Here is a 48,660-nt window from a genome sequence, read left to right as displayed (position 1 = left end):
GCCCTCCGAAAAAGCGACAGGAGAATGGAATCACGCCAACCCAGCCCAATCAATGCCCGACTAAATCAACACTATCTCGCGACGAGCAGACCTTGGTCGAACTTCCGCTCTCGAGTTGAAAGTGGTGATTGATCAAAGCAATTGCATCCACAGCGTCAGTTGCGCCACAACCGGGCTGGGTGCTTTTCAGGCGGATAACAGAGGCAGAGTTGGAGCTGTAAAAGCCCTGTATGGTGCCTAGAAAATATCTGCCAGAGAATGGCTCTTTCGGAATTGGCACAAGAAATCCGGCACTTAAGGGCCGAGATCCTTAAGAAAAAAACTCTGCTATTTCAGAGGCTGAGATAATGGCGGAGAGGGGGAGATTCGAACTCCCGATACGGTTGCCCGTATGCCGCATTTCGAGTGCGGTGCATTCAACCACTCTGCCACCTCTCCGGGGTGCGAAGGCGTCTAAGCCCGCTGGTTGAGGCGGGGTGGATATCATGGGCTTTGCGGGTCTTCAAGCGCCAAAAGCAAGGTTTTTGATTGACAAAGAACGGGGCCGCCGGTAGGTAGGCGTCCTCTATGAGCGGGCACGCGTGCCTGCGCATATCCGTGCGGCAGCGTGAGGTTGCCGCGAACCGAAGCCGGAAACTGCCAAAAAGCCAATCCGACGGGGGCTTCCCCCGCTGAGAATTGGGTTTGAACACGAGGATCAAGATGTTCGCAGTGATCAAGACCGGCGGCAAGCAGTATCGCGTTGCCGCCAACGACGTCATCACCGTCGCCACGCTCGCAGGCGAGCCGGGCACCGCCGTCACGTTCGACCAGGTTCTTATGGTCACCAACGACGGCAGCACCCAAGTTGGCGCCCCCCTCATCGAGGGCGTGACCGTGGCAGGCGAAGTGGTGGAACACACCCGCGGCGAGAAGGTCATCTCCTTCAAGAAGCGCCGTCGCCAGAATTCGCGCCGCAAGCGCGGGCATCGCCAGGACTATACCGTCGTGCGGATCACCGAGATCCTCGCCGGTGGCGAAAAGCCCAAGAAGGCTGCGGCCAAGAAGACCACCAAGGCTGCGGCTGACGAAGCTGCGCCGGCCACCGCTGAATAAGCGCTCGGCTCAACACAGGACACGGGAGTAACCCATGGCTCACAAAAAAGCAGGCGGTTCGTCTCGCAACGGTCGCGACTCGGCAGGCCGTCGTCTGGGCGTCAAGCGTTTCGGCGATCAGCAGGTTGTCGCCGGCAACATTATTATTCGTCAGCGCGGCACCAAATGGCATGCCGGCGCGAATGTCGGCATGGGCAAAGATCATACCCTCTTTGCCACGGCCAATGGCCGAGTCCGATTCCTGACGCGTCAAGGCCGAGCCTTTGTATCGGTCGTACCGGCCCAAGAGGCCGCAGAGTAAACGGCGAGAGCGAAACGAAGGAGCTCCCGCCGGCATCACACCGACCCGGCGGATAAGAGCTCCAGATAGGCCCGAAAAGGCCAAGCTCCAATCCGAAATCGACAGGGGAGGTGGGATGTCCACCTCCCCTTCGTCATTTCCAGGGCCCAAGGAGGGCCCGACCGGATCGGAGCAAGACGATGTTTCCCGACCTCACCCGTGACGATGTTTTCCGCCTCGAGACCCGTGGCCTGTGGCTGCGCTGGGCCCGTCTCGCGGATGCCCAAGCCATCGTACGCCTTGCCGGGGAGAAAGCGGTCGCGGAGATGACGGCGCGAATTCCCCATCCGTATCATCCGGACGATGCCGAGCGATTTATCTTCCAGTCCCGGCGGTCCAATGCGGACGGTGAAGGATTGCAGCTCGCCATAACGCCGAAGGGCAAGCCTAACAGTCTCATCGGCATGGTGGGGATCGGCCCGAGTGCGGACACGGGCAAGCCCGACCTCGGCTATTGGCTCGGCACCCCTTACTGGGGCAAGGGCTATGCTACCGAGGCGGTCCGGGCGCTGATCGACGCCTTCTTCGCCTATGGCGAGGAGGATGAGGTCACGGCCTGCGCCCGGGTGATCAACCCGGGTTCCCGCCGAGTGCTGGAGAAGTGCGGCTTCGCCTATCAAGGTGCGGGGCTCTCCGAGCTGCCGGCCCGGTGCGGCCTTTATCCGGTGGATCACTTCCGGCTCGACCGGCGCACCTGGGAGAGCCTGAAGGCCTGGGGCCAGACCGGCTTCGTGCGCGAACCTCTCTCCCTTGAGGTCGAGGTGGAGCGGGAGATGTCTCTCGCGAGCTAGAATAGAAGTGCTCCCGAATGAGTTCGGGAGCACTTCTTCTTTTGTCTGCGTTGCTTCCGCACGACCACTTAGACGACAGCATTTTAACCGCGAGAGTGGATCCGCTTTTGCGAAAAGTGCTCCAGTCCCGTAAAGGATGCGGGTTATGAAATTTCTCGACCAAGCCAAGATCTATATTCGCTCCGGCAACGGTGGTGGCGGCGCCATCTCGTTTCGCCGTGAAAAGTTCATTGAGTTCGGCGGCCCGGACGGCGGCGACGGCGGCCGTGGCGGCGACGTGTGGGCGGAATGCGTGGAAGGGCTCAACACCCTGATCGACTACCGCTATCAGCAGCATTTCAAGGCCAAGACCGGCGGCCACGGCATGGGCAAGAACCGGCACGGCGCCAAGGGCGCCGATGCGGTGCTGAAAGTTCCGGCCGGAACGGAGATCCTGGAGGAGGACGGCGAGACCGTCATCGCCGACATGACCCATGTGGGCCAGCGGGTGCTGCTGGCGAAGGGCGGCAATGGCGGCTTCGGCAACGCCTATTTCACCACCTCGACCAACCGGGCTCCGCGCCGGGCCAATCCCGGCCAGGAGGGCATCGAGCGCACGCTCATCCTGCGCCTCAAGCTGATCGCGGATGCGGGCCTCGTCGGATTGCCCAATGCCGGCAAGTCCACGTTCCTGGCGACGACCACCGCGGCCAAGCCGAAGATCGCCGATTATCCCTTCACCACGCTTCATCCCGGTCTCGGGGTGGTGCGGGCCTATAACCGCGAATTCGTGCTGGCCGACATTCCGGGCCTGATCGAAGGCGCGTCGGAGGGCGTCGGCCTGGGTGACCGGTTCTTGAGCCATGTGGAACGCTGCCGCGTGCTGCTGCATCTGGTGGAAGGCACGAGTGAGGATGCGGGCGAGGCCTACAAGACGGTGCGCCACGAGATCGAGGCCTATGGCCACGGGCTCGATGAGAAGCCTGAAGTCGTTGCTCTGTCCAAGGCTGATGCTCTCGATGAGGATATGCTGAAGGAGCAACTGAAGAAGCTGAAGAAGGCCAGCAAGCGGACCCCTTACGTGATCTCTTCAGCCTCCGGTCAGGGCGTGCAGGAGGTGCTTCAGGCGCTTCTCGGCGTCATCGACCAGGCGAAGGTGGAAGAAAAGCCGTCCCAACCCCAGGAAGAGTGGCATCCGTGAGCCCGCAGCTCAGCCAGTTCCGCCGCGTCGTCCTGAAGGTCGGCTCCGCCCTGCTTGTGGATCGGGCACGCGGACGGCTGAACCATGCCTGGCTCGCGGCGCTGGCCGAGGACATTGCCGATCTCCATGCCATGGGCGCCGACGTTCTCGTCGTCTCCTCCGGGGCCATCGCCATGGGGCGCACGGTGCTGGGGCTCCCGTCCGGACCCTTGCGGCTTGAGGAGAGCCAGGCGGCTGCGGCGGTCGGGCAGATCGCGCTCGCCCGCACCTGGTCCGAGGTGCTGGCCCATCACGGCATCACGGCGGGCCAGATCCTGGTGACGCTTGCCGACACGGAGCAGCGGCGGCGTTACCTGAATGCCCGCGCCACGACCCTGAAGCTTCTCGAGATGCGCGCCGTGCCTGTCATCAATGAGAACGACACGGTGGCGACCTCCGAGATCCGCTACGGCGACAACGATCGCTTGGCGGCCCGCGTCGCCACCATGATCGGCGCCGATCTCCTGGTGCTGTTCTCTGACATTGACGGCCTCTATACGGCGCCGCCCGCATCCGATCCCAATGCCGAGCACATCCCGGTGGTCGAGCGCATCACGCCCGCCATCGAGGCCATGGCGGGGGGAGCGGCCTCGGAATTGTCGCGTGGCGGCATGCGCACCAAGGTCGAAGCCGGCAAGATCGCCACCGCCGGCGGCACGCACATGATCATCGCGGATGGCCGCACGAAGAACCCGTTGAAGCGCGTGGCCGAGGGTGGGCGCTGCACGTGGTTCCTCACGCCGTCCAATCCCGCCACCGCCCGCAAGACCTGGATCGCCGGCGCCCTTGAGCCGCGCGGCACGCTTTTCGTGGATGAGGGCGCGGCGCGAGCCCTGCAGAGCGGCGCGAGCCTGCTGCCGGTGGGCGTGCGCCGGATCGAGGGCTCGTTCCATCGCGGCGACGCGGTGACGATCCGCAACGAAGCCCGCGTGCTCGGGCGGGGGCTCGTGGCCTATGACGCGGAGGATGCAGTGCGCATCATCGGCCGGCCGAGCCGTGAGATCGAGGGCATCCTCGGCTATCCCGGCCGCACCGAGATGGTTCACCGGGACGACATGGCGCTCAGCGACTGATCTTCGCTCACGAGCCTCAGCAAGGCTTGCGCGTCGCCGGGCGCGGCGCTTTTGATGTCGTTGTCGAAATACACATAGACGCTGCGCTCATCCTTGCGCCAATCGGCAATGCGCCGGGTCCAGTCCTGCAATGTTTCGGCTGAATAGCTGCCTGCGTAGCGGCCATTGGTGCCATGGGCACGAACATAGACGAAATCCGCAGTCGCCTCCCAGGGCGCTGGTGCATCCGCGTGATCGGAGATGCACAAGGCTGCGTTGTGATCGCGAAGGATTCGGAAAGCGTCCTCCTCGTACCAGCTCGGGTGCCGGAATTCGAGAGCGCAGCGGCGCCTCTGCGGCACAAGTGACAGGCAGCGCGCCACCCGCTCCCGCGTCTCTACATCGGCCTTGAAGGTGGGTGGCAGCTGAAACAGAACCGGGCCGAACTTGTCGCCCAAGCCGTTCATGCGACCGAAGACGAGATCGATGCTCTCTTCGATCCCTTTCAGCCGCTTCATATGCGTGATGAAGCGCGAGGCCTTCCAGGCGAACAGGAATCGCTTCGGCGTGGAATCGTGCCAGGCCCGCACGGCCTGCTCGGTGGGAAGCCTGTAGAAGGAGTTATTGATCTCCGCCGTGTCGAAGCGCTGGACGTAATAGGACAGGAAATCCTTGATCTTCAGGCGCGCCGGGTAGAAAGGTCCGTGCCAGGACCGATAGTGCCAGCCCGAGGTTCCAATCCGGATCTCAGGCAAGGCGGAGCGGCTTGGCTCTGAGGCCACCTGCCGTGCTATGGGTTCCGAATGAGGCATTTCCCCTGAGGCCATCAGGGGGTGGAACTGGGACATGGACGATATTCGCGCCTTGATTGCAGAAGTGCTCGCTGACCATCTCAACGCACCAAGGGCGGCTTCAGGTGCGGCTTCGGTTGGAACGCCGGACGTTCCGGCTCTCATGCGCGAACTTGGCCGCCGCGCGCGGGCGGCCGCCCGGCGCGTGGCGCTGGCCTCCACCGAGGACAAGAACGCTGCTTTGCGCGCCATGGCCGCCCGCATTCGGGCGGAGGCCGATGCGATCCTGGCCGCAAACGAGCAGGATCTGGCCGAAGCGAAGGCCAAGGGGCAGCCTGCCTCCTTCATCGACCGGCTCATGCTGAACCCTGAGCGCCTTGAAGCCATCGCAGCGGCGGTCGAGAGCATCGCCGATCTGCCCGATCCGGTCGGGCGCGTACTGGCGCGCTTCGAGCGCCCGAACGGGTTAGAGATCGAGCGCGTGGCGACGCCGCTTGGCGTTGTGGGCGTGATCTTCGAGAGCCGTCCCAACGTGACGGCGGATGCGGGTGCGCTGTGCCTCAAGGCCGGCAATGCAGCGATCCTGCGCACGGGATCGGAGAGCTTCCGCACGTCCTTGGCCATCGCGAAGGCCATGGGGGAGGGGCTGGAGCAGGCGGGCTTGCCCGCTGACGCCATCCGCCTCGTGCCGACCCGCGACCGGGCGGCGGTGGGCGCCATGCTGTCGGGTCTCGACGGCAACATCGACGTGATCGTGCCGCGCGGAGGAAAAAGCCTCGTGGCGCGGGTTCAGGAAGAGGCCCGCGTGCCGGTCTTCGCGCATCTGGAGGGCATCTGCCATGTCTTCGTGCATGGAGCGGCCGATCTGGAGATGGCCAAAAATATCGTGCTGAACGCCAAGATGCGCCGCACGGGCGTCTGCGGTTCCGCCGAGACCCTGCTGGTGGACCGCGCCTGCGCAGACACGCATCTGAAGCCTCTGGTGACGATGCTCCTCGATGCCGGATGCGCCGTGCGCGGAGACGAGGCTGTGCAGGTTGCCGACCCGCGCGTGACCCCAGCCACCGAGGAGGATTGGCGCACCGAGTACCTCGATGCCATCATCTCCGTCCGGGTGGTCGATGGTCTGGACGAGGCCATCCGACATATCGAATCTTATGGCTCCCACCACACGGATTCCATTGTCACGGACGACGTGGCCACGGCCGAGCGCTTCCTGGCGGAGGTGGATTCAGCCATCGTGCTCCACAACGCCTCGACCCAGTTCGCCGATGGCGGCGAGTTCGGCTTCGGGGCCGAGATCGGCATTGCCACGGGCCGGATGCATGCCCGGGGGCCGGTCGGGGTCGAGCAGCTGACCTCGTTCAAGTACCGCATCCGCGGCGCGGGCCAGACGCGTCCGTGAAGCTCAGCCCCTCCCGTTTCCGCATCAGACCATCCAGCCTGGCCCGTCTGCCGCGGGTGGCTCCCGGCATGCGGATCGGCCTCTATGGCGGCTCCTTCAACCCTGCCCATGCCGGGCACCGGCATGTGAGCCTGATGGCCCTCAAGCGTCTCAGACTCGACCGGATCTGGTGGATCGTCACGCCGGGCAACCCCTTGAAGGACACGGGCGAACTCGCCACCACGGCCATGCGGGTGGAGGAGGCTCAGGCTGTGGCCGGCGATCCCCGCATCGACGTGACCGCCTTCGAGGAGGAGATCGGCGCCCGCTACACGGTCGATACCCTGTCCTACCTCAAACGGCGCTATCCAAACGTCCGGTTCGTATGGATCATGGGGGCGGACAATCTGGCGAGCTTCCACCGCTGGCGGGGCTGGCGGCGCATCGCCCGCATGATGCCGATCGCCATCATCGACCGGCCCGGCTGGACCCTGAAGGCGGTCCGCTCCCGCAGCGCCACGGCTCTGTCGGGAGCCAGGATCAATGAGGCTGATGCCCTGGCACTGCCGGACCTGAAGCCACCCGCCTGGGCGTTCCTGCACGGGCCCCGGTCCCATCTGTCATCCACTCTGCTGCGCCGGTTGCGACGAACTTCTTCCGTCGGGGGACGTTGAAAAATGGGGCCTTCCCGCACTATCTTAAGGGTCGGCACCTCCGAGTGCTGCTGAGAAAGGGCCTGAACCTGAACCGACTATCCTCCGTCGAAGCGGACATGAACCCGCTTCCTCCTCTCGCCGGAGCGGATGCTCCTGCACAAGAGGACATCCGGGCTGTCGCCCTGGCTTCCATCGAGGACATGAAGGCCGAGAACACGGTCGAGATCGACCTGGCCGGAAAGACCTCGCTTGCCGACACCATGATCGTGACTTCAGGCCGCTCCGACCGCCATGTCGGCGCGATTGCCGAGCGCGTGATCAAGGACCTCAAGGACAAGGGGTTCGGAAACGCGCGCGTCGAGGGCCTGCCGGCCTGCGATTGGGTGCTCATCGATGCCGGCGACGTGCTGATCCACGTTTTCCGTCCTGAGGTTCGCGGTTTCTATAACCTCGAGAAGATGTGGGGCGCCGACCGCCCGCAGGATCGCGCAAGCTAGCATAAGGCTAAGATCGTGCGACTGAGCTTGCTGGCCGTGGGCCGTCTCAAGAGCGGCCCCGAGCGGGAGCTGGTCGAGCGATACAGGCTACGGGTCGACGGCATGGGCCGGGCTCTGGGCTTGGCCGGGCTCGACATGGTCGAGCTGCCGGAGAGCCGCGCGCGACGGGACGATGACCGGCGCACGGAAGAGGCGGCGGCCTTGCTCGAAAAGGCGGGCTCGTCCGTGCTGGTCGTGTTCGACGAGCGCGGCAAGAGCCTCTCCAGCGAAGCTTTTGCCGAGAAGATCAGGCAGTGGCGGGACGAGGGCCGCGCCGGAATCGCCTGCGTCATCGGTGGACCCGACGGTCTCGATCCCAAGCTGCGCCAGCGCGCCGACCTCATGGTGTCCTTCGGGGCGCTCACCATGCCGCACCAGATTGTGCGGGCGCTCGTGGCCGAACAGCTTTATAGGGCCCTGACAATCATCGCCGGACACCCTTATCATCGCGCCGGCCACGATGATTCCTGACCGGATGTTTCGCTTCAAATCTTCATTCTCCCGCACGGCCCTCGGCCTTGCCTTGATGCTCGCCGCCGGCCTGAGCCCCGCCCGGGCCCAGCAGCCCGTGCCTGCCTCGCCTCCCATGGCTCCGGTCGAAACGGCCGAGGAAAAGACGCGCCGTGAGCAGGACCTCAAGGTGCTGGAGGAGGCCATCACGGTCAATGCGGAAGCCCGCCGCCGCCTCGAGGCCGAGATCGAAGCCATCAAGGCCGACCGGGCCAAGCTCAACACCGCCCTGATCGGGACGGCCGAGCGCGTCCGCGGAACCGAAGACCGGATTCGCGGCCTGGAGCAGCGGCTCCAGACCCTGACCTCCAGCGAAGCGGCCATTCGCCGGTCCCTGCAGAGCCGGCGGGGCGTTATCATCGAGGTGTTCGCCGCCCTGCAGCGCATGGGCCGCCGTCCGCCGCCGGCCGTGCTGGTGCGGCCGGAGGACATGCTCGAGGCCGTGCGCGCCTCGATCATGCTGGGGGCCGTTCTGCCCGAGCTCCGCGTCGAGGCCGAGATCCTGGCGACCGACCTGACCGAGCTGGTGCGCCTGAAGGAGGCGATCACCACGGATCGTACGACCCTGAACGGGGAACTGACGGGGCTCACACGCGAGCAGGAGCGCCTCGCCGCCCTCATGGAGGCCCGCCAGGACCGGATCGCCGAGGTCGAGCGCAATGCGGGCACTGAGCGGCAAAAAGCCGAAGAACTGGCCCGGCAGGCCGGGACGCTCAAGGAGCTGATCGACCGCATGGAAGCGGAGATCGCCGGGGCGCAGAGGGCTACGGATGAGGCCCGCAAGGCGGCCGAAGCACAGCAAAAGGAAACACGCGAGAAATTTGCCCAGCTGGCCTTCCGGGATCCAGCGCGGCTGGCGCCCAAAATTCCCTTCTCGGACGCGCGCGGGCTGCTGCCGCGCCCGGTCAGCGGTGAGACGACCCTGGATTTCGGCGCCTCGGACGGGTATGGCGGAACGACGCGTGGCATTTCGATCACGACGCGACAGAATGCAACCGTGGTATCACCGGCGGATGGGTGGGTGGCCTTTGCGGGCCCCTTCCGCTCCTATGGTCGACTCTTGATCATCAATGCCGGTGGGGGATACTATGTTCTTCTGGCCGGTATGGACCAAATCAACGTCGATGTTGGGCAGTTCGTGCTCGCCGGCGAGCCCGTTGCGACCATGGGAGAGGCTCCTCTCATGAGTTTGATCGGTGCCGCCATAGAAAAGAACAATCCCGTCCTCTATGTTGAGTTCAGGAAAGACGGCGGTTCCATTGACCCAAGTCCCTGGTGGGCAAAATCGCAAAGCGAAAAGGTTCGCGGATAATGCGCAAACTATCACTGTTGATTCTCGGTGCGGCCATCGGTGCAGGCAGCGCGACCATGGTGTCGCAGACCAGCCTCCTGTCCGGCATGAGCGCGATTGCCGCCTCGGCCGACACGTACCGGCAGCTGAGCCTTTTCGGAGACGTCTTCGAGAAGGTCCGCACGGACTACGTCGAAAAGCCTGAAGAGGCCAAGCTGGTCGAGGCTGCCATCAATGGCATGCTGACCTCCCTCGATCCGCATTCGAGCTTCATGGATGCCAAGAGCTTCCGCGACATGCAGGTGCAGACCCGCGGCGAGTTCGGCGGCCTTGGCATCGAGGTCACCATGGAGGAGGGCTTGGTCAAGGTCGTGACCCCGATCGATGAGACTCCCGCCTCTCGGGCCGGGGTGATGGCTAATGACATCATCACCCACATCAACGACGAGCCGGTCCAGGGCCTCAACCTGAACCAGGCCGTCGACAAGATGCGCGGTCCGGTCAACTCCTCCGTCACCCTCAAGATCCAGCGCAAGGAAGCCAAGGATCCGGTGGTGGTGAAGCTGACCCGCGAGACCATCAAGGTGCGCCCCGTGAGGGCTCGCGCCGAGGGCGATATCGGTGTGCTGCGCGTGACCCAGTTCAACGAGCAGACCTACGAGGCTCTGCGGGCGGGCATCGACAAGCTCACCAGCGACATCGGCGCCGACAAGGTGGCGGGCTTCGTCATCGACCTGCGCAACAACCCGGGCGGCCTGCTCGACCAGGCGATCATGGTGTCGGACGCCTTCCTCGACCGGGGCGAGATCGTCTCGACCCGCAGCCGGAATGCCGAGGATACCCAGCGCTTCAGCGCCAAGGTCGGCGATCTGGCCAAGGGCAAGCCCCTGGTAGTGCTCGTCAACGGCGGTTCGGCCTCGGCCTCCGAGATCGTGGCCGGCGCCCTGCAGGACCACAAGCGGGCGACGGTTCTCGGTACCCGCTCCTTCGGCAAGGGCTCCGTGCAGACCATCATCCCGCTCGGCGGCAACGGGGCCGTGCGCCTGACGACGGCGCGCTACTACACCCCGGCCGGCCGCTCGATCCAGGCCAAGGGCATCGATCCTGACGTCGAGGTGCTGCAGGACATCCCCGAGGAACTGAAGGGCAAGGACGAGACCAAGGGCGAGGCCGGCCTGCGCGGCCACCTGCAGAATGGCGGCGAGAAGGAAGAGCGCGGCGGTTCCTCCGCCTACATTCCGACGGATGCGGCCAAGGACAAGCAGCTCATTGCTGCCTATGACCTGCTGCATGGCGTGCGCAAGGGTGCGGCCAACACCACCACGGCTCCGAATCCGAACTAAGGGCCGATCGTCCTTTCGTTCGAGAAATACTGATACAAACGGGCCCGGCGGGATGAACATCCGCCGGGCCCGTTTTCGTTGCAGGATCCACAGGCCTGCGGAAAAGCTTGTGAAAGGACTGGTGAAGCGGCACTCTCTCGTCTTGCTTCGGAACCATGACCAAGCGCCGGCACTAATAAGAACCGGTTGCATTCGGGTTTCGCGATTAAGGGAGTAAGTGTCTGATGAGGAGCGCACGAGGATCACAGGCCAGAACGGATCTGCCCTACCGCTCCTGCGTCGGCGTGATGCTGATCAACAAGCAAGGCTTGGTTTTCATCGGCCGGCGTCGGTCCGAGGCCGATGCGGCGTCCGACGGCTATTCCTGGCAGATGCCTCAGGGCGGGATCGATCCCGGCGAGGAGCCCTATCAGGCGGCTCTGCGCGAACTCCATGAGGAAACCAGCGTCCGTTCCGTGAGCCTCTTGGCAGAAGCGCCCGAATGGTATGCCTATGATCTGCCCACTATGGTGGCGGGGCGCGCTTGGCGCGGGCGCTACCGGGGACAGAACCAAAAATGGTTCGCCTTCCGGTTCGAGGGCGATGAGCGCGAGATCAACATCCTTCAGCCAGGCGGAGGCGGCCACAGGCCTGAATTCGACGAATGGCGGTGGGAAGAGATGCATCGCTTGCCGGAACTAATCATTCCGTTCAAACGCCCTGTTTACGAGAAGGTCGTCGCAGCTTTTGCGCCGCTTGTGTCAGAGCATCTGCACAGCACTGCTCATCCCTGACAAACAGGCACGACGCGGACTCAGCACACCGTCTTCCGTGCATGTATTGAGGAGGCGGTGTTCCAGCAGAAAAGCCTAGTTTTTCACGGCTTTTCGTTCATGTTCATGAACCCCAGATGTACGCCGCCAACACTTATGAATGGGAACGGAACCCTCCCTGAAAACCCCCGTTGATAGGCATTGCTGAGGGCCATTGTCGGCTCTCCATCATAGGGAGATTTCATCCAATGCGTGTGACTTTACTGGCCGGCGTAGCAGCCGCGACCCTGTCCCTGAGCGTGGCTGCAATGGCACAGACGAGCGGTAGCTCAAGTGGCAGCAGTTCCGGCGGCGCGTCGGGCGGTTCCTCAGGCGGCTCCGCGATCATGACGCCCGGCGGTTCGTCCGGTGGAGCCTCGGGCTCGACCATGGGCGGTGCATCCGGCTCATCGAGCGGAACGACGTCGGGTGGCTCCGCTTCCAGCAGCACCGGCGGCTCCTCCGGCACCTCGGCCACAGGCGGCAGCTCGACCGATAGCGCCCAATCCGGCACGTCCGGTACCTCCGGCACAGCGCAAGGAGCGACCCATGGCACGAAGTCAGGCACGGCCTCCAGCGGCACGAGCGGCAGCTCGAACACCACGGGCAACGCCGCAAACACGGCTGGCGGCGCAGCGAATACCAACACCACCGGCAGCACGACTTCGTCCGGTTCCGCGAATATCAATGTGACCTCGGAGCAGCGGACGCAGATCTCGCGGTCGTTTAGCAGCGTGAACGTGCAGCCTCTCACCAATGTGGAGTTCAGCGTCAGCGTCGGCTCGACGGTTCCGACGTCGGTGACGACCCTTTACGATTGCCCGGACAATGTCGAGCGCATCCTGACCGGCCTGCCGGAATGCAAATACATCGTCGTGCGCGATCAGATTGTGATCCTTGAGCCCCGCACCCGTCGCATCGTGACGGTGATCGAGCATCGCGGCTGATTAACAGCACATCTCAAGCAAGGCGCCCGCGGCTTACTCAAGTCGCGGACGTTCTCATCACGCTGCTAAAGCATCGGATCCAAAAGTGGATTTGCACTTTTGGGTCCGATGCTTCCACTTTGAATCAGAGCATCGTTCAGCGCGGAAAACCGGGTCCACTTTTCCGCCCGATGCGCTCGTAAAGTAAATGGAATGGCGCGAAGGCCTACGCGGCATAAGGAAAGGCAACGGCCTGACTGTCAAATCGCTCCTGCCTGCGGCGCTGCGCAAGTAGCGCTAGGGCAGTCTGGGCATATTTGCGGAATTCATCCTTGATGATCTCCGGCTCGTAGTCCCAAACCTGAGCGTCATCTTCGGCAGAATACAATGCGCGTGCAACTGCTTCGATTTCATATTCCATCACATGCCCCTCCCGGCTTGGATTGACTGCGTTCTTGATGCGGCATGGGCGTTTCCAAAGCCCATTCGCATCCGGCATCCCCAGCGCGGGCATTTGTTCCAAACGTAGCCACCTGTGCAATGTGGAACATGAGGTAGCCCGAAAGCGATAATCCATTGAGATGAGCAAGGCGGCATCCATGCGCAGCGCCAAGTTCGGCCTGGGCTCAACATTTTTGGGATTCTTGAATGCCTTTCGGCTTCTCGCCGTGCCACTGAGAGGTCAGTGGTGCCCCTGGCCGGGATCGAACCAGCACTCCTTGCGGAACTCGATTTTGAGTCGAGCGCGTCTACCAATTCCGCCACAGGGGCAAGGACCTGCGACGTACCATGAGGCATGAAGGCTGGTCAATGTGCCAGATGTGAAGGGAAGCCGCAGGCCGGCCTCTCGCCTTTCGGAGCGCCGTGTGCTCAAAGGGCGCGGGGCGGCAGGCCCCTCAAACCGGTCGGAAACCCCATGCTCAGACGTCTCTACGATTGGACCCTCTCCCTCGCGGCGCGGCCCTCGGCCCCCTATGCGCTGGCGGCCGTGTCCTTCGCGGAAAGCTCCTTCTTCCCGGTTCCCCCGGACGTGATGCTCGTGCCGATGATGCTGGCGCGGCCGGACAAGGCCTGGTCCTATGCCCTGATCTGCACGATCGCCTCGGTTCTCGGGGGCATCCTGGGCTATTTCATCGGATTGGGTCTTTATGATTCCGTCGGGGCGTGGCTCTTCCAGCTCTACGGCCTCGCAGACGGTGCAGAAACGTTCCGGCACGCCTATGCCGATTACGGCCACTGGGTGATCCTGCTGAAAGGCCTGACCCCGATCCCCTACAAGCTTGTGACCATCACGTCGGGCTTCGCGGGCTACCATCTCGGCTGGTTCATTGCGCTGTCGATCCTGACCCGCGGCGCCCGGTTCTTCCTGGTGGCCCTGCTGATGAGCCAGTTCGGGCCGCGCATCAAGGCGATCATCGACAACAACTTCAACCTGGTCGCGACAGTCGCCATCGTGGCCATCGTGGGCGGGTTCGTCGCTTTCCGCTACCTGTTCCACTAGGGAGACGATCAATGCGTCTCGCTCTCTCCCTGCGCCAGGCCGCCCTGGCCGTCGCTCTGGGCGCCGCGGCCACCATTAGCGGCGCGCTCGTGTTCGAGCATGTCTTCGGCTATGTGCCCTGCAAGCTCTGCCTCATCCAGCGCAATCCCTATTACATCGCCATTCCGCTCGGACTCGCGGCGGCCCTCCTGCCGCCGCGCTGGACCAGGGTAGGGCTGTGGCTTCTCGCACTCATCTTCGTCGTGAGCGCGGGGCTCGGTGCCTATCATTCCGGCGTCGAGTGGCGCGTGTTCGCAGGCCCGAGCGATTGCGGGGGCGGGGCCGGCGCGGGCGCGGGCAATGTCGGCGATTTCCTGAACCAGCTGCAGAACACCCGCGTGGTCAGCTGCACGGAAGCTGCATGGCGCTTCCTCGGCCTCTCGCTTGCGGGATGGAACGTGCTGATTTCGCTGGGGCTGGCAGCCTTCGCGGCTAAGGCGGCGATCGGCAAGGGTTTCTGCCTCGGCCGCTGACAGCCTGAAGAGGTAAGGGCCTTAAGGCTCCAGTTCGCTATCCCAGTAGAGATAGTCCATCCAGCTGTCGTGGAGATAGTTCGGCGGGAACAGGCGGCCGTTGGAATGGAGGTCGTGGATCGTGGGGGCGAAGGGGCTCTGGCGCGGCCACATTTCCACCTCACGGGGCAGCTTGTCTCCCTTCTTGAGGTTGCAGGGCGCGCAGGCCGCGACGACGTTTTCCCAGGTGGTCTGACCGCCCTTAGAGCGGGGAATGACATGATCGAAGGTGAGGTCCTCGCGAATGCCGCAATACTGGCAGCTGAAGCGGTCGCGCAGGAAGACGTTGAAGCGGGTGAAGGCCGGGTGCCGCGACGGCTTGACGTAGTTTTTTAAGGAGATGACCGAGGGAAGGCGAAACTCGAAGGTCGGACTTCGCACGACCTTGTCGTATTCCGACACGATGTTGACCCGGTCGAGGAAGACCGCCTTGATCGCATCCTGCCAGCACCAGATGGACAGGGGATAGTAACTCAAAGGCCGGTAGTCGGCATTGAGAACGAGGGCTGGGCAGGCCTCCGGTCGCACAACAGGTTGGACGTGTATCGTCACCGCACCTCCCCTTTGGGAAAGAGAAGAGTCATATCCCGTATGAGTAGACTATAGGGGGTGTGACGCTGTTGTGAAGATCAAAGGCTCAGACGTCTGTGACGCACCCACAGGAAGCGCTGGCATGATCGGCTCCATGATCTTCGGGTACACCTTCGCTCCGGTGCCCCGATGAACCTGCTGCAACATGGCCTGGCCTGGATCGAGCCGGCGATCGCGGCCTATGGAGTCTGGGCCCTGTTGATCATCCTCTACTTCGAGTCCTTCGGCGTCCCGTTGCCGGGCGAGAGTGCGCTCGTCGCGGCCGCCCTGCTGGCCACGCGGGGAGATCTTGAGGTCGAGCACGTATTCCTCGCCGCCTGGACGGGCGCCATGCTTGGCGACAGTACGGGCTACCTTATCGGCCGATTCGGCGGCCGCCGCCTGCTGAAGCGCTACGGCCCCTCCCTCAAGCTGACCCCAGAGCGCCTGACGCGCCTTGAAACGATGGCGCAGACCAGGGGCTTCCTCATGGTGCTCACGGCGCGGTTTATCGTGGTCCTGCGGCAGCTCAACGGCCTGATCGCCGGATCCGTTGGAATGCCCTGGAGCCATTTCGTCGTGGCGAACGCCCTTGGGGCAGCACTATGGGCAGGCCTATGGAGCTTTGGCGTGTATTACTTTGCCGACACGTTCCGGCGGCTGATCTGACCTTGCGCCGACAGAACCCGGACATGCCTCGGCGGCCTGAGCCTCGTTAGCGGGTCGGAACCGGCTTCTCGCCGCGATAATCGTAGAAGCCGCGCTTCGTCTTGCGGCCGAGCCAGCCGGCTTCGACGTATTTCACCAGAAGCGGGCAGGGACGGTATTTGGAATCGGCCAGGCCCTCGTGGAGCACCTGCATGATCGACAGGCAGGTGTCGAGGCCGATGAAGTCGGCGAGTTGAAGCGGCCCCATGGGATGGTTAGCGCCGAGCCGCATGGCCGTGTCGATGGCCTCAACTGACCCCACGCCTTCATAGAGGGTGTAGATCGCCTCGTTGATCATCGGCAGGAGGATGCGGTTGACGATGAAGGCCGGGAAGTCCTCGGCAGCCGTCGATGTCTTGCCGAGCTTGTGGATGAACTCCTTGGACGACTCATAGGTCGCGTCGTCGGTTGCAATGCCGCGGATCAGCTCCACGAGCTGCATCACCGGCACCGGGTTCATGAAGTGGATGCCAATGAACTTCTCGGGCCGGTCCGTGGCGGCCGCGAGTCTCGTGATGGAGATCGACGAGGTGTTGGTTGCAACCATCGCGTCGGGCCGGAGCGAAGGGCAGAGATTGGTAAAGATCTTGCGCTTCACCTCCTCGTTCTCGGTCGCGGCCTCGATGACGATGTCGCAGGCGCCCAGATCGTCATAGGTGCGGGCGGGCTTGATGCGCTCGAGCGCGGTCTGCCGGTCTGCCTCGGTGATGGCTCCCTTGGAGACCTGCCGGGCCATGTTGCCGTTGATCGTGGCGAGGCCGGCATTGATCCGTTCCTCGGAGAGATCGTTGAGCCGGACGTTGAACCCCGCATTCGAACAGACATGGGCGATGCCGCTTCCCATCTGTCCCGCGCCGATCACGCCAACCGTCTTGATCTCAATGCCCATCGATCTGCTGCCTGCATCCAACCGTCAAAGCGGCCGGGCGGAGGTTCCGCCCGGTCCGTCCTTATTCCTGACCTTATTGACCGGCTTTGGTCAACTCCTCCTTCAGTTCGGGGAGGATGGTGAAGAGGTCGCCCACAAGGCCGTAATCGGCCACCTGGAAGATCGGAGCCTCCTCGTCCTTGTTGATCGCCACGATCACCTTGGAATCCTTCATACCGGCCAGGTGCTGAATGGCGCCTGAAATCCCGACCGCGATGTAGAGATCGGGTGCCACCACCTTGCCGGTCTGGCCCACCTGCCAGTCGTTCGGGGCATAGCCCGCATCGACGGCAGCCCGCGAGGCACCCATGGCGGCGCCGAGCTTGTCGGCGATCGGCTCGATGTACTGCTTGAAGGCATCGGCCGAGCCGAGGGAGCGGCCGCCGGAAATGATGATCTTCGCCGATGTCAGCTCGGGCCGGTCGTTCTGGGCGATCTCCTCGCCCTTGAAGCTCGACAGGCCTGAATCGTCGGCAGGGCCGACAGCCTCGATTGGGGCAGAGCCGCCTTCACCCGCCGCCGGGAAGGCCGCGGTGCGCACGGTGATCACCTTCTTGGCGTCCGTAGCCTGCACGGTCTGGATGGCGTTGCCGGCATAGATCGGCCGCTCGAAGGTGTCGGGCGAGAGCACCTTGATGATATCGGAGACCTGCATCACGTCGAGCAGCGCCGCCACGCGGGGCATCACGTTCTTGCCCTTGCTGGTGGCGGGCGCCACCAGGGCATCGTAGGAGCCCGCGAGCGACACGATGAGCGCCGCGGTCGGCTCGGCGAGTTGGTGCTCGTAAGGGGCCGCATCGGCCAGCAGCACCTTCTCCACCCCCTCGAGCTTGGCGGCAGCCTCGGCCGCCGCGCGGGCATTGGAGCCGGCCACCAGCACGTGCACGGGTGCACCGAGCGCCTTTGCGGCAGAGAGCGCCTTATGGGTGGCATCCTTCAGGTGAGCGTTGTCGTGCTCGGCAAACAGCAAGGTGGTCATTGTTCTTAATCCTCTCAGAGCACGCCGGCTTCGACTTTGAGCTTCTGGACCAGTTCGGCGACCGACCCGACCTTCACGCCGGCCTTGCGGCCGCCGGGCTCGGCGGTCTTCACGACCTTCAGGCGCGGCGCCACGTCGACGCCCAGTGTCTCGGGCGAGGTCTCGTCGAGGGGTTTCTTCTTGGCCTTCATGATGTTGGGCAGGGACGCATAGCGCGGCTCGTTGAGGCGCAGGTCCGTGGTGACGATGGCAGGCAGCTTGAGGCCCACCGTCTGCAGGCCGCCGTCGACCTCGCGGGTCACGTCGATGGAGCCCTCGCCCACAGCGACCTTGAACGCGAAGGTGCCCTGCGGCCAGCCCAGCAGCGCTGCGAGCATCTGGCCGGTCTGGTTGGCATCGTCATCGATGGCCTGCTTGCCCATGATGATGAGATCGGGCTTCTCCTGCTCCACGACCTTGGCCAGGATCTTGGCGACGGCCAGCGGCTCCACGGTGGCATCGGTCTTGACCAGGATGCCCCGGTCGGCGCCCATGGCGAGCGCCGTGCGGATCGTTTCGCCAGCCTGCTGCGGGCCGATGGACACGGCGACGATCTCGGTGGCCTTGCCCTGCTCCTTGAGGCGCACGGCCTCCTCGACGGCGATCTCATCGAAGGGGTTCATGGACATCTTGATGTTGGCGAGTTCCACGCCCGATCCGTCCGGCTTCACCCGGATCTTCACGTTGTAGTCCACAACCCGCTTCACACAGACAAGAAGCTTCATTCGACTGTCCTCACCAAAGGTCGGATCCGGATATGGCCGACAAACGGCTCTCCGGACATATAGGAAAAAGGCGGATGGACCGTAATGGTCGAAACCCGATTGTCAACGCGGCGCTTGCAGTTCCTGCGCCTGCACGCGGGCGAGCACGGGGTCGTAGCGACGGCGCATGATGGGGGTGAGAATAGCGCCGATGAGAAAGCCGCCAAGATGGGCAAACCAGCCGACGCTGTCATCGCTGCCCAGGAAGGCGGAGATGAACTGGAGGGCGAACCAGAATCCGATGGTCCAGTAGGCGGGAAGCCTTAAGGGAAGACCGTTCAGGAAAAGCGCCCAGATCCGCACGCGGGGGTAGAGGATAAGGTAAGCCGCCACGATACCCGATACGGCACCGGATGCTCCAATGAGCGGGCGATTGGGAGGAAGCAATGTGACGTCGCCTATAGGGGCCGCTCCTCCCACATAGAAGGAGGTGAGGGCGTGCGCGAGGCTGGCGATCGCGCCGCAGAGCAGGAAGAACAGGAGGAAGCGCAGATGCCCCATGGCATCCTCTACGTTGTCGCCGAACACCCAAAGGAACAACATGTTGCCGATCAAGTGAAACCAGGATCCATGCACGAAGATATTGGTGAAGAGCGTCATCCAGACCGGCACATAGGGGTATCCCTCAGGCAGGGATTCCAGGCCAAACAAAACAGAGGGGATGAGGCTGAAACCTCCGACCATCTCATCGGGGCCGCGCGGGTCGAGAATGTAAACCGCATAAAAGAGCGTGCAGGCGATAATGATGGATCGCGCCACGACCGGAGTTTTCATGTGCTGGAGAGGAACGCCGTCGTGAAGCGGTAAGAACATGGTGCTGTTCTCTACCGATTCTGTCCCGGCACCCAGAGAACGTCGAGCGCACCCTTATCATTCACGTAACGGGATGCGACGAACAAGAAGTCGGACAGGCGGTTCAGGTATTTTACCGCTTCCGGGGAGACCTTCTCGTCCGGCTTTTCCGTGAGTTCGACCACATGACGCTCCGCGCGGCGGCAGATTGTGCGGGCCAGATGGAGCGCTGCGGCCGCGGGCGTGCCGCCCGGGAGGACGAAGGAGCGAAGCACCGACAATTCGCCGTTCAGGCGGTCGATCTCCTGCTCGAGACGGTCCACCTGGGCTTGGCTGATGCGCAGGGGCTCGTAGGGGAGGGGCTTGTCCGTCTCGACGGTTGCGAGATCTGCGCCGAGATCGAACAGGTCATTCTGGATGCGGCCCAGCATCGGGTCGATTTCATGGCCCGTCGTGTGAAGGCGGACCATGCCAATGCAGGCATTGGTCTCGTCCACCGTGCCATAGGCTTCGATGCGAAGGTCATGCTTCGGGCGGCGTCCGCCGGCGGCGAGCGCCGTGGTACCGGTGTCGCCGGTGCGGGTGTAGATGCGGTTCAGGACGACCATGAAAGGCCTGACAGGTTGGATTCGCTCATTGTAGATTGAGCATCAGATCCATGCCAAGAGTGCAAGCCACTTTTGGTCCGATGCTCTAGAACGAATACCCGACCCGCGCGCCGACATTCGTCAAGCCTCTGTTCTCGTCCGAGCAGGTGCCGCCATCGGACAGGTGCTCGATGGTCGCCAGCACGCTCCAGTTGGCGGAGAGCCGCACGCCAACCGAGCCGGATTCGCGGAACAGGGGCGAGCAGCCCACCGCCTGACGATCCGAGAGCGGATGCGAGGAATCCTTGCCGTTATGGATGGCGCCGCCGAAGCTGCCTTCGACGAAGATGCTCGGGGTGACGTCGATCGTCCAGGACAGGCCGGCATAGGCGAAGCTGGTGCGATCGTCGAAGTTCAGGCTGCCGCCGAGATGCGGCCGGGGAATGAAATAGCTGGTGAAAAGGTCCGATGCGGTGAAAGGCTTGTCGAAGAGAATTTCGCCGGTCAGGTTGGCCGATCCGTCGCGTCCTTCTCGTCCCCAGGGATCCTGAGCCGACAACCCGAAACGGAATTCCGACAGGATGCTCGCTTGAGATGACGTTTGGGAAGTGTCGGCCTGTCGTCTGAAATCGGAGCCCAAAGCGCCTGCCGATCCCATGAACAGGACCAGAAGACTCAGGCCTAAGGCCGGGCTGGTGCGCATTAAAAGGTCCATAACTCAATAAAAATTAAGGCCAACAGGCTACGCCGTTATGGCTAACGATGTCTTAATACAAACCGTGGCGAAAACGTGTCAATACCGAGATGCCTGCAGCATTATCCGGACAGGTGATGCCGGTTGTCCACGCTTATGAACATCCTGAGATGCGCATCGCAGAACCTCGCGTATGGGAAGCCTTCGGTGCTCAGGCGGCTCTCCACCAGATCACGCCCATGATGACGATGATGGCGATGAACTGCAGCAGCACGCGCAGGCGCATGAGATGCTGCGACCGATTGGCATTGCCGCCGCGCAGCATGTTGAACAGACCGAGAAGCAGAACGAGAGCGACAGCGACAACCGCTATCGGCACAAGCAGATCGACAAAACCGGACATCGTGATTCCATAAGAAGGTTTGGGCGACCGTGGCCCGAACCCGTCGAAGAGACAAGGGGTGCGTTAACCCCGCTATTAGTTTCTGCGCAGCAGCCGGTCGAAATACTCAAGCTCTTCCTGCGCGCGGCTCGGATCGCCCAACTTGCGTCGCAGTTCTTCCAGAATACGCTGGGCGCGCTGGGCTGGAGATCCGTTAGGGCCTGGCACTTCAACGCGGCCATCGGGGTAGTCCGGGTTCCTGACCGGACGGCCTAGCGGATCAGTGTCCCGCTGCCCCGCCTGCTGGTTGCCCTGCGGCTGCCCCAAGGGATCTTCCTGACCGCCCGCCTGCTCGTTGCCCTCGCCCTGCTGCATCTGCTGCATCTGTTGCGCCATGCCTTGCATGCCGCGCCGGAGGCTCTCCAGAGCCCGGCCCTGGGCATCGACCGCCGGGCCGTCCTGGCCCTGGCCGAGAGCGCCTTCGGCATCGCGCATGGCCTGCTCGGCCTCGCCGAGGCCCTGCTCGCCCTGCATGCCCATGCCCTGCATGCGCCGCTGCAGCTCTTCGAGCCTCTCCCTCAGGGCCTGCTGCCGCTGCCTGAGGCCCAGGGGATCCTGGTCCCGAGCACCTTGGCCGTCCTCGGCCTGCTCCTGGCCTTCGCCCTGTTCCCCTTGCTGGCCCTGTTGACGCTGACCCTGCTGCCTTTGGCCCTGGCGTTGACCCTGCTGGCGCTGGCTGTTGCGGTCGCCCTGCTGCATGCGCCGGTTCTGCCCGTCGCGGAAGGTTTCGTCGCGCAGGTTCTGCTGCTCGCGCGCCATGTCCTCCATATCCTGCATGGCCTGGTTCATCTCGCGGCCGAGAGGGTCGGTCATGCGGCTGTTGGGCTGGGCGGTCTGCAGGTTCTCGAGGATGTTGCGCAACTGCTCGAGCAGGCGCTGGGCCTCGGCCACGTCGCCGCGGCGCATGGCCTCCTCCATCTGGCGCAGCATGCGGTTGAGATCGTCCTGCGAGATCATCCGATCCGGAGCGCGCTGGTTCTGGTTCTGCGATTGCTGCTGGTTCTGCTGCATACGCTGGGCGAATTCCCGCAGGAACTTGTCCATGGCCTGGCGCAGCTCCTCGGTCAGGCGACGGATCTCGTCGTCCGTGGCGCCCCGGTCCATGGCCTCCTTCAGGCGGTCCTGGGCGGCGCGCAGCTCACGCTCCGCATCCGACAGCCCGCCATCCTCGATCTGGAGCGCCATGGTCCAGAGCCAGTCAGCCACATCGAGCAGATCCTGATCGGTTCTGGCGACCCGCAGGCGCTCCGCTCCCGTGCGCAGCCCCATGAACACCCCCCATTGTGGGGTGTATTGATCAGGCGCGATCAGCAGGGCATCGAGGGCCACTTGCACGCGCTTCCGATCGTCGGGCGCGAGCAGGAGGGTGCGCCGCTGCTCCACCAGGGCCTTGGCGAGCGGATTGGTGAAAGGGCGCTGCGGCAGGGTGAAGGTGATCTTCTCGCTCTTGGCCTCCTGGCCTGCCTCGTCCTTGGCCTTCAGCTGGATCGTCACCGGCGCGCCGGCCCAGGCATGGTTGGTGAGGTCGACCGGTGACTTGGTGTCCGGCGCGTTCTCCTCGTGGCTCGGGAGCGCCAGCGTCAGCTGCGGCGCCGGCACGAGGGAGCGGCCTCGGCTGTTGTCGGCCTTCTCCACAATGCCTTCCAGGGCGTTGATGCCGTAATCGTCCTTGCCCTTGTAGGAGAGGGTGAAGGTGCCGCGGGCATTCACCTCGGGCGGGGTGGTGAAGGCGACCTCGGGCATCCGGTCAGGGATGGCCTCGATGGTGAGGGTCACGCTGTGGGCAAAGCCCGTGCTGACCGTGAGCTCGCTGGAGCCTTCGAGGGTGTAGCGCTCCTCGCGCATGTCGGCGCGCTGGCCGGCTTTCGGGGGCAGGGGCGTGAGGCCCTTCCCCGGCTTGACCTCTGCGTTGCCTTCGCCGGCAATGCGGACGACTACCGTGGAATGGACCGGCGCCTTCAAGTTCTGCCCTCGGGCAAGGTCGATCATGAGAGGCGGGGTGCGGGTGTAGAGGGGCGGGTCGATCCAGCCGTCGATGCGGAAGGAGGCGGTTGCGATTTTCGGATCCCGCCAGTCGAAGGCGGCAGCCAGGCGCGAGCCGATCTCGGGACCGGCCACGAAGGCGCTCGTCACCAGGGCGAGCAGGCCTGCGGCCCGCACCGCATAGCGGTCGCGGCGCGGCATGTCCGGCCGCGGCAGGCCGACGCGCATCCGGCCGACGGCCTCCTCCGCACGCCTGCGGTGCAGCGCCCACAGGGCCCGGGTGCCGGGATCGGCGGAGCCCAGGGCCAGGGAATCGTCGAGGGCCCTGGCCGGGCCGGTGGTGAGGCCGGTCTCCCGGTCGAGCCGGTCGAGAGCCCGGGTCCGGTTCGGCATTCTCAGGCGTAAGAGGGGCCAAAGCGACAGGACGAAGGCTGCCGTGAACAGGCTGAGCCCGATCGTCCGCCACAGGACAGGCAGATCGAGCCAGAGGCCGAGCCACGACAGGGTGAGAAAGGCGAGAACAATGGCAAGCGGCAGCCAGAGCCGGGGCCAGGCCTCCTCCCACCAGAGCGACAAGCGCGCATGAGTCACAAGGCGGCCGAACCGCTGGTTCAGGGTGCCGCGCCCAGGCATTGGGTTCGGGCCTTCGCTCATGCCAAAAGTCTCCCGCTGCACGCCCATGTGCAGACGCCCCGTGAGGAAGCTAGCACGGCAGCCCCGCATGACCAGCGGTCAAATCGGCACGGAGGTTCAAGAAGAGGTGACCGCGGCTTTCATCAACCGAAGCTGTATCAGCCCTGTCAGCCGTCATGACCAATCAGCTCGGAATAGGAAAATTCCTTGACCTTTTGAACGTCATAACGGTACAAGGCGAATTATAACAAAATTACATTTTTATCTTCGGGGCACTCCATGGCTACGCTCGTTCTTTCGTCCAGTACGGTTGCTGAAAATGCTCAGAAAGGCGATCTCATCGGCACTCTCGGCGTCATGGGAGAAGTTGGTGTCGGAGAGACGTTCACGTTCACGTTGGACGATAACCGCTTCGAAATCATCAACGGGAACCAGGTTGTCGTAAAATCCGGCGGCTTCGACTTCGAAGGCGACCAGAAGCAGTTCTCACTTAATATTCAGGCAATTGGAACCCAGGGCACCCCGGTTGAGGCCTCGCCGGTGATCGTCAGCGTCACCAACGTGAACGAGCGCCCCACGGACATCATCGTCACAGGCGGAACCATCGGGGATAACGCCATTCTCGGTGCAACTGTTGCCACCTTGGCGGGCCAAGACCCAGACCGAGGCGACCTGCTGACCTATACGATCGTCGCGGACGAGACCGGCACGACCGAGTACGACCACCCGTTTTTCGGCATCTCAAGCAATGAAATCGTAGTGGCTTCTGATCTCGTCGATGCAGCCATCGGCGAAAATTATTTGGTCTATGTGAAGGTCACGGATGCCAAAGGCCTGTTTTATGTGAAACAGGTCACGCTCACAGTCACCGATGTGAACGAAGCGCCGGAGGTGACCGCCGAGTCGATAGAAGTGCTCGATGGATCCAAAGGAGGAACCCTCGTCGCGGTGATCAGCGCCGAAGATCCCGAGGATGGTGTGCTGACGTACAAGCTCTCCGCAGCCAGCGCCCAATGGTTCAGTCTGGTCGACAATAACGACGGCACATGGAACGTCGTGGTGAAGCAGGGTGTGACCCTTCGATCGGACAGAACTGCCTTTCAGAGCTTCGTGGTCGAAGTGACCGACGACGCCAACAACACGACATCGGAAACCGTCTTTCTCAACATCAATCAAAACCAGGAGCCGGAGGCCACTTTCGAGTTCCTTGAGGTTGCAAAGAACGCGCCGGCCGGCACCCTCGTCGGTACCCTCGTGGGATACGATCCGGAGGGGCAGGCAGTCGATTACACCCTCTCAGGCGAGAACGCTGGTCTGTTCACTCTCGTGAAGAATGCGAACGGCACGTGCGGTGTCTTTATCAAGCAGGGCGTGACCCTTGATTACAATGATGAAGCGCAGCACAGCTTCAGTGTGACGGCTACTGATGGGTTCAATTCGTTCGAAGAAAGTTTCGACCTGGTTTTCGGCGGCTATGCTCCCACAGTGACTGGCGCTACTCCTATTACTGTGAAGGAGGGTGCCGGAGGCAGCACCGTCGTGGCCAGGTTCAAGGTAACCGATCTTGACTATGATGATCTCGACTGCACCTTGTCCCCTGAAAGCGAGGCTTTGTTCGATCTTGTGGATCGCGGAGACGGCAATTACGAGGTTGTCGTCCGCTCGGGTGTAAAACTCGACTACGAAAACTCCTCGCAAAATATCGCCAAGATGATCCTATCCGATGGGAGCTACACGGTTTCCAGGGATTTCACAGTCAATGTAACCGACGAGATCGACGTCATCACCGGCACGGCGAAGGCCGATGGTCTCAACGGCACGGCTGGCCGCGACGTCATCAAGGGCTTGGCCGGCAATGACAGTCTTGTCGGGAATACGGGCAACGACACGCTCTATGGCGGCGCGGGCAAGGATGTTCTGACCGGCGGTGGCGGGCAGGATGTGTTCGTGTTCGATTCCAAGCCGAACAAGAAGACCAATCTCGACAAGGTTGCCGATTTCAGCGTGTCGGACGATTCCATTTGGCTGGAGAACAAGATCTTCAGCAAGCTCGGCAAGAAGGGTTCCGAGACAGCGCCCGCCCAATTGAAGAAGGCCTTCTTCGTCGTCGGGGACAAGGCCAAGGACAAGGACGACTACATCGTCTACAACAAGAAGACCGGCAAGCTGTCTTATGATGTCGACGGTTCGGGCTCCAAAGCCGCCGTGGAGATCGCCACGCTCTCCAAGAAGCTCGCGATGACCAACAAGGACTTCTTCGTCATCTGATTTGGGGCGGGACAAGCCGGGTCGACCAGCCGGATGGCGCGATGAGCTGCCATCCGGTTGAATTGATTCATCATCAATGCAGTCGCCAGCAACTCGGCTTTAAACGAAGATGCTTACATTGGAGATAATCAAGGTCAGTATTATTGATACTTTGTTTCAAGAGGCAACTTCTAAACGATACTTGTAATGATATAATGAGTTGATACTATGGTGGGAAGTCTTTCTCACTCATGGCATTGCCTCAGCATAAACGTCCCCGTGGGTGTGAGACATCAGCTTGTCTGGGGGAGCGCACCAATGGCATTCAATGTACTGCGATCAGGGGAAGAAACTCAGGTCAACTCCGAAGGAAACGACCCTCAGAAGGTCTATCAGGGAGACCCGTCCGTGACATCCCTGGGCGACGGCCGCTGGGTCGTCACTTGGGATGGATATGGCCCGGCAGGGCGAGGCCTCTACCAGCAGGTTTACAACAGCGACGGCACACCGGCTTTCACGCAGGAGCGGCGCATCAACGTTGTTGAGGTTGCCAGCCCCTCCGAGTCAGAGCGAGATTCGTCCGTCGTGGCTTTTGAAGGCGGATGGCTGGTGACATGGGCGCGAGGATACGATGAGGACATCTTCGTCCAGCGCTTCGACGCCGATGGAAATCCGCTCTTCGCAACCGAGATCAAGGTCAATCAGTCGTCTATTGGAGACCAGGTCTGCCCCGAGATCACCGTCCTGTCGGACGGGTGGCTCGTGACCTGGGTGGACAGGTATCTGGGGGGTGTTTTCCAACAGCGATACGACGCCAATGGCGAGGCTCAGTATCTGGACGACCAGGGTAAAGTTGTCGACCGGCGCATCAGCACTCTGCGTCGATCCGAAATGGGAACGCAGGATGCAGCGGCAATCGACGGCGGTACCGCGGTCGTTTGGTCACGGCAGGCAAGAAACGATGCTCCTCACGAGATCGTTCTGCAGGTCCTGGATCCAAACGGGACCCCAATTTTCGCCACTGAACATGTGATTGCCTCGGGCATCGCCAAGTATCCGATGCCTCAGATCAAGGCTCTCGGAGACGGCTTCCTCGTGGTTTGGGCAGGGGCGGATTCGAACGGACAGGGCGTCTTCCTGCAGAAGTTCAATGCACAGGGGGAAGCGCAATTCACCCAGCCTCTCAAGATCAACACGGTTGAGACGGGCGATCAGCACGAACCCAAGGTCGAGGTTCTGCCGAACGGGGGCTGGATCGTCACGTACTCGTCCGGTTACGACGTATTTCAGCGCCTTTTCGACAGCAACGGCAACCCGATCGGCCTGGAGATGCCGGTTGCGGCCTGGCTTGGAAGCCAGTGGAATCGGGAAGCGGATGTCTCCTATATCGGCGATGGACGTTGGGTTGCCGCCTGGTCCAACTGGAACCAGGGCGAAGACAAGCAAAGCGGCGTCGCGCAGCGTGTCTTCACCCTTGCGGACGCGCCTGTTCTGACGGCGGATGCCGAGGTCGCCTTCGGCACGGCAGGAGTCGAGGTTGATACCCTTCAGGTTCAAGCAGGCGGGCTTTCATCCGGCGACAGGGTCGATGGCGGTGATGGCGAAGACATCCTGGAGATGATCGAGGCCGGAACCCTCGACCTTCGGGCACCTCTGGAATTTCGTGGCTTCGAGGCTATCACGGGAACCGGCGAAGAAGACACGATCATCACGAACGTGGCACGCCTGAGCGGCATCGAGTCGATCAGCGGCGGCGGCGGGAACGACACGTTGGAACTGGCCGGTGGCGGAACGTTCAACCTAACCGACATGGCCGTCAATGGGATTGAAAGCATCACGCTGACAGGAGCTTCAGCGACCTTAACGGTCGAGGATGCGGCAACCGCTCTGCTGATCCATGGCGATGATTTCGAAGAAGACAAGGTCGTCCTTTCAGGCGTGACATTGTCAGAGATACAGCGCTACCAATTGTTCCGGCAGGGCATCGAGACCGTCAAAGATGCGAGCGGCACCTATGTGAAGGGCATCGGCGAGATCCTGAATCTGAACGGGGACCAGGTGATCGCGCCCATCGGTTCGATCATCCGGCTTGATGCCGGCCTGGATGCGGAAATACCCTCTGCGCCACCCTATTACACGCAGCTGATCGTGAAGATCGCCAACCGGGTGAACTCCCAGGACCGGCTGGTCATCAGCGAGACACCCAGGGTCAAGATCCAGGACGATGCGATCTCGGTCGATGGCGTTTGGATCGGGGGGATCACTGCGGATGGCACCGGGCAGGCCGGCCTGGAAATTTATCTGACCGCGCAGGCAACGCCGGCCCGCGTGCAGGAACTCGTGCGGGCATTGTCCTACCAGAACATTGCCACCGGTACGCCCGTCTTGGGTCCGCGTGACATCAACATCACTCTCGTAGACGCAGGCGGATCCGCAACATGGGCGTCCGTCAATGTCGCCATTTCGGCAAGGGCAGTGAACCCGACCGTACTCATCTATGGGAGAAGTGTTGTCGAAGGTGCCGACACAGGCTCCCTGTCGGCTTTCGCAGGAGTTCGGATTGAGGACGACAGCTCTTCGGTGAAGGTAACGGTCACTTTCGACCCGACGAAAGGCAGTCTGATCCTAGGCTCGAAGAATGTCGGCACTTACGATGCGGCCGCCGGTACCTATACGATAGAAGGTCACCCGCTGGACATCACCGACGATCTGCGCGCGCTGCAATTCGACCCACGAGACCGTAGCGATGCTGTCGGAACCATCGAGAGGACGACATTCGAGATCGTAGCGACCGACTCATCGGGTCTTTTGTCCGAGCCTAAGACGATCACGGTAGAGGCCAGGACTGCGAACCGTGCGCCCGGCAAGCCGACTCTTTCGAACAGCACCGTGAAGGAACTGGTGGAAGATGGCGCAGCGGTCGGCACGGTCAGCGGATCCGATCCGAACAAAGGCGATGCCGTCACCTATTCCCTTGTCGGTGCCGGTGACGCTCCATTCCGGCTTGACACGCAGGGTGGGATAACCTGGCTGGTGGTGACGAATGGCATCCGGGTCGATCACGAGCAGCGCAAGGACTATACCTTCACGCTCAGGGCGACCGACGCACAAGGATTGTCCAACGACACGGTGGTCACGATCAAAGTCGACGATGTGAATCCGGAGCGGACAAGTGGTTCAGCCTCCAACGATATGATCAAGGGCGGTGCCGGCAAGGACACCATCGGCGGCGGTCTCGGCGATGACAAGCTCTTCGGCGCGTTGGGCAACGATGTGCTCACCGGTGGCAAGGGCAAGGACATCTTCGTGTTCGACACCAAGACGAACAAGAAGACCAATGTCGACAAGATCGGCGACTTCTCGGTCAAGGACGATTCGATCTGGCTCGACAACGCGGTGTTCACGAAGGTCGGCAAGGGCACGGAGCTCAAGCCCGGCAAGCTCGCCAAGGATCTGTTCTGGACCGGCAAGACCGCGCACGATTCATCCGACCGGATCGTCTACGACAAGGCCACTGGCGCGCTCTACTATGACCAGGATGGCACCGGCCGCGGCGCGCAGGTCAAGATTGCAACGATCAAGAAGGGCCTTCCGCTCACCGAGAAGGATTTCTTCGTCATCTGAGCGGAGAAACAGGCTCAACAAAAACCCCGGCGTGAACAGCGCCGGGGTTTTTGTTTTGATGGACGATCGGCTTCGTCAGCCCAGCCAGCCAGGAATCCGGTCGAGGCCGATCAGGTCCTCGTAAGAGGGGCGTGGGCGCACCACAGCGTGGTCGTCGCCGCGTACGAGCACTTCGGGAACGAGCAAGCGGGTGTTGTAGGTGTTCGCTTGAACGGCCCCATAGGCGCCGGCGGTCATGATGGCGATGAGGTCGCCGGCTTTCACATGGGGCATGTCGCGGGACAGCGCCAGATAATCGCCTGTCTCGCAGACAGGGCCGACCACGTCGGCGACGATGCGCGGCGTGTCGGGCGAGGCTTCCGCCACCGGCTTGATGTCGTGATGGGCCTCGTAGAGTGTCGGGCGGATGAGGTCGTTCATGGCCGCATCGACGATCACGAAGGGCTTGTCCGCACCCTGCTTGACGTAGATCACTCGGGCGACGAGCACGCCCGCATTGCCGGCGATCAGGCGGCCCATCTCGAACACGAGTTTGAGGCCGAGATCCTTGGTATGGCGCTTGATGATCGCGGCGTAAGCCTGCGGATCGGGAGGCGGCTCGTTGTTCTCGCGATAGGGCACGCCGAGGCCGCCGCCGAGATCGATGTGATGCAGCTTGTGACCGTCGGCCATCAGGTCGCGGGCGAGTTCCGCCAGCAGCGCGGTGGCGTTGTCGAAGGGGCTCAGATCCGTGATCTGGCTGCCGATATGCATGTCGACGCCAGTGACCGCGATGCCCTTGAGGGCGGCCGCCCGGGCATAGACCTCGCGGGCGCGGGAGATCGGAATGCCGAACTTGTTCTCGGATTTGCCGGTCGAGATCTTCGCGTGCGTCTTGGCGTCCACGTCCGGGTTGATGCGGATCGAGACCGGCGCGCGCATGCCCTTGGATACGGCGACCTCGGACAGCGCCTCAAGCTCGGGCTCCGATTCCACGTTGAAGCACAGGATGCCGCTGTCGAGCGCGAAGGCCATCTCAGGCTTGGTCTTGCCGACGCCGGAGAACACGATGCGTTCACCCGGCACGCCGGCGGCAAGCGCCCGGCGCAGCTCGCCCTCGGACACGATGTCCATGCCGGCGCCGAGACGGCTCAGGGTCTTGAGCACCGCCTGGTTCGAATTCGCCTTCATGGCGTAGCAGACGAGGGCGTTCGTGTCGGCGAAGGCCTCGGTGAAGACCCGGTAATGCCGCTCGAGCGTCGCGCTGGAATAGCAGTAGAACGGAGTGCCGACCTCATCGGCAAGGCGGCGCAGATCGACGCCCTCCGCATGGAGGATTCCGTTGCGATAGGCAAAATGGTGCATCGAAAAGGCCTAAAGCAGCGGATCGAGAATGAAGGGCTTATCGGGAATCGTGTAGCCCCGGCGCGGGGTGGAACGGGGCGTGCCGACCGGCGAGGGCAGGGTGGACTCGCCTGCCGTCGCCTGCTGCTGAGCCTCGGCCGCCTGAGCCGAGGCGCTGGGCGGCGGCTCGAGCGCGCCGCGGCGGCCGCATGCCGAAAGGCTTAAAATAACAAGGCCCGCGCTCAGAACGGCGCGGGAAAGGGATATGCTGGACGACATCAGAGGCTCCGAAACGTGGCCGTACCATAGCGGGAAGCGTTCTCGGATGCGAGAGGGTAGCCACAGGATAACGCCTATCCAGGGCAGAGCTCATCATTGGGTAACAAAGTTGCAAATAATGTTTCTTCTACTTGAAAAAGCGAGTTTATGATACGCTATGTTAAATCGTTAATCAGGCGTTACGACAGAACGGACGTAGATATAATGACTTTCCGGAAGTAGTCTGGAGCAGCGCCATGCCGAGTAGATACGAAGAATTACGTCTCATTGTTCTTGATGAGGATGATACGACATTCTTTTTAACCCTAGAAGATGGACTCTTCAATGTTCTTGGGAATGCACTTGCCAACACTATCACAGGCAATGCATCAGATAATATACTGAACGGAGGCGCTGGAGCGGATAGTCTCACAGGCGGCAGCGGGAATGACACGTATGTTGTCGATGATGCGGGGGATGTCGTTACCGAGCTGAGCAACGAAGGTACCGATTTAGTCAGGTCGAGTGTCTCTTTCACCTTGGCGACGGTGGAAGCTGCATTTGTCGAGAACCTGACCCTGACCGGCGATGCTAACATCAATGGCACCGGCAACGCCGGCAACAACAGCCTGACCGGCAATGCCGGAGCCAACGTTCTGACAGGCGACGCAGGCAACGACTCTCTTGATGGCGGCGCTGGCGCGGACTCTCTGAACGGAGGCGCCAATAACGACACCTATGTTATCGACAATGTCGGCGATATGATCACCGACAGCGAAGGTGTCGATACCGTCATCACCTTCCTGTCGGATTATACCCTGGCAGTCGGCCTCGAGAATATGCAGGCCGGTGGAACGGGGGCTATCAATCTGACCGGTAATGACGCCAATAATACTTTGACCGGCAATGCTGGAGCCAACGTTCTGAACGGCGGTGCGGGCGCTGACTATATGTCGGGCGGTCCGGGCAACGACACATACGTGGTAGATAATACTTCCGATTACGTCATAGAATTCGATGATGCCTTGTTGCCCAATTGGTGGGGCGGCGGAACAGATAAGGTTCTAACGAGCGTCAACTTCTCGCTTAGACTCGATACCGAGATCGAGTGCATAATGGCTACAACCAATAGGGGGTTAAGGCTCTCAGGCTCCTTTACAGGAAATGACATCACGGGCGGTAACGGACGTGATGTCCTCTCAGGATTGGGCGGCAACGATGCTCTGGATGGCGGCCGGGGGCGTGACGATCTTTGGGGCGGAACTGGTCGGGACTACTTCCATTTCAATGATAGACCTACGCGCTCCGACGTGGATCGTATCCTCGACTTCAATGCTAGGTTCGATACCGTCGTGCTTGACAATGCCATCTTTACAAAGCTCGGACGAGGAAACGAGTTCAATCCAGGCAAGCTGAAAAGCGCGTTCTTCACGGTGGGGACCGGCGCCAGGGATTCTAACGACTATCTCATCTACAATCCTGTGACGGACGACCTCCTGTACGACAGGGATGGTTCGGGCAGGGCTGCTGCAGTGAAGATCGCCGATTTCAACAATGTTCGATTGTCGGCGGCTGACATCTTGATCATCTGACGCCATCCATTGAAGCGTGCGATGGTCCCGGCGGCTTTGGTTGCCATGGCCATCGCGTTGGCGATGTGCCAGCATTACGGTATCGTGATGGAGGAGGGCGGTCCAAAGAGGCACTAGGGCTTGAGGCTAAGCCTGAAAGAGGCCACATCACGGACGATGTCTAACTCAACTAAATCCCGAAGAAACTGGTTGGCTGGTCTTGCCGCTCTCATCCTTACTGGCGCCGGTGCGGCCTGGTACGGCCTTGCGCCCAACGCTCCGGTGCCGGCTGGCGTCGCCGAATGCCGGGCCTCTAAGGAGACGACCGAGCGCCTGAAGTCTCTCGCCAAGGGCGAGGTGGCGGCGGTCGGGGTGAGCAGCACGCCCAAGCCGCCTCCGGTGATCGCCTTCACGGGCCCCGAGGAGAGGCCCATGAGCCTTGCCGATTTCAAGGGAAAGACCATTCTGGTCAACCTCTGGGCGACTTGGTGCATGCCGTGCCGGGAGGAGATGCCGGCGCTGGACAAGCTGCAGGCCGAGCTGGGCGGGCCGGACTTCCAGGTGGTCGCGATCAACGTGGACACCCGCAACCGCGAGAAGCCGAAGGCCTGGCTCAAGGAGAACGGCATCACTAATCTGGCCTACCATGCCGATCCTGAGGGCAAGCTCCTGCAGGTCCTGCAGAAATCCGGCCATGTGGTCGGCCTGCCGACCACCTTCGTGGTCGATGCCTCCGGCTGCGAGATCGCGCTTCTGAAGGGGCCGGCGGAGTGGGCCTCGCCGGATGCCATTACCTTCATGAAGGCGGCGCTGAACCGCTCTTAAGCGGCGTAGAGCTGCACGGGAGCCTCGATGCCCTTGAGCTCATAGTCCCGCCCTTCGCCTCTGACCAGGTCAGGCCCGGCCCGTTCGTAAACCGCCCGGGTCACCAGGATTTCGTCCGTTCCGGCTGCAGCCTGCGCGCGGGCGGCCGTGTTCACCACGGGTCCGATGGCAGTCAGGTCACGATGGGCCCGGCCGAACTCCCCGAAGCTGGCCGTGCCGGAGTCGATGCCGATTCCGACCCCGAGCTCGCTCCCTTCGAGACCCCGGTTCTCAGCCAGCAGGGTCCTGCGGCGGGCTTCGCAGCGGCGCTGAATCTCGCAGGCGGCCCGCACCGCCTGCCCGGCGTGATCGGGCTGCTGGATCGGGAAGTTGAAGATGGCCATGACGGAATCGCCGATCGTCTTGTTGAGGAGGCCGTCGTAATCCCAGATCGCCGTCGCGCATTCGTCATAGAAGGCATCGAGCAGGGACGAGACCGCATCGGGCGGGAGCGATTGCGACAGGGCCGTGTAGCCTCTCAGATCCGCAAACAGGATCGAGACGTCGACCGGGATCTTGCGGGCCTTCATGATGCGCGTGAACATGAGCTCGCAGACCGTGCAGGTGTTCGGGTTCATCCGGCTCGGGCGGATGCCGAAAGCTCGAAATGGCACGGAGGCCAAGCCGTGAAGGGGCACGGGAATCCGCATCTGCTGCCAGCAGCCTTTGCAGATTCGGGCTTGGGCGGGCGACATTGACCAGTCCCCTTCCAGATCGTTTCGAGATGCGGACCGGCAGGCGGCACACCTGAACCGCAGCGCACGCCGCGTACGGATCCCAATCCGGGCAGACTACACCCTGGGCGGCCAAGCACCAACAGAGCTAGATCGGAACGGCTCCGCCGTCGGGAATGCCGATGGCGCCGGAAAAGGCCGGCTTCGAGAGCCGCCAGGGGCGGTCCATGGCTCCCTTGGCCTCGCCGCGCTGGAGCCGGCGCGGGGCTCCGTCGGCCGTGATCTCCTCGATCACCAGGAAGCCCAAGGCCTGCAGCATCACGGCCGCCGCCTTGGTGGCGCGGTCATCGGCCCTCAAGGAAAGGGAGCCGGCGGCATAGACCCGCTCCATGAGGCTCTTGGGATGATGCACCACGGCCGCGCGCGGCCTGAAGGCGACGACGTTCGTCTCCGGTTCCAGCATGAAAGCCCCCAATGTAAGCCGCTACATTCGGTTTGTTGTGGCAGCGGTCGATCCAGTCGGAATGGCCATTGTGCCGGAAACGGGGCCGTTTGAGAAATGCGACATAAGACGCCCCCTGTTCTGAAGGGGGCGCCAAAAAGAAAGGCGGGGCACCGGCCCCGCCTTGTTGGATCCTCGCAGGCAGCGCGATCAGGCGCTCTGCTGAACCTGGATGCCCTTGTCGACGAAGAGCTGCTGCAGCTCGCCGGCCTGGAACATCTCGCGGGTGATGTCGCAGCCGCCGATGAACTCGCCCTTCACGTAGAGCTGGGGAATGGTCGGCCAGTTGGAATAGTCCTTGATGCCCTGGCGCACAGTCTCGTCCTCGAGCACGTTGACGCCCTTATAGGGAACGCCGAGGTAGTTCAGGATCTGCACCACCTGCCCAGAAAATCCGCACATGGGGAACTGAGGCGTGCCCTTCATGAAGAGCACGACGTCGCTGGACTTCACTTCGTTGTCGATCACCTGACGGGCGTCGGTCATAGGTCTCTCCTGTTCCGCGGCGGTCAAGGCGCCGGGTTCGTGTCTCAATTGTCGGGTGCCAGCGTCGTCAATGCAAGGGCGTGCAGGGTGCCGCCCATGTGGCCCTGCAGCGCGGCATAGACCATCTGGTGCTGCTGAACCCGCGACTTGCCCTTGAAGGCCGAGGACGTGACGGTGGCGGCGTAGTGGTCGCCGTCGCCCGCCAGATCCTTGATCTCGACCACCGCATCCGGCAGGGCGGCCCTGATCATGCTTTCGATCTCACCTGCATTCATTGGCATGGATCAAACTCCTCCAGACCTCGCGGTCACGCTTTGCCGGTCATGTAATTCGGCAGCCAGGCTTCGTGGGCCGCCTTCAATTGCTTGACGGATATGGCCTGTTGCCCGGGCAGAATCAACGCGTCGCCCCCGGTCAGACCCAGGGTCACGGCCGGAACGCCGATGGCGCCGGCCTCGTAGAGGATGTCGGCCGCCACATCCTCATCCACGGCGATCAGGTAACGGGCCTGGTCCTCGCCGAACAGGAAGGCATGGAGGGGCAGGTTCTCCGGGAAGGCCGTGATCTCGGCACCGACCCCGCCGGCCATGGCCATTTCGGCGAGGCCTAAGGCAATGCCGCCGTCCGAGAGGTCATGCACGGTCGTCACCTGGCCGGAGCGGATGAGCTGGCGCACGAAGTCGCCGTTACGCCTCTCGGTGGCCAGATCGACCGGCGGCGGAGCGCCATCCTCGCGGCCGCAGACGTCGCGGAGATAGATCGATTGGCCGAGCCACCCTTGGGTCGCACCGATGAGGATGATGACCTCGCCCTCGCGCTTGAAGGCCACGGAGGCGTTCACCGTCACGTCGTCAACGAGACCGACGCCGCCGATGGCGGGCGTCGGCAGGATGCCCTGGCCGTTGGTCTCGTTGTAGAGCGACACGTTGCCGGACACGACGGGGAAATCGAGCGCCTTGCACGCCTCGCCGATGCCCTTCAGGCAGCCGACGAACTGGCCCATGGATTCGGGCCGCTCAGGGCTCGCGAAGTTGAGGTTGTCGGTGATCGCAAGCGGCAGGCCGCCCACCGCCGTGATGTTGCGCCAGGCCTCCGCCACCGCCTGCTTGCCGCCCTCGAACGGGTCGGCCTCGCAATAGCGCGGCGTCACGTCGGTGGTGAGCGCCAGGCCCTTCGGCCCGTCCTCCACGCGCACGATGGCGGCGTCGCCGCCCGGCGTCTGGACCGTGTTGCCGAGGATCAGGTGGTCGTACTGCTCCCACACCCAGCGCTTGGAGCACTGGTCCGGCGAGCCCACAAGCTTCAGAAGCGCCTCGGCCTCGGACATGGGAGTCTTCACGCTGTCGGGTACGATCACGGGCTGCTTCGGGCTCTCGACCCAGGGACGGTCATAGAGAGGCGCCTCGTCGCCGAGCTCCTTGATCGGCAGATCTGCCTTCACCTCGCCCCCGTGCTTGATGACGAAGCGGAGTGTGTCGGTGGTCTTGCCGATGACCGCGAAGTCGAGGCCCCATTTGTGGAAGATGGCCTCGGCCTCTTGCTCCATTCCGGGCTTGAGCACCATGAGCATGCGCTCCTGGCTCTCGGACAGCATCATCTCATAGGCCGTCATGCCCTCCTCGCGGCAGGGCACCTTGTCCAGGTCGAGCTCGATGCCGAGATTGCCCTTCGCGCCCATCTCGACCGCGGAGCTGGTCAGCCCCGCCGCGCCCATGTCCTGGATGGCGATAACGGCGCCCGACTTCATGAGTTCGAGGCAGGCCTCCAGCAGCAGCTTCTCGGCGAAGGGGTCGCCCACCTGCACGGTGGGGCGCTTCTCGTCCGACGCGTCGTCGAACTCGGCGGACGCCATGGTGGCGCCGTGGATGCCGTCGCGGCCGGTCTTGGAGCCGAGATAGACGATCGGGTTGCCGATGCCGGTCGCCTTCGCGTACCAGATCTCGTCGGTGCGGGCGAGGCCGACCGCCATGGCGTTGACCAGGATGTTGCCGTTGTAGCGCTTGTCGAAGCCCACAGAACCGCCGACGGTCGGCACGCCGAAGGAATTGCCGTAGCCGCCGATGCCGGCCACCACGCCCGAGACGAGGTGCGGGGTCTTCGGATGATCCGGCTCGCCGAAGCGCAGGAAGTTCAGCGCCGCGATCGGCCGCGCCCCCATGGTGAACACGTCGCGAAGAATCCCGCCGACGCCCGTCGCCGCGCCCTGATACGGCTCGATGAAGGACGGATGGTTGTGGCTCTCCATCTTGAAGATGCAGGCGAGCCCGTCGCCGATATCGATCACGCCCGCATTCTCGCCCGGACCCTGGATCACCCAGGGGGCTTTCGTCGGCAGGCCACGCAGATGGATGCGCGAGGATTTGTACGAGCAATGCTCGTTCCACATGGCCGACACGATGCCGAGCTCGGTGATGGTCGGCTCGCGGCCGATCAGGGTCACGAAGCGCTCGTACTCGTCGGGCTTGAGCCCGTGCTCCTTGACCAGCTCCGGGGTGATGGCGACGTCGTTGCGGATCATCGGGGTCTCGCTTTGTTACCCTCTCCCGAGCGGGAGAGAATGGACAACCAAGTGTCTTCGTTATCTGGCCGGAAAAGCGCCGGCAGCCCTCCTCCCCCTTGTGGGGAGGAGTTGGAGGTGGGGGTGTGAGCGCCAATCTCTCAGGCTCTGGCGCCGACACCCCCACCCTGACCCTCCCCACAAGGGGGAGGGGAAACATGCGCCATACTCTCCATCGGCCAGGCACTCAGGATGAGGGCTGCGGGGGCGTCTCGTCCCCGCTCTTGGAGTCAGGCCGCTTTCGCAAAGCTCGACACGAGGCTCTCGAACAGGCCGCGTCCGTCGGTGCCGCCCACGAGGTCTTCGATCAGGTTTTCCGGATGAGGCATCATGCCGAGCACGTTGAGTTTTTCGGAGTAGATGCCCGCGATGGAGTTCATCGAGCCGTTGCGGTTGGCATCTTGCGTGATGTGGCCCTGCGCATCGGAGTAGCGGAAAGCGACGAGGCCCTCGCCTTCGAGCCGCTTCAGGGTCTCCTCGTCGGCCGTGTAGTTGCCCTCGCCGTGGGCGACGCAGACATCGATGGGCTGGTCCTTGGCGTAGTTGCGGGTGAACGCCGTGTCGTTGCGCTCGACCCGCAGGAACTGGCGGTGGCAGATGAACTTCAGGTTCGCGTTGCGCATCAGGATGCCGGGCAGAAGCCCCGACTCGCACAGGATCTGGAAGCCGTTGCAGATCCCGAGCACGAGGCCGCCGCGGGCCGCATGGGTGCGGACCGCATCCATGACAGTGGCGCGGCCCGCGATGGCTCCGCAGCGCAGGTAATCGCCATAGGAAAAGCCGCCCGGCAGGACCACGAGGTCCGTACCCTTGGGCAGCTCAGTCTCGGCATGCCAGACCTTCTCCACCTGGGAACCGGCGGATTTCAGCGCCCGCAGCACATCGCCTTCGCGATTGGAGCCGGGGAAGACGATGACAGCAGATTTCATGTCAGCCTCACGCGATCTCGACGCGATAATTCTCGATGACGGTGTTCGCCAGCAGCTTCTCGCAGGCAGCCTTGAGCTGAGCTTCCGCCTGGGCCTTGTCGGTGGTTCCGAGCTCGATGTCGAAGACCTTGCCCTGGCGCACGCCGTCGATGCCCTCGACGCCCAGTGACTTGAGCGCCCCTTCGATGGCCTTGCCTTGGGGATCGAGAACGCCGTTCTTGAGGGTCACGGTGACACGCGCTTTCATGGGGGCCTCGGGCTGTTTCAAGATGTGCCCCACGCCATAAAGGCAAAGGCTGCAAGAAACAACGCCCTCAGGAGCCCAATTCACGGGCAGCCACCTGCCTGGCCGTTTCACGCACGGCATCCTGAATTTCGCCGATCACCAGCACCACCGACAGGGTCTCGCCCTCGCGCCTGCCGAAGGCGGCGCCATAGGCCGGACGCCTGTTGCCGTCGGCCGGCGCGAGATCGATGGCAAAGCCCGGATAGGGACTGTCCGTCAGGCGTGCGACGGTGACGTGGGTCTTGACCGGCTTCGCCCGGCCTGCCGGCGAGCGCAGGGCGCGGGCCAAACGCTCCGGGTCCTTCAGGACGGCTTCCGTGATGTCCGCGTCCTTTCCCGTCAGGCGCACGACACTCACGGCGAGGCCTGGGCCGCATTCGGGCGGAGCGCAGAAGGCCAGCGCAACCGGCTCCGACCGATCCTCGGCCAGCCATTTCCGCAAAGGAAGGGCGTCCCAGGATGCATCGGTCTGCAGGCCTGCCACCTGCCGGGGAATGTACCCACAGCTGGCAAGGGACAGGCCGAGAGAGAGGATCAGGAGGCTGAAACCCAACAGGCGGAGGAGCATGGCCCTATCTATGCGCGAAACCAGCGGAAAGGGAATGGGGACGAAACCCGCCATCTCCCTGTTTCAGGGTGCGCAAGCAACACAGGTGTCATCCCCGGCGGCCGCAGGCCGGGAAGGGGATCCATTCACACGCTCGGCTCTATGGATTCCCTTCCCCTCCGCTGATGCGTCCTTCCGGGAATGACACCCTCCGCGTCATCCCCGGCCCTGTGCCGGGGATCCACGTCTTTGCAGTGGCAGGGATTCTAAGACGTGGATGGCCGGGACTGATCCCCGGATCAAGCCCGGGGACTGCCAAGCCGGGATGAGTGCAGGTGTTTGTTCTATATTTGTTCTTAACAATCCTCCTAACCTTGGCTATAGATGTGGGTGTCCTGCCTCACGAGGGACGCGCCCGAGGCGTCGGTTGTGGAGGCGGGATGCGGTTCTGGCCGCTGCGGGACAAGACGCTGGTTCTGCATGCCGGGGCTCTGAGTGGAGGAGGCAGAAAGACCGACCTGTTCGGGCAGGTCCTGTCTCCGCTCCTCCCAAGCCTTGCCGGCACCGGTGCGCCCGGGGCTGCGCGTGACGCGCCGTGAAGCTCTCTGAGGGTTCGTCCCTGATGGGCTGAAGCGCAAGGCTCAGGGTCGAAAAGCCGTGCGCGGGAGGCCAGGGGCTTCCCGTCCGGGCGGATCTCCCGTCCCGACCCGATCCTTCGCCCGCTCCACCGGAGTGCAGCGAAGCCGCCTTGCCTCCCGCGCTTCCCTCATAAGTGCCCGAGACGAGCCAGGATCAGCCTGCAGCCGCCACCCCGCCCAGGGGAGGGAGCGCAGCCTCATGTCTTGTGCCGCTTCAATGCACTCCAGTGAGAGCCTGTGCAGCCGGCATGTCGGATCCGGACAACAAAAAGCCCGGCACGGGGCCGGGCTACGCATGATTGGATAAAGGGAGTGCTTACTGCACCAGGCGCGGGCCGCCAGTGACCGGATTGTCGTTCTCCGACAGGATGCCGAGTCGGCGGGCAACCTCCGTATAGGCCTCGACCAGCCCGCCCATGTCCCGGCGGAACCGGTCCTTGTCGAGCTTGTCCTTGGACTTGATGTCCCAGAGGCGGCAGGAATCCGGGGAGATCTCGTCGGCCACGACGATGCGCATCATCTCGCCTTCCCAGAGACGTCCGGTCTCCAGCTTGAAGTCGACGAGCCGGATGCCGACGCCGAGGAAGAGGCCTGACAGAAAGTCATTGACCCGGATGGCGAGCGCCATGATGTCGTCGATCTCCTGGGGCGAGGCCCAGCCGAAGGCGGTGATGTGCTCTTCCGAGACCATCGGGTCGCCGAGAGCGTCGTTCTTGTAATAGAATTCGATGATCGAACGCGGGAGCTGCGTGCCCTCCTCAATGCCGAGGCGGGTGGCGAGCGAACCCGCCGCGACGTTGCGCACGACAACCTGCAGCGGAATGATTTCCACTTCCCGAATCAGCTGCTCGCGCATGTTGAGCCGGCGGATGAAGTGGGTCGGGATGCCGATGTCGTTCAGATGCTGGAAGAGGTATTCCGAGATCCGGTTGTTGAGCACGCCCTTGCCGTCGATCACCTCATGCTTCTTGGCATTCGCGGTGACATTGAAAGCAGTCGCGTCATCCTTGAAGTGCTGGATGAGCGTACCGGGTTCCGGGCCCTCATAGAGGACCTTCGCCTTGCCCTCATAGATGCGACGGCGACGATTCATAGGCGTGTACCGTGGTTTGAGAAAATCCATGTGCCGTGGCTCCTGGGGATGGTCATTTTTAGATCCGCGGCTAGCGTCAAGCGCGGCTTTCGACCGGCGCTCCGCTTAAGGGGCCAACCTATCCGATCCCTCGGGCAAGCACAACGCGGAGGTGAGTTGAAGCCGGGCAGCGAGATCGAAGCACCGGTCTTAAAGATGGGGAGCGTCTGGCATCCGCGCGAGTGCGCCCTTATATCGCATGAAGGCCCAAACATCAGGAGAATGACGGGATGACCTCTTTCGACGACCGGAGAAACGCCTTCGAGAAGCAGTTCGCCCACGATGAGGACCTGCGCTTCAAGGCCACGGCCCGCCGAAACAAGCTGTTTGGGCTCTGGGTGGCCGAGCACCTGGGCAAGATCGGCGACGAGGCCGAGGCTTATGCCAAGAGCGTCGTGCTGGCCGATTTCGAGGAAGCGGGCGATGCCGACGTCCTACGCAAGGTCCGCCGGGATCTCGACGGCGCCGGAAACACGACGGGCGATGCCGAACTCCAGGCCAAGCTCAACGAGCTGACCGGGCGCGCCATCGAGGAGGTCAAGGCGGGCCGGTAACGGCCCCCTTCACCCGCCGCCCTGCCTCATAAAACCTCAACACCCGTCGAAAGGGCGTCATGCCGATCCATTCATCGTTCCCGGAGCGCCTGAAAGGCGGCGCGCCCTTGTACACCGCCTGGTGCGGCCTGCCGGACCCGTCCGTGGCCGGTATCCTGGCCCGGGAGGATTTCGACGCCGTCACCCTGGACACGCAGCACGGCTCCATCGATTTCGCCGCCTCCGTTCAGGCCATTCCCCTGATCGCGGCAGCGGGAAAGCCGGCCCTGGTGCGCATCCCTGTCGGGGATTTCGCCACCGCGTCGCGCTACCTCGATGCCGGCGCGTCGGGCATCATCGCGCCCATGATCAACACGGTTGAGGATGCAAGGCGGCTTGCCGCCTTCACCAAGTTTCCGCCCGTGGGCGAGCGCAGCTGGGGCGCCTACGGGGCGCTGGCGCTTACGGGGCTCGAGCCCGGGGAGTATCTCCGGACGGCCAATGATCTGGCTGTCTCCTTCGCCATGGTGGAAACCCGCGAGGCGCTCGCCATCATCGACGACATCCTGGCCGTGCCGGGGATCGACGGCGTCTTCATCGGCCCCTCGGACCTGTCGATCGCGCTGTCCGGCGGCAAAGGGGTCGATCCGACCAGCGCCGAGGTGGACAAGGCCCTGGATCACGCCCTGACCCGGGTGAAGGCCGCTGGCAAGATCGCGGCCATCTATGCGGTCTCAGGTGCGCGGGCGGCGGAACTCTCCGCCAAGGGCTTCCACCTGGTGGCCATCGGCAGCGACATGGCCATGCTGCGCATTGGCGCCCATACGGCCTTGGCGGCGGCTCGGGCTTAAGCCCGACCAGGATAGGGAAGGCCGAAGGACTGGGCCAGGAAAAGGCCACCCTGCCGCAGGCCTTCCCCATCGATGCCGTGGGCGAGCCCTGCCGACAGATGCCACTGACAGGGGATCTCGGCCGCGCCCAAGGTCTCCTTCGAGAAGAAAAACATCTCGACCGGCACCACATCGTCCTGGTCGCCGTGGATCAGCAGAATCGGCGGTGCATTCCGCGCCAAGGGCATCAGGCCCCCCGGTCCCTCGCCGTCCTCCAGCACGAGAAGGCCCGAATAACCCACGATGGCCGCCGGGGGCGTCGGGCGGCGCAGGCCCAGATGGAGCGCCATCATGGCGCCCTGGCTGAAGCCCACGAGGGCGAGCTTCGACGGCGGCAGGGCATGGCGGGCCAGTTCCTGGTCGAGGAAGGCGTCGAGACCCGGCGCCGCATAGGTCACGCCGCGCCAGAACTCCCGCGGGTCGGTCAGGGTGAGGGGAAACCATTCCCGGCCCATGGGCACGTTGCTGCAGGGATCGGGCGCATGCGGAGCCACGAAGGCGGCATCTGGCAGCGAGCTGCGCCACTGCTCACCGAGCTCGATCAGGTCGTTGCCATCCGCGCCGAGCCCATGGAGAAGGACCACGAGCTGCCTCGCCACGCCCGATTGCGGCGCCAGGCGCGGACCGTCGATGCTGGCCATGAAGCATATCCCCGATCATTGACAATTCGCCGATTGCAGAGCGGAACGGCCTGGCCGTCAAGCCGGCGCCCCCTCCCGCGCCTTCGCCACCCGGTAATAAGCCCAGAGCACCTTGGCGGCGACGCCGCGCCAGGGCCGCCAGCTTTCGGCCAGGGCTTTAAGCGCCTTGGCATCCGGCCTCTGCTCCAGACCGTAGGCGAGGCGGGCGGCTTCTTGCACCGCAAGGTCCCCGCTCGGAAAGGCATCCGGATGGCCCAAGCAGAAGAGCAGATAAACGTCGGCGGTCCAGGGGCCGATCCCCTTCACCCGCATGAGGAGGCCATGGGCCTCATCGGCCGGAATATCGCCGAGACCGTCGAGCGGCAGCCGTCCTTCGATGATCTCCGTCGCCAAGGCGCGAAGGGTCCGGACCTTGCCGGCCGAGAGGCCCGCCGCCCGCAAGGATTCGTCTGACAGCCGCAGGAAGACCTCCGGGGTCGCGGGTTCGAGAATGGCCCGCAGGCGACCCCAGATCGCGGTGGCGCTCGCGGTGGAAACCTGCTGGCCCAGCACGATCCAAGCGAGACCCTCGAAACCGGGCGGGCGCTTGCGCAGTTGCGGCGTGACCCCCTCGGCGGCCAGCCGCGCCATGACCGGATCAGCCTCCGCGAGTGCCTTAAGGCCCCTCTTGAGAACCGCGTCCGTTTCGAGGAGGGTGGCCATTCCTTCGCGCTCCTTACTGTCCCAGCAGGCTCCCGTGACGAAGCCCGTATTCCGACTCGCCCCCAGCCCCAACGGCCGGCTTCACTTGGGCCACGCCTATTCGGCCCTGCTCAATGCCGATTTCGCGCGCCGCTTTGACGGGCGCCTGCTTCTGCGCATCGAGGATATCGATACCACACGCTGCCGTCCCGAGTTCGAGCAGGCGATTTATGAAGATCTCGCCTGGCTCGGGCTTCAATGGGAAGAGCCGGTCCGGCGGCAGTCGGAGCATTTCGACGATTACCGCGCCGCCTTCCGCACCCTGAAGGGGAGGGGCATCCTCTATCCGTGCTTCTGCTCCCGCAAGGACATTGCGGAGGCGGTCGCCTGCCGGGAGGCGGAAACCGGCCAGCCCTGGCCCCGCGATCCTGACGGCGCCCCGCTCTATCCCGGCATCTGCCAGCACTTATCGGCCGACGAAATCGAACGGCGCATCGCAGCCGGCGAGCCCCATGCCTGGCGGCTGGATATGACTGCTTTGAAGAAACTCCTGCCCGGGCCCCACAGCTATTGCAGGTTCGACCGCGAAGGCCGTGAGGAGAGGGTGGTGACAGATCCCTGGCGCTGGGGCGATGCGGTCATCCTGCGCAAGGATACGCCGACGAGCTATCATCTCTCCGTGGTGGTGGACGACGCGCTCCAAGGCGTCACGCATGTGGTCCGCGGCCAGGATCTTGAGGCCGCCACCGATCTCCACGTTCTGCTGCAGGCCCTGCTCGGGCTTCCGACGCCGCTCTACCATCACCATGGGCTCGTGCGCGATCCTGAGGGCGACAAGCTGGCGAAAAGTCGTCAGTCGCAGGCCTTGGCGGAACTGCGGGCTGCGGGTGCCACGCCCCGGGGCATCCGGCAGCACCTGGGCTTTTAGGCCTCAGCCTACACCGAGCACATAAAGCCAGACGAGCGTGCTGCCCAGAGCCAGGAAGGTTGAGAGCGTCACGGCGCTGGAGGCCAGGGCCACGCCTTCCCCGTAGCGCTCTGCGAACAGATAGGCATTGATGCCGGACGGGCATGAGGCGAAGAGCACCGCAACGCCCGCCCAGACCGACGGCATCTGGAAGACCTGCGTGGCGAGCAGCAGCACCACGAGCGGATGCACCACTAGTTTCAGAAAGGAGATCACCGTCGGCAGCTTCCAGCCCATCTGCAGACCATATCGGCGTAGCGCAATCCCCATGGAGATGAGGGCACAGGGCACGGCCGCGCTCGCCAGAAGGTCCATCACCTGCCAGGCAGGGGTAGGCACATAAGCTGCAATCGGCCGGCAGGCCGACCCGGCCAGGATCCCGACCACGATCGGATGGGTCAGGAGGCGGCGCAGGATGACGAGGGGCGAAGCCTGCCGTCCCTCGGCCAGGATCGTCGCGAGTGTCATGGTGACGGGAAGATGCACGGCGATCAGCAGGAAGAGCGGTACGGCGCCCTCATCCCCATAAGCCTTGAGGATCATGGGGATTCCGACGAAGACGGTGTTCGCCTGGCCGGCCGAAAACCCGGCGACGACACCGGAGACCCCTTTGATGCCGAAGAAATGCCGGCCGATGGCGGTGGCCAGCAGCCATACCACGGCCACGCCGGCGAAATACGAGATCCAATAACCCCAGGGCTGGACGGGCGGGATCTCGGCCCGGACAAGGGTGCGGAAGATCAGGCAGGGAAGGGAGAGAGTGAAGACGAACTCGGACAGGCCTTCGCCGACCCGCTCGGAGACGAAGCCCGTCTGACGCGCCACATAGCCGATGCCGATCAGACCGAAGACCGGCAGGACGATCGCGAACAGTTCAAGCATACAGGGTTATCGGATTTCGGCGCGCTGGGAGAGGCTGGCGGAGGCCACAGAGTGGGACATCAGCTCGTCAACCTGTTCGCGCTGGCGCTTGAATTCCACCAGACCACGGCCTTCGAGTTCACGCCCACGGGGCAGGCGGATCTTCAGCGGATCGACGAAGCTGCCATTGATGATGACTTCATAATGGAGATGCGGGCCCGTCGAGAGGCCGGAATTGCCCACATAACCGATGACCTGGCCCTGCTGCACCCTCTTGCCGGGGGCAATGCCCTTGGCGAAGCTCGACATGTGCGAGTACGCGGTCACATAGCCGTTGGTGTGCTGCAACTCGACGCGACGGCCATAGCCTGAATCCCACTCGGACTTGATGATTGTGCCGTTGCCGGCAGCAATGATGGGGGTGCCGACCTTGTTGGCCCAATCGACGCCGGTATGAGGGCGCGAATAGCCCAGGATCGGATGGAACCGCGAGCCGAAGCCAGATCGCAGGATGCCGTCGGCGATAGGTTTGCGGATGAGAAATTTCTTGAGGGAGCGACCTGCTTCGTCGAAGAAATCGACCGTGCCGTCGTCGCCCTGGTAGCGGTAGACCCGGCGCGGTTCCCCGCCCACCGTCAGGGAGGCGTAGAGAACCTCCGGCGTGCCGTTCTCGTCGTCTGCGCCGAAGAAGACCTCGAAGGAGTCGCCCTGTGAGACCCGGCGCTGGAAATCGACATCGTAGCCGAAGATGCGCACCAGCTCGTCCACGGTCTGGCGGGGAAGATCGTTCTTGAGAGCCGTCTCATAGAGGCTCTCATAGAGGCGCACCCCGCCGCGGGCATCCTCCTCGCCTTCCTCCTCGGATGCGTCTGCAACCTGGCGCGTCGCCGGATCTTCGGGAGGGGTGACAGATACGAAGACACCCCGATCGTTGGTGGCAGCAATCCCTTCGATGCCCCGCTCGCCGAACGCGATCACGCGCACGATCTGCCGCGGGTCTCCCAAGCGGGGGCCGGGGGCGATCAGGATGCGCAGCCGCTGACCCTCGGTCATGCCATCCACCCTCATCCGGGCCGAGAGGGCGGAGGTGATGGCGGCGATCTGCTCTGGCGTTCCCCCGTAGCTGCGCAAGGTTGTCTCGAGGGTTTCTCCCTTGCGGAGAACCACGTCGCGCTCCTCGATGAGCGGCGGCATGGCCTTCTGCTCGATCTTCGGAAGGTCGGTCACATTCTCCGGCACGACCCGAACCTCGATCGTGCTGAAGGGCGCGTCGATCACCCGCGCATAGCCGAGGGCATCGCCCAGGGCCTCCGGCGGCCGGAGCGTCCTCGACAGCATCTGCTGGGCTGGAATCGGCACGGAGGTTCGGCGGCCCGCCTCATTGAAGACCCGGCGTTCCTCCTCAAGAATCGCAATCACGTCGTTATCGGTCAGAGACGGGGCGCTCGCCTCAATGGCGACCGAAGCGAGATCGCGCCTGAGAACCGACACGTCGGCATCGGCGACCTCCGGAGCCGGCTCGACCCGCGCCTCCGTCTCATCCGCAAACAGGCGCAGGGGATTGAAGGGTGGGATGTCGGCCGCATAGGTTCCGGAGCTGAGAGAGAGACTCGTAGCAACGCGAACGAACTGGCGAACCTTGATGGCCTCGCGCTCACCGTTGCGGATCGTCATCGGGGCCTTGAAGCTCTGACGTGCGGAGACCGTGTTCTCCGTCATGTTCAGCCGGTCGGCCTTGCGGGCCACGTTCGTCGCCCGCTCCTCGTCCCTGGCCGATGAGGTGCGGCCATTGAGGGCTGCGCGCTCGGGGGGCAGCGCCGAGATCGCCGCGCCTTCGAAGGTAATATAGATGGAAGCACCGATCAGGGCGGCTCCCGTGACACCGGTCAGAACACTGGCGCCAAGCCAGCGCAGATTGACATCCCACTTGTCGATCTCAGGAGCGGTGTTGCCGCTGCTGTTCAGGGGTGGCTCATGTCCCAGATCGATGCCGTACGACAGATGCGGCGCATTCCTGCGAGCGCGTCTGGCATGGCTGTCGTCGGGGGGAAGATGGCTCATGGTCCCTGTCGAGTGTCGATGCGGGTGGGTTGCTGTCACAGACACCAGAAGGCCATCTAGCACAAGAGACGCCAACCGCACAGGTCAATAGATAAGCTTGTACAGGACACCGGTCCCATCAGTAGGGAAGGGCGGCCTGCCGCGGCCCTGCTTCCTGTCTTTCTGTGTCCTCAGTGAGGCAAGGGGTGGAAAAACCTGTGCGGCGGCATGCCGATCAGCAGCTTTCCCGAACCGTCAAAAAACTTTCACAAGCCCGTTGACACCCCAAAAGGGTTCAGCCTATATACGGCCCATCGACGGCGGCCATTTGGTTGTTGCCGGCAAGAACTTCCACAGAGACCGGGCTGTTGGGCTCGACTTTAAGTCGGGATCAAAGTCTGTTCTGCGGAAGCTCTGTTTTGTCTCCAGTGGAGGCATTTTGCTCTTTGACATTGTTGAGAGGGGAAGAGAAGCGTAGGCGGCGGTGTCCTTGCGCCGATCCGCAAGGATCGG

50 protein-coding genes and 2 tRNA genes are annotated in these 48,660 nt (G+C 63.2%); 24 read left to right on the top strand and 28 right to left on the bottom strand.

Annotated features, from left to right (window positions below; all coding sequences use genetic code 11):
* Positions 1 to 348: 348 nt before the first annotated feature.
* Positions 349 to 438 (bottom strand) — tRNA-Ser (locus tag I2H36_RS19495).
* 264 nt (positions 439 to 702) lie between these two features.
* On the opposite strand from I2H36_RS19495, the gene rplU reads away from it, so the two are divergent.
* From rplU to proB, 5 genes are all read left to right on the top strand, one after another.
* On the top strand, positions 703 to 1,095 hold the full coding sequence (rplU, locus tag I2H36_RS19490) for a 50S ribosomal protein L21 (RefSeq protein ID WP_173946682.1): 393 nt from the start codon (positions 703 to 705) through the stop codon (positions 1,093 to 1,095).
* 34 nt (positions 1,096 to 1,129) lie between these two features.
* Positions 1,130 to 1,396 carry a 50S ribosomal protein L27 gene (rpmA, locus tag I2H36_RS19485; protein WP_036355650.1) on the top strand — a complete coding sequence of 89 codons (267 nt, stop codon included), beginning with the start codon at positions 1,130 to 1,132 and terminating at the stop codon, positions 1,394 to 1,396.
* Between the two features lie 179 nt (positions 1,397 to 1,575).
* A complete protein-coding gene (locus I2H36_RS19480) occupies positions 1,576 to 2,226 on the top strand; it encodes a GNAT family N-acetyltransferase (RefSeq protein ID WP_196265561.1) in 651 nt (216 codons plus the stop codon).
* Positions 2,227 to 2,371: 145 nt separating this feature from the next.
* The gene (gene obgE, locus I2H36_RS19475; protein WP_196265560.1) at positions 2,372 to 3,406 is read left to right on the top strand and encodes a GTPase ObgE; all 1,035 of its coding nucleotides are present in this window, start codon (positions 2,372 to 2,374) and stop codon (positions 3,404 to 3,406) included.
* Positions 3,403 to 4,518, top strand: coding sequence for a glutamate 5-kinase (gene proB, locus I2H36_RS19470; RefSeq protein ID WP_196265559.1), 1,116 nt, complete (start codon positions 3,403 to 3,405; stop codon positions 4,516 to 4,518). The genes obgE and proB overlap by 4 nt, the downstream gene beginning before the upstream one ends.
* Here the strand turns inward: proB and I2H36_RS19465 are convergent.
* Positions 4,488 to 5,252: a DUF72 domain-containing protein gene (locus I2H36_RS19465; protein ID WP_246718921.1), complete on the bottom strand. Its 765-nt coding sequence runs from the start codon at positions 5,250 to 5,252 to the stop codon at positions 4,488 to 4,490. The two genes, proB and I2H36_RS19465, sit on opposite strands and share 31 nt — an antisense overlap.
* Positions 5,253 to 5,451: 199 nt before the next feature.
* On the opposite strand from I2H36_RS19465, the gene I2H36_RS19460 reads away from it, so the two are divergent.
* From I2H36_RS19460 to I2H36_RS19425, 8 genes are all read left to right on the top strand, one after another.
* Positions 5,452 to 6,693, top strand: a complete 1,242-nt coding sequence (locus I2H36_RS19460; protein ID WP_196265562.1) for a glutamate-5-semialdehyde dehydrogenase — start codon at positions 5,452 to 5,454, stop codon at positions 6,691 to 6,693.
* Positions 6,690 to 7,346: a nicotinate-nucleotide adenylyltransferase gene (locus tag I2H36_RS19455; RefSeq protein WP_196265557.1), complete on the top strand. Its 657-nt coding sequence runs from the start codon at positions 6,690 to 6,692 to the stop codon at positions 7,344 to 7,346. The genes I2H36_RS19460 and I2H36_RS19455 overlap by 4 nt, the downstream gene beginning before the upstream one ends.
* 98 nt (positions 7,347 to 7,444) lie before the next feature.
* Positions 7,445 to 7,825 carry a ribosome silencing factor gene (rsfS, locus tag I2H36_RS19450; RefSeq protein ID WP_196265556.1) on the top strand — a complete coding sequence of 127 codons (381 nt, stop codon included), beginning with the start codon at positions 7,445 to 7,447 and terminating at the stop codon, positions 7,823 to 7,825.
* A 15-nt stretch (positions 7,826 to 7,840) separates the two neighbouring features.
* Positions 7,841 to 8,335: a 23S rRNA (pseudouridine(1915)-N(3))-methyltransferase RlmH gene (rlmH, locus tag I2H36_RS19445; protein ID WP_196265555.1), complete on the top strand. Its 495-nt coding sequence runs from the start codon at positions 7,841 to 7,843 to the stop codon at positions 8,333 to 8,335.
* Between the two features lie 4 nt (positions 8,336 to 8,339).
* Positions 8,340 to 9,686: a murein hydrolase activator EnvC family protein gene (locus tag I2H36_RS19440; RefSeq protein ID WP_196265554.1), complete on the top strand. Its 1,347-nt coding sequence runs from the start codon at positions 8,340 to 8,342 to the stop codon at positions 9,684 to 9,686.
* Entirely contained in the window at positions 9,686 to 11,008 is a 1,323-nt protein-coding gene (locus I2H36_RS19435) for a S41 family peptidase (RefSeq protein ID WP_196265553.1), read from the top strand. Before I2H36_RS19440 ends, I2H36_RS19435 begins: the two co-directional genes overlap by 1 nt.
* Before the next feature lie 224 nt (positions 11,009 to 11,232).
* Positions 11,233 to 11,781, top strand: coding sequence for an RNA pyrophosphohydrolase (locus I2H36_RS19430; RefSeq protein WP_196265552.1), 549 nt, complete (start codon positions 11,233 to 11,235; stop codon positions 11,779 to 11,781).
* 227 nt (positions 11,782 to 12,008) lie between these two features.
* On the top strand, positions 12,009 to 12,746 hold the full coding sequence (locus I2H36_RS19425; RefSeq protein WP_196265551.1) for a DUF1236 domain-containing protein: 738 nt from the start codon (positions 12,009 to 12,011) through the stop codon (positions 12,744 to 12,746).
* A gap of 205 nt (positions 12,747 to 12,951) precedes the next feature.
* Here the strand turns inward: I2H36_RS19425 and I2H36_RS19420 are convergent, their stop codons facing one another.
* The gene (locus tag I2H36_RS19420) at positions 12,952 to 13,326 is read right to left on the bottom strand and encodes a hypothetical protein (protein WP_196265550.1); all 375 of its coding nucleotides are present in this window, start codon (positions 13,324 to 13,326) and stop codon (positions 12,952 to 12,954) included.
* An 85-nt stretch (positions 13,327 to 13,411) separates the two neighbouring features.
* Positions 13,412 to 13,496, bottom strand: a tRNA-Leu gene (locus I2H36_RS19415).
* A 145-nt stretch (positions 13,497 to 13,641) separates the two neighbouring features.
* Between I2H36_RS19415 and I2H36_RS19410 the strand changes: the two genes are divergently transcribed.
* Together I2H36_RS19410 and I2H36_RS19405 are read left to right on the top strand one after the other, a co-directional pair.
* On the top strand, positions 13,642 to 14,226 hold the full coding sequence (locus tag I2H36_RS19410) for a YqaA family protein (protein WP_196265549.1): 585 nt from the start codon (positions 13,642 to 13,644) through the stop codon (positions 14,224 to 14,226).
* 11 nt (positions 14,227 to 14,237) lie between these two features.
* Entirely contained in the window at positions 14,238 to 14,738 is a 501-nt protein-coding gene (locus I2H36_RS19405) for a disulfide bond formation protein B (protein ID WP_196265548.1), read from the top strand.
* Positions 14,739 to 14,759: 21 nt separating this feature from the next.
* Here the strand turns inward: I2H36_RS19405 and I2H36_RS19400 are convergent, their stop codons facing one another.
* On the bottom strand, positions 14,760 to 15,329 hold the full coding sequence (locus I2H36_RS19400) for an HNH endonuclease (protein ID WP_196265547.1): 570 nt from the start codon (positions 15,327 to 15,329) through the stop codon (positions 14,760 to 14,762).
* 189 nt (positions 15,330 to 15,518) lie between these two features.
* Between I2H36_RS19400 and I2H36_RS19395 the strand changes: the two genes are divergently transcribed.
* Positions 15,519 to 16,016 (top strand): DedA family protein, encoded by a 498-nt coding sequence (locus I2H36_RS19395; protein ID WP_425523322.1) that lies wholly within the window; start codon positions 15,519 to 15,521, stop codon positions 16,014 to 16,016.
* Between the two features lie 46 nt (positions 16,017 to 16,062).
* On the opposite strand, the gene I2H36_RS19390 is transcribed toward I2H36_RS19395, so the two are convergent.
* The 8 genes from I2H36_RS19390 to I2H36_RS19355 form a co-directional block, all read right to left on the bottom strand.
* Complete coding sequence (locus I2H36_RS19390) at positions 16,063 to 16,944, bottom strand: 3-hydroxybutyryl-CoA dehydrogenase (protein WP_196265545.1); 882 nt, start codon at positions 16,942 to 16,944, stop codon at positions 16,063 to 16,065.
* A gap of 73 nt (positions 16,945 to 17,017) precedes the next feature.
* Entirely contained in the window at positions 17,018 to 17,962 is a 945-nt protein-coding gene (locus I2H36_RS19385; protein WP_196265544.1) for an electron transfer flavoprotein subunit alpha/FixB family protein, read from the bottom strand.
* A gap of 14 nt (positions 17,963 to 17,976) precedes the next feature.
* Positions 17,977 to 18,726 carry an electron transfer flavoprotein subunit beta/FixA family protein gene (locus I2H36_RS19380; protein ID WP_196265543.1) on the bottom strand — a complete coding sequence of 250 codons (750 nt, stop codon included), beginning with the start codon at positions 18,724 to 18,726 and terminating at the stop codon, positions 17,977 to 17,979.
* A 102-nt stretch (positions 18,727 to 18,828) separates the two neighbouring features.
* The gene (locus tag I2H36_RS19375) at positions 18,829 to 19,578 is read right to left on the bottom strand and encodes a rhomboid family intramembrane serine protease (RefSeq protein WP_196265542.1); all 750 of its coding nucleotides are present in this window, start codon (positions 19,576 to 19,578) and stop codon (positions 18,829 to 18,831) included.
* A gap of 11 nt (positions 19,579 to 19,589) precedes the next feature.
* Complete coding sequence (locus tag I2H36_RS19370; RefSeq protein WP_196265541.1) at positions 19,590 to 20,165, bottom strand: cob(I)yrinic acid a,c-diamide adenosyltransferase; 576 nt, start codon at positions 20,163 to 20,165, stop codon at positions 19,590 to 19,592.
* Between the two features lie 85 nt (positions 20,166 to 20,250).
* Positions 20,251 to 20,847, bottom strand: a complete 597-nt coding sequence (locus tag I2H36_RS19365) for an acyloxyacyl hydrolase (protein ID WP_196265540.1) — start codon at positions 20,845 to 20,847, stop codon at positions 20,251 to 20,253.
* A gap of 202 nt (positions 20,848 to 21,049) precedes the next feature.
* Positions 21,050 to 21,241, bottom strand: coding sequence for a twin transmembrane helix small protein (locus tag I2H36_RS19360; RefSeq protein ID WP_036355177.1), 192 nt, complete (start codon positions 21,239 to 21,241; stop codon positions 21,050 to 21,052).
* A gap of 75 nt (positions 21,242 to 21,316) precedes the next feature.
* Positions 21,317 to 23,917 (bottom strand): TIGR02302 family protein, encoded by a 2,601-nt coding sequence (locus I2H36_RS19355; RefSeq protein WP_196265539.1) that lies wholly within the window; start codon positions 23,915 to 23,917, stop codon positions 21,317 to 21,319.
* A gap of 258 nt (positions 23,918 to 24,175) precedes the next feature.
* Here I2H36_RS19355 and I2H36_RS19350 point away from each other — a divergent pair, with 258 nt between their 5' ends.
* Entirely contained in the window at positions 24,176 to 26,164 is a 1,989-nt protein-coding gene (locus tag I2H36_RS19350; RefSeq protein ID WP_196265538.1) for a calcium-binding protein, read from the top strand.
* 297 nt (positions 26,165 to 26,461) lie between these two features.
* Positions 26,462 to 29,767, top strand: a complete 3,306-nt coding sequence (locus I2H36_RS19345) for a cadherin domain-containing protein (RefSeq protein WP_196265537.1) — start codon at positions 26,462 to 26,464, stop codon at positions 29,765 to 29,767.
* A gap of 75 nt (positions 29,768 to 29,842) precedes the next feature.
* On the opposite strand, the gene lysA is transcribed toward I2H36_RS19345, so the two are convergent.
* Together lysA and lptM are read right to left on the bottom strand one after the other, a co-directional pair.
* Positions 29,843 to 31,111, bottom strand: coding sequence for a diaminopimelate decarboxylase (gene lysA / locus I2H36_RS19340; RefSeq protein WP_196265536.1), 1,269 nt, complete (start codon positions 31,109 to 31,111; stop codon positions 29,843 to 29,845).
* A gap of 9 nt (positions 31,112 to 31,120) precedes the next feature.
* Positions 31,121 to 31,369, bottom strand: coding sequence for an LPS translocon maturation chaperone LptM (lptM, locus tag I2H36_RS19335; RefSeq protein ID WP_196265535.1), 249 nt, complete (start codon positions 31,367 to 31,369; stop codon positions 31,121 to 31,123).
* A 236-nt stretch (positions 31,370 to 31,605) separates the two neighbouring features.
* Between lptM and I2H36_RS19330 the strand changes: the two genes are divergently transcribed.
* A complete protein-coding gene (locus I2H36_RS19330; RefSeq protein WP_196265534.1) occupies positions 31,606 to 32,940 on the top strand; it encodes a calcium-binding protein in 1,335 nt (444 codons plus the stop codon).
* A 156-nt stretch (positions 32,941 to 33,096) separates the two neighbouring features.
* On the top strand, positions 33,097 to 33,744 hold the full coding sequence (gene tlpA, locus I2H36_RS19325; protein ID WP_196265533.1) for a thiol:disulfide interchange protein TlpA: 648 nt from the start codon (positions 33,097 to 33,099) through the stop codon (positions 33,742 to 33,744).
* Here the strand turns inward: tlpA and I2H36_RS19320 are convergent.
* The 8 genes from I2H36_RS19320 to I2H36_RS19285 all read right to left on the bottom strand — a co-directional run bounded on the left by I2H36_RS19320 (position 33,741) and on the right by I2H36_RS19285 (position 39,785).
* The gene (locus I2H36_RS19320; RefSeq protein ID WP_196265532.1) at positions 33,741 to 34,478 is read right to left on the bottom strand and encodes an adenylate/guanylate cyclase domain-containing protein; all 738 of its coding nucleotides are present in this window, start codon (positions 34,476 to 34,478) and stop codon (positions 33,741 to 33,743) included. The two genes, tlpA and I2H36_RS19320, sit on opposite strands and share 4 nt — an antisense overlap.
* Positions 34,479 to 34,605: 127 nt before the next feature.
* A complete protein-coding gene (locus I2H36_RS19315; protein ID WP_196265531.1) occupies positions 34,606 to 34,920 on the bottom strand; it encodes a hypothetical protein in 315 nt (104 codons plus the stop codon).
* 189 nt (positions 34,921 to 35,109) lie between these two features.
* Positions 35,110 to 35,445 (bottom strand): Grx4 family monothiol glutaredoxin, encoded by a 336-nt coding sequence (gene grxD, locus I2H36_RS19310; RefSeq protein WP_196265530.1) that lies wholly within the window; start codon positions 35,443 to 35,445, stop codon positions 35,110 to 35,112.
* Between the two features lie 44 nt (positions 35,446 to 35,489).
* The gene (locus I2H36_RS19305) at positions 35,490 to 35,726 is read right to left on the bottom strand and encodes a BolA family protein (RefSeq protein ID WP_196265529.1); all 237 of its coding nucleotides are present in this window, start codon (positions 35,724 to 35,726) and stop codon (positions 35,490 to 35,492) included.
* A gap of 26 nt (positions 35,727 to 35,752) precedes the next feature.
* Positions 35,753 to 37,963: a phosphoribosylformylglycinamidine synthase subunit PurL gene (gene purL / locus I2H36_RS19300; RefSeq protein WP_196265528.1), complete on the bottom strand. Its 2,211-nt coding sequence runs from the start codon at positions 37,961 to 37,963 to the stop codon at positions 35,753 to 35,755.
* 269 nt (positions 37,964 to 38,232) lie between these two features.
* Entirely contained in the window at positions 38,233 to 38,931 is a 699-nt protein-coding gene (purQ, locus tag I2H36_RS19295) for a phosphoribosylformylglycinamidine synthase subunit PurQ (protein ID WP_196265527.1), read from the bottom strand.
* A 7-nt stretch (positions 38,932 to 38,938) separates the two neighbouring features.
* Positions 38,939 to 39,178, bottom strand: coding sequence for a phosphoribosylformylglycinamidine synthase subunit PurS (purS, locus tag I2H36_RS19290; protein ID WP_183452460.1), 240 nt, complete (start codon positions 39,176 to 39,178; stop codon positions 38,939 to 38,941).
* Between the two features lie 67 nt (positions 39,179 to 39,245).
* Positions 39,246 to 39,785 carry a hypothetical protein gene (locus I2H36_RS19285; protein WP_196265526.1) on the bottom strand — a complete coding sequence of 180 codons (540 nt, stop codon included), beginning with the start codon at positions 39,783 to 39,785 and terminating at the stop codon, positions 39,246 to 39,248.
* A gap of 419 nt (positions 39,786 to 40,204) precedes the next feature.
* Here I2H36_RS19285 and I2H36_RS19280 point away from each other — a divergent pair, with 419 nt between their 5' ends.
* Positions 40,205 to 40,363, top strand: a complete 159-nt coding sequence (locus tag I2H36_RS19280) for a hypothetical protein (protein ID WP_196265525.1) — start codon at positions 40,205 to 40,207, stop codon at positions 40,361 to 40,363.
* Positions 40,364 to 40,718: 355 nt separating this feature from the next.
* Here I2H36_RS19280 and purC read toward each other — a convergent pair whose 3' ends face one another.
* A complete protein-coding gene (gene purC, locus I2H36_RS19275) occupies positions 40,719 to 41,525 on the bottom strand; it encodes a phosphoribosylaminoimidazolesuccinocarboxamide synthase (protein WP_183452464.1) in 807 nt (268 codons plus the stop codon).
* A 239-nt stretch (positions 41,526 to 41,764) separates the two neighbouring features.
* On the opposite strand from purC, the gene I2H36_RS19270 reads away from it, so the two are divergent.
* Positions 41,765 to 42,088: a DUF1476 domain-containing protein gene (locus tag I2H36_RS19270; RefSeq protein ID WP_196265524.1), complete on the top strand. Its 324-nt coding sequence runs from the start codon at positions 41,765 to 41,767 to the stop codon at positions 42,086 to 42,088.
* A gap of 59 nt (positions 42,089 to 42,147) precedes the next feature.
* Positions 42,148 to 42,918: an HpcH/HpaI aldolase family protein gene (locus I2H36_RS19265; protein ID WP_196265523.1), complete on the top strand. Its 771-nt coding sequence runs from the start codon at positions 42,148 to 42,150 to the stop codon at positions 42,916 to 42,918.
* Here I2H36_RS19265 and I2H36_RS19260 read toward each other — a convergent pair.
* Positions 42,915 to 43,598, bottom strand: a complete 684-nt coding sequence (locus I2H36_RS19260) for an alpha/beta hydrolase (RefSeq protein WP_196265522.1) — start codon at positions 43,596 to 43,598, stop codon at positions 42,915 to 42,917. The two genes, I2H36_RS19265 and I2H36_RS19260, sit on opposite strands and share 4 nt — an antisense overlap.
* A gap of 57 nt (positions 43,599 to 43,655) precedes the next feature.
* On the bottom strand, positions 43,656 to 44,300 hold the full coding sequence (locus tag I2H36_RS19255; RefSeq protein ID WP_196265521.1) for a DNA-3-methyladenine glycosylase family protein: 645 nt from the start codon (positions 44,298 to 44,300) through the stop codon (positions 43,656 to 43,658).
* Between the two features lie 34 nt (positions 44,301 to 44,334).
* Between I2H36_RS19255 and gluQRS the strand changes: the two genes are divergently transcribed.
* Positions 44,335 to 45,207 (top strand): tRNA glutamyl-Q(34) synthetase GluQRS, encoded by an 873-nt coding sequence (gluQRS, locus tag I2H36_RS19250; protein WP_343234482.1) that lies wholly within the window; start codon positions 44,335 to 44,337, stop codon positions 45,205 to 45,207.
* Positions 45,208 to 45,210: 3 nt separating this feature from the next.
* Here gluQRS and I2H36_RS19245 read toward each other — a convergent pair whose 3' ends face one another.
* Together I2H36_RS19245 and I2H36_RS19240 are read right to left on the bottom strand one after the other, a co-directional pair.
* On the bottom strand, positions 45,211 to 46,128 hold the full coding sequence (locus I2H36_RS19245) for an AEC family transporter (RefSeq protein WP_196265519.1): 918 nt from the start codon (positions 46,126 to 46,128) through the stop codon (positions 45,211 to 45,213).
* Positions 46,129 to 46,134: 6 nt separating this feature from the next.
* Entirely contained in the window at positions 46,135 to 48,168 is a 2,034-nt protein-coding gene (locus I2H36_RS19240; protein ID WP_196265518.1) for a M23 family metallopeptidase, read from the bottom strand.
* Between the last annotated feature and the right edge of the window lie 492 nt (positions 48,169 to 48,660).

The organism is Microvirga terrestris, from assembly GCF_015694425.1.
In the GTDB taxonomy this organism is placed as follows: Bacteria; Pseudomonadota; Alphaproteobacteria; order Rhizobiales; family Beijerinckiaceae; genus Microvirga; species Microvirga terrestris.
Note: the sequence above shows the minus strand (reverse complement) of the source record. Positions and strands in the feature narration are given on the sequence as shown.

Excerpts from the sequence above, each read along its gene's own strand:
- rplU (WP_173946682.1), top strand. The coding sequence starts at position 703 with ATGTTCGCAGTGATCAAGACCGGCGGCAAGCAGTATCGCGTTGCCGCC.
- rpmA (WP_036355650.1), top strand. The coding sequence starts at position 1,130 with ATGGCTCACAAAAAAGCAGGCGGTTCGTCTCGCAACGGTCGCGACTCG.
- I2H36_RS19480 (WP_196265561.1), top strand. The coding sequence starts at position 1,576 with ATGTTTCCCGACCTCACCCGTGACGATGTTTTCCGCCTCGAGACCCGT.
- obgE (WP_196265560.1), top strand. The coding sequence starts at position 2,372 with ATGAAATTTCTCGACCAAGCCAAGATCTATATTCGCTCCGGCAACGGT.
- I2H36_RS19460 (WP_196265562.1), top strand. The coding sequence starts at position 5,452 with ATGCGCGAACTTGGCCGCCGCGCGCGGGCGGCCGCCCGGCGCGTGGCG.
- rsfS (WP_196265556.1), top strand. The coding sequence starts at position 7,445 with ATGAACCCGCTTCCTCCTCTCGCCGGAGCGGATGCTCCTGCACAAGAG.
- I2H36_RS19440 (WP_196265554.1), top strand. The coding sequence starts at position 8,340 with ATGTTTCGCTTCAAATCTTCATTCTCCCGCACGGCCCTCGGCCTTGCC.
- I2H36_RS19435 (WP_196265553.1), top strand. The coding sequence starts at position 9,686 with ATGCGCAAACTATCACTGTTGATTCTCGGTGCGGCCATCGGTGCAGGC.
- I2H36_RS19430 (WP_196265552.1), top strand. The coding sequence starts at position 11,233 with ATGAGGAGCGCACGAGGATCACAGGCCAGAACGGATCTGCCCTACCGC.
- I2H36_RS19425 (WP_196265551.1), top strand. The coding sequence starts at position 12,009 with ATGCGTGTGACTTTACTGGCCGGCGTAGCAGCCGCGACCCTGTCCCTG.
- I2H36_RS19420 (WP_196265550.1), bottom strand. The coding sequence starts at position 13,326 with ATGGATGCCGCCTTGCTCATCTCAATGGATTATCGCTTTCGGGCTACC.
- I2H36_RS19410 (WP_196265549.1), top strand. The coding sequence starts at position 13,642 with ATGCTCAGACGTCTCTACGATTGGACCCTCTCCCTCGCGGCGCGGCCC.
- I2H36_RS19405 (WP_196265548.1), top strand. The coding sequence starts at position 14,238 with ATGCGTCTCGCTCTCTCCCTGCGCCAGGCCGCCCTGGCCGTCGCTCTG.
- I2H36_RS19390 (WP_196265545.1), bottom strand. The coding sequence starts at position 16,944 with ATGGGCATTGAGATCAAGACGGTTGGCGTGATCGGCGCGGGACAGATG.
- I2H36_RS19385 (WP_196265544.1), bottom strand. The coding sequence starts at position 17,962 with ATGACCACCTTGCTGTTTGCCGAGCACGACAACGCTCACCTGAAGGAT.
- I2H36_RS19380 (WP_196265543.1), bottom strand. The coding sequence starts at position 18,726 with ATGAAGCTTCTTGTCTGTGTGAAGCGGGTTGTGGACTACAACGTGAAG.
- I2H36_RS19375 (WP_196265542.1), bottom strand. The coding sequence starts at position 19,578 with ATGTTCTTACCGCTTCACGACGGCGTTCCTCTCCAGCACATGAAAACT.
- I2H36_RS19370 (WP_196265541.1), bottom strand. The coding sequence starts at position 20,165 with ATGGTCGTCCTGAACCGCATCTACACCCGCACCGGCGACACCGGTACC.
- I2H36_RS19365 (WP_196265540.1), bottom strand. The coding sequence starts at position 20,847 with ATGCGCACCAGCCCGGCCTTAGGCCTGAGTCTTCTGGTCCTGTTCATG.
- I2H36_RS19360 (WP_036355177.1), bottom strand. The coding sequence starts at position 21,241 with ATGTCCGGTTTTGTCGATCTGCTTGTGCCGATAGCGGTTGTCGCTGTC.
- I2H36_RS19355 (WP_196265539.1), bottom strand. The coding sequence starts at position 23,917 with ATGAGCGAAGGCCCGAACCCAATGCCTGGGCGCGGCACCCTGAACCAG.
- I2H36_RS19350 (WP_196265538.1), top strand. The coding sequence starts at position 24,176 with ATGGCTACGCTCGTTCTTTCGTCCAGTACGGTTGCTGAAAATGCTCAG.
- I2H36_RS19345 (WP_196265537.1), top strand. The coding sequence starts at position 26,462 with ATGGCATTCAATGTACTGCGATCAGGGGAAGAAACTCAGGTCAACTCC.
- lysA (WP_196265536.1), bottom strand. The coding sequence starts at position 31,111 with ATGCACCATTTTGCCTATCGCAACGGAATCCTCCATGCGGAGGGCGTC.
- lptM (WP_196265535.1), bottom strand. The coding sequence starts at position 31,369 with ATGTCGTCCAGCATATCCCTTTCCCGCGCCGTTCTGAGCGCGGGCCTT.
- I2H36_RS19330 (WP_196265534.1), top strand. The coding sequence starts at position 31,606 with ATGCCGAGTAGATACGAAGAATTACGTCTCATTGTTCTTGATGAGGAT.
- tlpA (WP_196265533.1), top strand. The coding sequence starts at position 33,097 with ATGTCTAACTCAACTAAATCCCGAAGAAACTGGTTGGCTGGTCTTGCC.
- I2H36_RS19320 (WP_196265532.1), bottom strand. The coding sequence starts at position 34,478 with ATGTCGCCCGCCCAAGCCCGAATCTGCAAAGGCTGCTGGCAGCAGATG.
- I2H36_RS19315 (WP_196265531.1), bottom strand. The coding sequence starts at position 34,920 with ATGCTGGAACCGGAGACGAACGTCGTCGCCTTCAGGCCGCGCGCGGCC.
- grxD (WP_196265530.1), bottom strand. The coding sequence starts at position 35,445 with ATGACCGACGCCCGTCAGGTGATCGACAACGAAGTGAAGTCCAGCGAC.
- I2H36_RS19305 (WP_196265529.1), bottom strand. The coding sequence starts at position 35,726 with ATGCCAATGAATGCAGGTGAGATCGAAAGCATGATCAGGGCCGCCCTG.
- purL (WP_196265528.1), bottom strand. The coding sequence starts at position 37,963 with ATGATCCGCAACGACGTCGCCATCACCCCGGAGCTGGTCAAGGAGCAC.
- purQ (WP_196265527.1), bottom strand. The coding sequence starts at position 38,931 with ATGAAATCTGCTGTCATCGTCTTCCCCGGCTCCAATCGCGAAGGCGAT.
- purS (WP_183452460.1), bottom strand. The coding sequence starts at position 39,178 with ATGAAAGCGCGTGTCACCGTGACCCTCAAGAACGGCGTTCTCGATCCC.
- I2H36_RS19285 (WP_196265526.1), bottom strand. The coding sequence starts at position 39,785 with ATGCTCCTCCGCCTGTTGGGTTTCAGCCTCCTGATCCTCTCTCTCGGC.
- I2H36_RS19280 (WP_196265525.1), top strand. The coding sequence starts at position 40,205 with ATGCGGTTCTGGCCGCTGCGGGACAAGACGCTGGTTCTGCATGCCGGG.
- purC (WP_183452464.1), bottom strand. The coding sequence starts at position 41,525 with ATGGATTTTCTCAAACCACGGTACACGCCTATGAATCGTCGCCGTCGC.
- I2H36_RS19270 (WP_196265524.1), top strand. The coding sequence starts at position 41,765 with ATGACCTCTTTCGACGACCGGAGAAACGCCTTCGAGAAGCAGTTCGCC.
- I2H36_RS19265 (WP_196265523.1), top strand. The coding sequence starts at position 42,148 with ATGCCGATCCATTCATCGTTCCCGGAGCGCCTGAAAGGCGGCGCGCCC.
- I2H36_RS19260 (WP_196265522.1), bottom strand. The coding sequence starts at position 43,598 with ATGGCCAGCATCGACGGTCCGCGCCTGGCGCCGCAATCGGGCGTGGCG.
- I2H36_RS19255 (WP_196265521.1), bottom strand. The coding sequence starts at position 44,300 with ATGGCCACCCTCCTCGAAACGGACGCGGTTCTCAAGAGGGGCCTTAAG.
- I2H36_RS19245 (WP_196265519.1), bottom strand. The coding sequence starts at position 46,128 with ATGCTTGAACTGTTCGCGATCGTCCTGCCGGTCTTCGGTCTGATCGGC.
- I2H36_RS19240 (WP_196265518.1), bottom strand. The coding sequence starts at position 48,168 with ATGAGCCATCTTCCCCCCGACGACAGCCATGCCAGACGCGCTCGCAGG.